Source organism: Pantoea rwandensis, from assembly GCF_002095475.1.
Lineage (GTDB): Bacteria > Pseudomonadota > Gammaproteobacteria > Enterobacterales > Enterobacteriaceae > Pantoea > Pantoea rwandensis.
Map to the genome: position 1 here is coordinate 57,672 of NZ_MLFR01000001.1, position 57,478 is coordinate 115,149.

A 57,478-nucleotide genomic window follows, 5' to 3' on the forward strand; every position below is an offset into this window, starting at 1 on the left:
ATATCATTCGATGCTACATCTCCGGGAATTGCCCAGCAGGTACAGGAAACTGCGGACAAAAAGAACATCGCAATGGTCATCATTGCCAGCGCTGCCACCAATGAATCGCAGAAAGGAACCGCGACCGTGGTAACACCGCTGATTAATGCCGCTACCATAATGACGATTTTCTTGGCCTTGAGCGGTTCAGCGACGCGTCTGCCATCAATCAGCCATTTGACTGCGAATCCTCCAAGCGCTGCGCCTACAATTCCAGCCAGATAGGGGATACTGGCGTAAACGCCCATACTGCTTAGCGTCATGTTCTGTGTTTTCATCAGGTAAAGCGGCAGGAAGGTGACAAAAATATTGAATAGCCAGATGTAGCAAAACCAGCCCAACATCATGCCCCACATCGATTTGTAGCGGAAAAGCTCAGCCCATTTCACCCGAGATCCGGCAGGTTGTTGCGGCAGACTGCCTCCGCCATCAGCGAGGATATAGTCACGTTCGGCCTGTGTCATGCTGGGATGATTTTCTGGGTGACGATAGATGAAAAAGAACACCACACCAAAAATTACCCCCAGGCTGCCTGCAAGATAAAACAGGGCTCCCCAACCAAAGTGGATGCTCATGAACACCAGCAACGGCGGCGCGAAAGCTAAACCCCAGCGTGATGAAGCATCCCAGATCGAACTGGCCAGTGCGCGTTCTTTACGGGGGAACCAGATAGAGGTGATCTTGGCCGAGGTTGGCCAGCCAGGAGCTTCGGTCATGCCCAGCAAGCCACGGGCGGCTAGCAGCGCGGGCAGCGTGCTGCACAGGCCTGTCAGCATGGTGGATAACCCCCATAGCGTCGCCGCAGAAGCGTACACCTTACGAGGGCCAAAACGGTCGGCCAGCCAACCGGCAGGCAGTTGGCTAAAGGCAAAGCAGAGTGAAAACACCGAGCCCATTAAACCAATATCGGTATTGGTGAGATGAAGATCGCTCATCATCGAGGGGGCGGCTACCCCGAGACTTGCCCGATCAAGATAGTTGATAAATCCACCGACGAGCAAAATGAAAGCCACGCCCCATCGTTTATTACCACGCTGTGACGGAGGGGAAGGAATGAGAGGTTTCATTAAAGGATCCTGTTTTAATATGCCATCTGACATGTCAGAATAAGTAACATTTGGCAGTATTAATCCAAAAGCGATTTCTTCAATTGATTGGATTTCGATCACATATATCGATTTTATCAGCAAAAATGACTTGTTTAGTCGTCCAGTTGAGATAAGGAATTGCAGAGTTATCATTCAAAATGACATGTCAGATTTAACAAGGGGAAGTGCAAATGCGTGAAGCTCAGATAACGGCATTAGAGGTGATGCAAACAGGTCCAGTCATTCCGGTACTGGTGATCGAAAAAGTCTCGCAGGCGGTACCTTTGGCCAAGGCGCTCATTGCTGGTGGGATCAAAGTATTGGAAGTCACCTTAAGAACGGAATGTGCGCTGGATGCGATTGCGAAAATCGCTGAACAAGTGCCGGAAGCCATTATTGGCGCAGGTACGGTGATCTCGCCCAGACAGTTTCGAGATGTTGAGGCGGCAGGTGCCAAATTTGTCATCAGCCCAGGCGTAACGGACTCTTTATTACGCCATGCTGAAATGAGTGGAACGCCCTTTATTCCCGGTATCAGCACAGTGTCGGAGCTGATGTTGGGGATGGAAAGGGGACTGACAGCGTTTAAGTTCTTCCCAGCAGAAGCCAATGGCGGTGTCCAGGCAATCAAGGCGGTTGCTGGCCCTTTCTCCACTGTGCGCTTCTGTCCTACCGGTGGTATCACCCCCAACAATGCCAGCCAATATCTGGCGCTGCCGAACGTCGTTTGTGTCGGGGGTTCCTGGCTGGCGACCCCGCAAATGCTGCGTGAGGAAAATTTTGAGGCCATCACCCAATCAGCGCTTCAGACTAGCCGACTCAGAACCTAATTTTTTAATCAGTGCGGTACGGACAGTGCCGCATTTCCCCACAAACATCCTGCTTAATTAGTGATCTGTTCCGCACTTCTTCTCAAGAATTATTGCCAGCTTGTTAAATTTTGACGTTAATTAAATTCATATTATGGACTTGATGTCCACATTGTGGATTAATTGCGAGGTGATAATGAGCGAGTCTAAAACAAATCTGGATGCTGAAACGCTGCGTCGTATGCCCTATCAGTACGACCAACCGGGAGATATGGTGCCGGATTTAGTGGTGCCGAATGCTGTTCCCATTGATGAACGTATTTGGGTTCCGCAAGCAGAGAACGTCTGGTTTCGTCCTCTGTGTCTGAATCGATCTTCCGGATATTGGATGAATCTTTTACGGGTGAGGAAATCGGGTGTACTGAGCCGCCACCGCCATCCGGCACCGGTTCATGCTTACGTCATTAAAGGGCGCTGGCGTTATCTTGAACATGACTGGGAAGCCGTGGAAGGAGGGTACGTCTTTGAACCCCCTGGTGAGACACACACACTGGTGGTGGATGACGATGTTGAAGAGATGATCACAATGTTCCAGGTTCATGGCTGCATGTATTACGTTGATCCCTGGGGCAATCATATCGGGTTTGAAGACGTCTTCACCAAAATCGATATGTGTCGTAAACACTACGAATCCGTTGGCCTCGGGGCGGATTTCGTCGATCAGTTTATCCGCTGACCCCTGCAATGTTAGTCCTTAACCTAACAGTCTTAATCACCTGCATCGTCGAGACGAATATGGGTGGTTAATGTGGTACTGGCTGGGTCGTTGAGCATATAGCTCGGTATGACAATAGACTGATGGCTAGCGAGATTATCGCGGTAATTACAGCATGAGTTTACTTCCTACTGATAAACAACCGCTCCTCAAAAACGCCGATGTTTCCCTTCAAACTGATAAAGAGAACACGCGCTATGACGTTTAAAGCTGATTTATTTGCCGGAAAAACAGCCCTGGTAACGGGTGGGACGACGGGCATCGGTGCTGGCATTGCCAGCACCCTCGCAGAGTTGGGGGCTAACGTGATTGCAGCAGGCGTGCAGAGTAAGACACATCAACTGCCTGCGGCGCATCACATTACTGTTCAGGAGTTAGATGTACGTGACAATAACGCGATCCTGAACGTTATCAATGCGCTGCCACAGTTGGATCTGCTGATAAACTGTGCAGGTATTATTAGCCGGGAAAAAGAGCATCAGGTTGACGTGTTTGAAAACGTCATTGATATTAACCTCACCGGCACGCTACGTTGCTGCTCAGCTGCACGCAAAAAACTGGCGCAAAGTAAGGGATGCATCGTCAATACGGCTTCAATGTTAAGCTTTTTTGGCGGAGGCCTGGTGCCGGGATACAGCGCCAGTAAAGGTGGCATTATGCAGCTCACAAAATCCCTCGCGATTGCCTATGCCGCTGAGGGTATCCGTGTGAATGCGGTAGCCCCTGGCTGGATTGCGACTACTTTGACGCAGGCGCTGCAAGACGATCCATTGCGTGCGGAACCTATTTTGTCCCGCACACCGCTCAAACGCTGGGGAACGCCAGCAGATGTAGCGAAGGCCGTGGTCTTTCTGTGCAGCCCTGCAGCCTCGTTCATTACCGGCACAATTTTGCCGGTGGACGGAGGTTACTTAACGGCATAACGACTTAATGGAAAAAAACGCTGCAGTTCCGGGGACCGCCGCTTTTCAGAAATTTATGCGAGCCCTACAGGTCGTTTCCGACCAACCTCATCAATTGACCATTGGCACGCTGGCAAAAACGCTGGCGCTGCCACGTCCGACGACGCACCGCATTGTCGAGGCGCTATTGGCAGAGGGTATGCTGGTGAGTGATCATTTGGATCGCCTCGGACTGGGGCCGCGCTTTGTGGCACTGGCGTGGCGGTCGCTGGAAACCAGTGATATCCGTGCGGTGGCACAACCCTGGTTAACGCAATTGCGTGACGCTCTTGATGAGACGGTGCATCTGGCGGTACGCAATGGACTGGAAATGGTCTACATCGACAAACTGGAAGCGCATCGCACGGTTCGTATGGCTTCACGTGTGGGCACGCGTGTGAGCTTGTATTCCAGTTCAGTAGGAAAAGCGTGGCTTGCCGCGCAGCCTGCAGACGCACTGGATGGCTGGCTTGAACAACTGGACTTGCAATCTTTTACTGAGTACACACGCACCACCCGAGACGCTATTCATACGGAAATAGCCGTCACTCGCCAGCGCGGTTACGCAATAGACGATCAGGAGAACGAGTTAGATATCTGCTGTTATGGTAGCGCAATCCTCGATCCACGTGGTGCCGTTGCAGGCTGCATCAGCGTCAGCATGCCGACCTATCGTTTTGTGGAGAAAGACCAGGTCGCCACGCTGGTTCTGATTCAGGATTGCGTCAACCAGATACAGCAGCGTCTGATTTAAACGGCGGTTGAAAAGAGCAGATCACGTAACCAGCGGTGCCCTGCATCCCGGTGTGTGCGTTCATGCCAGACCACAATTTTGCTAAAGCCCTGAATGTCTAGGGGAGGCGGCAAAACAATGAGGCCGGGCAGGTCATAGGTTAATCGTTTTGGCACCACACTGATCAAATCACTGACGCGCAAAATCTCTGGCAGCACCAGGAAGCTGCAAACAGAGAGCGTGACGCGTCGTGTCCGACCACATAAAGCCAGCGCCTCATCGGTGACGCCGCTAAAGTTGCCTCCAACATAGGATACCAGCGCGTGATCATGTTCACAGAAGGTATCCAGTGTTAAACCTTCCGGCTGCGTGAGTGGATGGTCTGCCCGCAGTAAGCACACATACTCTTCGTCATACAGCGCTCTGGCATGCAGGTCAGGTGGGGCTGTCTCCGGCGTTATTAGCGCAAAATCAACGTCGCCGCGCTCAAACTGCGCGCTGAGCTGTTCGTTATTCACCGGCAATACCGCCACGCGAATACCGGGTGCCTGTAATCGCAAAGCGGCCATAAACGGCACAATGACGGCGCGCAAGGCATAATCCGTGGCGGCAATCTTCACCGTCATCTCAGCGATAGCGGGTTCAAATGCCTTAGGCTGCAATAATTCACTGACTTCAGCCAGAATTGATTTCACCGGCTGCGCCAGTTCTAACGCCCGCAATGTTGGAATGATGCCGCGCTGAGTGCGTGTAAACAAAGGATCGTCAAAGCACTCGCGCAGGCGCGTTAGCATTCCGCTGACGGCGGGTTGCGTGAGTGATAGTCGCTCGGCCGCGCGCGTCACACTGCGCTCATCCAACAGTGCGTCAAGTGCCTTCAGCAAATTGAGATCCAGATTGCGTATATCGGTTTTCATAAGCCCCGGCAGTGAAAGGCAAAAGTGAATTTATGCTGATAAGAGCGTTGCGTGTTATCCCGCCAGCAGCTGCTGGCAAAGCGCTTTGCCAATCTCGGAGGCTGACTGCGGATTCTGGCCTGTAATCAGTACGCCATCGGTCACAACGTTGCATTGCCAGTTTTCAGCCGCTTGATGTCGTGCTCCGCGTGCTTTCAGCGTGCTCTCCAACATAAAGGGTACTGCACCCGCCAGCCCCACTTCCATTTCTTCTGTGTCGGTAAATGCCGCGACGCGTTTACCTTTCACCAGATATTCCCCATTACTCAGCTTCACGTTGACCAGTGCGGCGGGACCATGACAAACGGCAGCGATGGGTTTATTGCACTCAAACATGTCGCGGATGAGTTTTTTAACGGCAGCATCATCCGGGAAGTCCCACATAGTGCCATGCCCACCTACAAACAGCACGGCACTGTAATCATCACTTTTGGCTGCAGCCAGTGGCAACGTGTGATTGAGTTGCTGCTGGAAATTGCCATCCTGCCAGTATCGTTGGTTAATTTCATCATCGCCGATTCCATAGACCGGAGGTTTTCCGCCTTTAATGGAAGCAAAGGCGACCGGCACGCCTGCCTGATTCAGCACATGAAGGGGATGCGTTAATTCTGGCAAATAAAATCCTGAAATTTCATGTCCGTTAACGATGCCGCGATAGCTGGTGAGTACCATCAGCACCGGCTTAATCAATTGGGTCTGGCCGATTGCCATATAATATCCTTAAGAATTTTAAAATAATAAAAGTTATGCGCCATTGCTCAATTTTTGACTGGATCCGCGCCCCGTCAGATTAGCGGATGTAGCTATTATGAAAACCCGCGTTAACTTATGAAGGTTATAAATTATTGTTATAGCCAGCGCGCTAACCGCCATTAGATATCACTAATTTTGATATCAAAGATAATGAAAGGCGATTGGTGTTATTTCTCCAGCAGACAGATACTTCACCTGTCCCTTATCACTTTTGAGAAACTATCAATGAAAATGAACGCGATTAACTGGCCGGAAGGCTTTGTACCGGGATTTGCCGATAACTATTGTTCAAACGAGGTCATTGTTGCAGGCTTGAGCACGCAAGATATCTGGCCGCTGCTGAATACACCTTCACTGTGGCCGACCTACTATCAGAATTCGGCTAACGCCCGTTTCTACGATAATAAAGGCCCAGAACTGGAGCAGGGCGTGCGTTTCTACTTCGAAACGTTTGGCTTCCCCGTTGAAGCCCAAGTTACAGAGTATGTCGCGCCTGTTGCAGGTGAAGCAGCCCGTGTTTCCTGGCACGGATGGGCTGGAGAAGTCGGCAGCGATGAACGTTTGGACGTATTACACGCTTGGCTTATTGAAGACCTTCCAGATAACCGCGTGCGCATCCTGACTCAAGAGACGCAAAACGGTAAACCTGCCGTGGAGCTGGCGAATGCCAAACCCAATCCAATGATCAACGGCCATCAGGATTGGCTGGATGGGCTAGTGGCCGAGGCTAAGTCCCGTCAGTAAAGGTTACATCTTGGCTTCCAGCCAGCCGAGTGCCTGCTGTGCCCGCGCAGAAAGAGGCCACTCAGCGCGGTGGATCAACCAGATGGTATCCACTAATGCGTTGCCTGCCTCGATTACCTGAATGCATTCCTGGCGGTGAAATGCCAGGCGTGCAAAGCGCGGCAACACGGTGAAGCCTAGCCCACGTGCTACCGGCTCGAGAATTAAGCTGATCTGATTACTAAAGCCGCGCTGTGGCAGATTACGCACACCTGGATTACCGGGAAAGCGTCGGCTCAGCAGACGCGTCGCCATTGCCTGACCATCTGGATGATCAATAAAACCCAGGGCTTCAAGATCTTCCCATCTTGTGGCTGCTGCGCCTGCTGGCACAACCAGCTCTAAAGGTTCTTCAGTAAATTTTTGTGCCACCAGACGTTTGTCATCGGGCTTTAGCGTCATCAGGCCCATCTCAAACCGGTTATGCAGCACGGCATCCATCACTTCGCTGTCCGGTGCAAAACGGTGACGGATGGTTAAATCAGGATGCTGTTGCTGCAAAGCGAGGAGCAGGGGATAAAGCCGCAACCCGATACTGCCGGGGGAGATAAGGCTGACTTCCCCGCAAGTTACGTCGCCTTCACTGAGTCGCAATGCCAGGTGACGCTGGGCACGATCTACCTGCTGGCAATAATCCAACAGTGCCCGACCGGCGGGTGTCAGTTCCAATGGACGCTTACTCCGCAGAATCAGCGGGCCGAGCTGTTGCTCAAGATGGCGAATATGTTGGCTGACGGCCGCTTGCGTAATACCCAGCCTCTCAGCGGTGGCCGTGAAGCTACTCACTTCGGCCAGTGTGGCAAAAGATTTAAGCCATTGTGGATTTAGCATAATGAAATTTTATAATTACCATAATTGAATCACTGTTTTCATTATACCTGTAGCGCCGTAGCCTGTGGATCTTTTCATCAGAGGAGATGAGCAATGAGTACTCCCTATCCACGTACGTTTTCCCACATCGGTCTGTCAGTGACCGATCTTGATGCCGCTGTAAAATTTTATACTGAAGTGATGGGTTGGTACCTGATTATGCCACCAACTGAAATTCAGGAAGATGAATCCGCCATCGGTGTGATGTGCAGTGATGTATTTGGCGGTGGCTGGCAAAAATTCCGTATTGCCCATCTTTCGACTGGCGATCGCGTAGGCGTCGAGATTTTTGAATTCAAAGCCGCAGAGAAGCCAGAAAATAACTTTGAATACTGGAAAACGGGTGTCTTCCACTTCTGCGTGCAGGATCCCGATGTTGAAGGGTTAGCCGAAAAAATCGTGGCGGCAGGCGGCAAGCAGCGCATGCCTGTGCGTGAATACTTCCCTGGCGAGAAACCGTATCGCATGGTGTATATGGAAGATCCGTTCGGAAACATCATTGAAATTTACAGCCACAGTTATGAGTTGACGTATTCGGCAGGTGCCTATGTCTGATCCGGCGTTCTCCATTCCCCCTGACTGGCGTGGTTGGGTCTGGCTCGGAGGTCATTCCCCGCTGGATCTACAGGAACGTTATCTCAGCGCCACGCTACCGCAGGCGGGAGAAATTCTGGTGCAGAATGCGGCGATTGGGCTTAATCCGGTCGACTGGAAAGTGCTCAGCACACAGCTCGAACAAGTGCCGGGTGTTGATGGTGCGGGGACGGTGGTGGCGATAGGGCCAGAGGTGGAGAAAAGCCTCCTGGGTAAACGTGTGGCGTATCACCAGAACTTACAGCGTAACGGCAGTTTTGCAGAATACACCGTGCTGGCTGCACAGGTTGTCATGCGGATCCCAGATGATATTGATTTTGCGACGGCGGCCGCCTTCCCTTGTCCAGCATTGACTGCCTGGCAGGCCATTGAAAAAATTCCTGCTCAGCCCGGCGCGCCGCTGTTGATTGCTGGTGCGGGCGGTTCTGTTGGTCATTATCTGGTGCAACTGGCACAGGCGCGGGGTTTTGATATCACAACCTTGAGCAGTGAGCGCCACTGGTCTCGCTTACACGCACTGGGCGCAAAGCGATGCCTGAACGACAGCCAACTCACGACAGAAACGGCCCATCGTCGTTATTTCGCCGTGATTGATGCGGTGGGGCCAGAACAGGCTGCACAGCTGGCAGATACTCTGCTGGCAAATGGTCACTTAGTCTGCATTCAGGGTCGTGTCGCGGAGTGGCCATGTGCCGCATTTGGCCGCGCGCTTTCTCTACACGAAGTGGCGCTGGGTGCACTGCATCAAACGGGCAATGCGCAGCAGTGGCATGCGCTCACGCAACAAGGTGAGCGCATGCTGGCGCAGATTGCTTCAGGGAGTTTGCAAAGCGAGTTGCTGCTGCATTTCCCTTACGATCAACTACCTGCGCAGTTACGAGCGTTGCAGCATCGTAATTTTAGTGGCAAGCAGGTCATTTTGCTTTAATTACATTGAGGGGTTGTTATGGGACTGTTTTCACCTTTTAGCCTGAAAGGCATCACGCTGCGCAATCGTATCGCGGTACCGCCGATGTGCCAGTACAGTGCCGTGGACGGTGTCAGTAACGAATGGCATCGAGTGCATTACAACAGTTTGGCTCGCGGCGGAGCGGGGCTGGTGATCGTCGAAGCGACTGCAGTGTCACCAGAAGGGCGCATTACACCGGCTTGTCTCGGCATCTGGAATGATGCTCAGGCAGAAAAACTGGGACAGATTGCGCGAGAAATTAAAGCCAGTGGTGCTGTGCCGGGTATTCAAATTGGACACGCGGGGCGCAAAGCCAGCGCAAATAAACCCTGGGAAGGTGATGACCATATTCCTGCGGGAGAGACGGCAGCATGGGAAACCCTGTCTCCTTCTGCCGTGGCTTTTGGTGCCAATTTGCCGCGTTTACCGAAGGCCATGACGCTCGATGATATCAAACGTGTACGCGAAGATTTTGTGCGTGCTGCGCAGCGCGCCCGCGATGCCGGATTCGAGTGGCTGGAATTGCACTTTGCTCACGGTTATCTGGCGCAGAGTTTTTTCTCCGTCCACGCTAACCAGCGTACCGATGAATACGGCGGTAATGCCGTAGGACGCAGCCGTTTCCTGCGCGAAACCTTTGATGCGGTGCGCGAAGTATGGCCAGAAAATCTGCCGTTGACCGCGCGATTTGGCGTGCTTGAGTTTGATGGGCGAGATGAAGAGACGTTGCAGGAAGCGATTACGCTAACCAAGCAGTGGCGTGAAAATGGTCTCGACTTGCTTAGCGTGAGCATGGGCTTCTCAACCCCGGATGCCAACATCCCGTGGGGCACGGCATTCCTCGCTCCAATTGCCGAACGTGTTCGCCGCGAAGCGAACATTCCGGTGACCTCAGCATGGGGTATTGATGCTCCTGCCATCGCGAATGAGACCATTGAGAAAGGCCAGTTGGATCTGGTTATGGTAGGGCGCGCGCACCTGAAAAACCCGCACTGGAGTTATCAGGCTGCGCTGGCACTGCATAAGACCGAGCCTTCCTGGGTGTTGCCTGCGCCTTACGCACATTGGCTGGAACGCTATCGCGTCAGTGGGGATTGAGTGATCAGACCTGCCGGTTACGGCAGGTCTATTCTCAGTTTTTGGGGAATATCCACAAATCATCTTTCGGCAGTGATAGACGAAAACGCTGATTACCGCGGAACTCTCGGCCATAAGCCCGCAGCGCGAAGCCATCTTCCTCGGTGCGGAACAGGTATTCCCAGCGATCGCCCAAATACATACTGGTGAGGAGTGGCAGTTCGATGAAGTTATCCTCGGTGGTTTCCGCAAAGTGAAGCCGCTCAACACGAATCACCGCCGTGCCTTCCTGGCCCACACGGATATCGCCCGTCGATTTGCCCCACAACGCCCATTTAGCCCCAGCGATGCGCGCACGGCCGCCTTCAACGTGGGTGATTTTGCCGTGCAGACGGTTATTGCTACCCATGAATTCTGCGGCAAATAGCGTATTCGGCTGACTGTACATCTCCTGCGGTGTGCCTTGTTGTTCAATTACGCCGTTGTTGAGCAGCAGGATGCGGTCAGAAATCGCCATCGCTTCATTTTGATCATGCGTCACCATCAGTGCGGACAAACCGAGACGGATAATCAATTCACGCAAGAATACGCGCGCCTCTTCCCGCAATTTGGCATCGAGGTTTGATAAGGGTTCATCCAGCAGAATCACCGGTGGGTTGTAGACCAGAGCACGGCCAATCGCCACGCGTTGCTGTTGCCCACCGGACAGCTGATGCGGATGACGCTTACCCAAATGGCCCAGGCCCAGTTGATCCAGCACTGCCTGCACGCGCTGGTTAATCTCGTCCTTGGCAACCTTGCGCAGCTTGAGCGGATAGGCAACATTCTCAAACACGGTTTTGTGCGGCCATAGTGCGTAGGACTGAAACACCAGACCCAGATTGCGCTCTTCAGCGGGAATTTCACTTTTAGGCGTACCGTCGAACACCACATTTTTGCCGATGGTAATCCTGCCTTTGGTGGGCTTCTCTAAACCCGCGACCGCCCGCAACAAAGTGGTTTTTCCACTGCCAGAAGGCCCCAGCAGTGACACCACTTCACCCTTTTTCAACTGCATCGATACGCCTTTCAGTACTGGATTATCGCCGTACATCAGATGCAAGTTATCTACCGATAATTCAATCATGTAATTTCACTCCAAAGCGTAATGCGATGCCGAGGCCGACCACCACCAGCACGATATTGATCAGGGAGAGCGCGGCAACAATATCAATCGCGCCCGCTGACCACAGGGAGACCAGCATTGAACCGATGGTTTCGGTGCCCGGAGACAGCAAATAAACACCAGTTGAGTATTCACGCTCAAATATCAGGAACATCAGCAGCCATGAACCGATCAAGCCGTGGCGAGAAAGGGGCACAGTCACGTGGCGTGTGGTCTGACCCGGTGTCGCGCCGGCACTGCGTGCCGCTTCTTCTAATTCCGGTCCCACTTGAAGCAGGGTGGAGGAGATCAGACGCAAACCGTAAGCCATCCACACCACGGTGTAGGCCAGCCAGACGCTGAAGATGGTTTGGCGCAGTGAACGCAGCCAAACAATGAAGTTTTCCCGCAGCCAATCCGCCATGGATAAATTCGAAAGCCAGCCATTTTTCAGCGATTGATCGAGCCACATCGGGATGAACAGGAACACCCAGAGAAAGGCCAAACCGGCTAACAGACCCGGAACGGCGCGCGGCACCAGCACGCTGTAATCGAGGAAACGCGTGACGTTATCTTGCTTGCGGTGCATCGCAATCCCGACGAAGAGATAACAGACGACGGCTACAGCCCCCCCGATGACCCCAATCAGCATGGAGTTAACGATGGCGCGCAGCAGATTGGGCTGATCCCAAATGCTGCGGAAAGTCGCAAACGAGACTTCATCCCACAACGAAACGCCCACGCCCCAATGTGAGATAAACGCGCGCATCACCACGCCGAGTAACGGCACCCCGATAGTCACCGTGAGCCAGAACAACACCACGGCACCGGCAATCCAGCGCCATTTGCCGAGCGGTAAAGCGCGTGCCTGTGAGGCTTTGCCTTTCATCGTGACGAAGCGGTTAGCGGTGCGCATCAGCCAGCGTTGTAGCATCACCAGTGGCACGGTGAAGCAGATCAGCACGACGGCAACCGCCGCCATCAAGTGGTAGGACGGTGTGCCCAATTTGTTGGTCAACTTATAGAGATAGGTGGCGAGCACCATGTTGCCTTCCGGGTCGCCGAGCACCAGCATCAGACCAAATACTTCCAATCCAAGGAAAAACAGCAGGACACAGGCATACAGGATCGATGGACGCACCATCGGCAAGCTAACCGACGTCATCACCTGCAACGGTGAAGCGCCGACGGTGCGCGCAGCCTCTTCCACGTCAGAGCTAACGCTGCGCAGCGCTGATGAAATATAGAGGTAAGCGTGCGGAACGTGAGTGAGACCGGCGATCACCACAATGCTGGTCATCGAGTAGATATTCCACGGCACGACACCAAACAGTTGATTAGCCCACTGTGACAAAAAGCCCACCGGGCCTGCAGCTACCACATAACCAAAGGCTAATACCATGGGGGAGACAAAAATGGGGACCAGGATAAGTGGCTCAATGAAACGGCGACCCGGTAAATTGGTTCTCACCATCAAAAAAGCCAGAATCCCGCCCAACGGTATGGCAATAATCACCAAACCAAACGCCAGGATAAAACCCGATTCCAGCGCTTTATAGAAATCGGGATCGGAGAAAATAAAGCCGAAGGAACCGAGCGTCAGCTCTTTCTTTTTGGCAAAGAAGGGCGCAGAGAGAAAACTTTGCACCACGATAAACATCAGCGGCACGTATATCACCAATGCCGTGATTAAGACAATCAATGCACGTGGCAGACTCTGCCACTTTCTCAGTAACCTATTCATATGCCAACCCTGTCAAAATACGCAGGCGAGAGAAGGGGTTATGCGCCACCGTTTAACGAATGGCGCATAATGCAGGAACGGTTATTTACCGGCAGCCGCTCGCCACTGCTTAATAAATTCCAGACGCTTCGCCGGCTCCAGATACTCCAGCAGTGATTCATCAACGGGAATAGGTTTCAGTGCATTGCCCAGCATTTTGGTCATGCCATCGATATCATTTTTACCTTCGATATCATTGCGCAATGATGGAATGTCGGCCTGGTTCGCCAGGATATTTTGTCCTTTTTCTGATAACACGTAATCAAGCCACAACTTGGCGGCATTCTCGTGCTCGGCGTCTTCCGTAATAAACGAGACGCGTGATAACACCAAGATGTAATCTTTCGGATAAGCAATGCCTAATGCCGGATCGTTTTTGGCACGGGCTTCAGCGTAGGACCCCAGAATATTGAAGCCAATCAGGTTTTCACCCGAGGACACGCGCTCCATCATGGTGCCGGTGGATGACTGCACGGTCAGGCCGCCTTTGGCCATGCCCGCAAGGTTTTGCTTGTATTGCGGATCAACTTTGCTGTCCTCAACGGTAAGCATAAATCCAAGACCCGATTTTTCGATATCGTAGGTAGTGACTTTATTTTTGAATTTATCCGGGTTAGCGGAAATCATTTTCGCCAGCGCCGTGTGGGAGTCGGGCGCTTCACCTTTCGGGATTAATTTATTGTTATAAATGAACACCACCGGCTCATAGGTGGTGCCATAGGCTTTGTTTTGCCATACCGCCCATTTCGGAATCTTGCTCTGCTCAGGCGAGGTGTATTCCGCCGCATACTCGGTGGCCAGTTTCAGCGCGGTATCCATTGACGAGCTCCATACCACATCACCGCTACCGCTGCCTGAAGCCTGTTCACTGATATAGCGGTTATAGAGTTCGGTGCTGTTCATGTCGTTATATTCGACTTTAATGCCAGGATAGAGCGACTCAAAGCCTTTGATAAGCGGACCTGCTGCTTTGGTATCGGTGGTCGAATACACCACCACTTTGCCCTCTTTGGTCGCCGCATCAATGACTTTCTGATAGTCGGCGGGATAACCAGCAGGCGCAGCCGCGAGTGCAGAGAAGGAGAGTCCTGCCAGTACAGAGGTTGTTAAAAAACGCAGAGAGGTTTTCATACAGATCCTTTTGGTTACATTTGTTACAAGAATTTAACAGTAACCCATTGCGACTCCGATGCAATCCGCTGCTGAAGGTTTTTCCAGCTTTTGTGAACTCAGTTTGGTTATTCATTTCGGCGAAAAACTATTTCAGATTAAATGCGGTATATATTTGCCTGATTTAAAGGAAACGGTTCACACTTTTCTTAATTAAACATTAAGAACGAAAGGGACTAGATTTATTTTAGGTCAGTAAAAAAGAAAACTATTTTTCCTTTTTAAGGGAGATTTAAGTTTACCCCGCCATCATAGGCGCAATATGTTGACGGGGATACCGAACATGACTGATACCTTTACAGAATTGAAAACCAAAGTACCTCAGGCTGGATTGTTGTTTTGGGTACTCAAAATGATGTCCACCACGGTCGGTGAAACGGGGGCAGATTGGGTTAACTTCGGCTTAGGTCTTGGGCTTACGGGCACTTCGCTTGTTTCTGCCATGCTGTATCTGGTTGTACTGCTATTTCAGCTGCGCGCACCGCGCTATATCCCATGGTTATATTGGCTTACTGTCTTAATGGTGAGCATTACCGGGACGCTCTTAACAGATTATTTGACCGATCAGCTGCAGGTGCCGTTGCTGTATTCGGTGGTGATGTTTGGATCAGGCTTAGTCATGGTGCTGATGTTTTGGCATCGGACGGAAGGCACGCTGGAATTTTCCTCAATTAATACGCTAGGTCGCGAACTCTACTACTGGCTCGCGATTATGCTGACCTTCGCCTTTGGTACTGCATTAGGTGATGCGCTGGCAGAAAAAATGTCGCTTGGCTACTTAACGACAACGCTTCTGTTCGCTGTATTCATTGCCTCGAGTGCTGTGCTGTGGCGAATCGGCAAACTCAGCAGCGTGGCCAGCTTCTGGACGGTATACGTGCTGACGCGTCCATTAGGGGCATCCCTGGCCGATCTATTTTCGCAGCCGATTAAAGAGGGAGGATTAGGCTATGGCACTACGCCTGTGAATATTATTTTCCTGCTCGCCATGGCGATATTAATCGGTGCGTCAACGCTCTATAGCCACTCGTCACGTCAGTTATCCAAACGCTAATCCGATCAGGAATAATAATATGCTTCAGCATCTGATGGACTTTTTCTCTGGCAGTCATTTAATTGCGCTGGTGAATGCCGATCCTTTATGGGTGGTGGCGATCGTGGCAGTGATTATTTTGTGTGAAACCGGACTGGTGATTGTACCGTTTTTACCGGGAGATTCGTTGTTGTTTACCTTGGGGGCCTTTCTCCCTGCAACGTCATTGTCACCTGTCATGGTCATTGCACTGTTAACCGCTGCCGCTTTTGTCGGTGACACGCTGAATTACCATATTGGCAAAGGATCGGTAGGGCGCTTTATTTTACGGCGCCAATGGTTAAAGTCGCAGCATCGCGCAAAGACGGAGACGTTTTTTCAAAAATATGGTTCTGCCACGGTATTTATCGGTCGATTTGTACCCATTGTACGCACCTTAGCCCCGTTTATTGCTGGCCTGTCTGCCATGCCTCGATCTGCGTTTTTACTGTGGAATTTCGCTGGCGCTTTAGCTTGGTGCAGCAGTTTTATCGCGTTGGGCTACTTCTTGGGAGATTTAGCTTGGGTCCGCGATCACCGTGAGTGGCTGGCGCTCAGTATCATTGGCGTCTCACTGCTGCCTGTGCTGACTGCTATCTTGCGTCCGGCACAGCAGGAAGAGCCATGAGAGTCCTGCTGGTGGAAGACGACCGTATGATCGGTGATGCAGTTTACGCGGCGTTGAAAGATGCCGCCTATGCCGCGGATTGGGTGCGCGATGGAGAACAGGCGCTGCTCAGCCTGAACACTCACCCCTACGATCTGGTGTTACTTGATCTCGGATTACCGCGACGTGATGGGCTGGCGGTGCTGAAACAACTGCGTCAACAGGGAAATCAGGTGCCGTTGCTGATCGTTACCGCACGTGATGCACTGGAAGATCGTTTGAATGGCTTGGATGCGGGTGCCGACGATTATGTGCTCAAGCCATTTGCCATGAGTGAATTACTGGCACGCGCGCGTGCGGTGATGCGACGGAAAGCGGGGAATGCTGCTCCGCTGATGAGCAATGGTCTTTTGACGCTCAATCCGGCGACCCGTCAGGTATGTCATCTTCAGCGCGACCAAACCCACACTCTGTCTGCTCGTGAGTATGCGTTGTTGCAGGCGTTGATCGCCCAGCCCGGTCAGATTTTTTCGCGCAGCGAGTTAGAAAGCAAAATCTACGGCTGGGGCGAAGAGGTTGAGAGCAACGCCATTGAATACTTCATTCATTCACTGCGAAAAAAGCTCGGTAGCGATGCGATTCAGAATGTGCGGGGCGTGGGATGGAAAGTCTCAAAAAACGCTTGAGTGAATCAGTACAGTTACGTCTGTCGCTGGTTTTGTGTGTCGCCGTCGGTAGCATCGCTTTACTCAGCGGGGTGTTGGGTTTTCTCTCTGCATGGGATGAAGCGCATGAGTTGCAGGATTCCTCGCTGCAACAAATCGCCAGTCTGGCGAAGGATGGCATGCTGACGCCCGGTAATAGCAGTTTCATCAGCCCGCCGCTGCAGGATGAGGAGGGCTCGCGCATTGTGGTGCACTTCATCATGCCTGCTGCTGCGCCCGTCGCTGATTTTGCACTGCCCGCGCAGTTGGAAGTGGGTTTTCACACGCTGAAAGTCAATCAACAACGCTATCGCGTGCTAATAGAAAACATGGCTGGTGGTGTGCGCATCGCGGTGGCGCAACGTGCTTCGGTGCAGGAAAGCGTCGCGCTCTCTTCTGCACTGCGCACCTTAGTGCCGTTTGGCATTCTTTTTCCGGTACTGCTGTATCTGATTGCTGACCTGGTGAAGAAGATTTTCCGCCCAATCCGCCAACTGGCGGCGGAGGTCGATCAGCAATGCGACAGTGCCTCAATGTCTCTGAATGGCGAGACAATTCCGCGTGAAATTCAACCCTTTATCACCGCGATCAATCGCCTGCTACAACGATCTTCCGATGCCATCACGCAGCAACGGCGTTTTGTTGCGGATGCTGCCCACGAACTTCGCTCACCACTGACGGCGCTGATGCTGCAATCCGAGCGGCTGGCAAGTAGCGAACTGCCGCCGGAGAGCCAGCATCGGCTAAGTAATTTGCGTGCGGGTATGGAACGCGCCAGTTGGCTGGTGGAACAGTTGCTGACGCTGAGCCGCGCTCAAAGTGGGGAAGCGGGAGTGCTGCCACCCGTGGAGCGTACACCAGTGTTTGCGGTGGTGAAGCAGGTGATCGCCGATCTGCATCCGTTAGCTGAGCACAAAGCCCAGGATCTGGGGGTGCTCAGCATCAGAGATGCGGTGGTGATGGTTCGCCCCTCTGATCTCTATACCGCGCTGCGCAACCTGTTGCACAACGCCATCCAATACACGCCGGAGGGCGGATGCATCGATATCGCTATCGAACAGCATCCCCGTCAGGTGTTGATCACCATCGAAGATTCCGGTCCCGGTGTTCCAGCCGATAAGCACCATCGGGTTTTTGACGCTTTTTATCGCATGGAAGGCAATGACGCCAACGGCTCAGGCTTAGGTCTGTCGATTGTCCACGCCATGCTGGTTCGTATGCAGGGTGAGGTGGCGCTATCGGCCACCACGCGCTTCCCCTCGGGTTTAAAGGTAAGCGTTTCCCTGCCACTGGCTTAATTGATTACAAGGAGATAGCGATGTTTCTGACATCTGAAAACGCGGAAAATATTAACGACACGGTATTCCTGCTGCTGAACGCGCCGGCACATGCATCGACGGCAATGCTGAGTTTTGGCAATGTCTGCGCAACGTGGCTGATATTGATATATCCGTTGGCATTGCTGGTTTATTGGTTCAGTTTTAACCGGGATAAGCAACAGGTGGCATTATCCGCTTTACTGACGTCGCTGATCGCGTTAACCCTCAACGTGATCATTGGGGATTTCTTCCCTCATCCACGACCGTTTATGGTGCCGATTGGCCACACCTTTATTTCCCATGTCGCCGACGCTTCTTTCCCCAGCGATCATATGACGCTGGCCTGTGCGATTACGATGAGCTTGTTATTTAGCCAACGGCTGATATCAGGTGCCGTGCTGCTGGTGATGAGCGGATTTATTGCCTGGGGGCGAATCTATATGGGGGTGCATTTCCCCGGCGATATGTTGGGTTCGGTGCTGGTGGCACTGGGGTGTGCATTCGCTGTTAATAAAACGGAACCGCTATTCACACCGCTGTTTAATAAACTCTGTAATTTGAATGATTATTTATTCGGTTATTTAAAATTCACGCGCGCAAAACATTAATTGATGGATGACTAAACCAATGCGATTTTTACGCAGCCCTTATATTGCGCTGATCATCTGTTGTGCATTGTTGTTTGCTATTCCGTTATTTGCCTGGGGAATTCACTGGAGCTGGAATGCCAACGATCAATCCGCGCTGTTATGGTGGTTTTATTTGCTGACGCAGACCGTGAGTAAACCTTTTGGCTTTATCACGTCTGCGTTAATGTTGTTTGTTTTGATTTATACGTTGAATATTCGCCGGGGAGATTGGGTTAAATTTTCTTTGGTGATGTTGTTGCCGGTGATAGTAGGGCAAGTGGCGGTGAGCGAAATCAAAAAGACCAACCATGAGCCACGCCCCTATGTGGTGTGGCTGAGTCAAACTGACAGTGAGATTGATCGCCACTTTTACCAAGATGATCCTGCCCAGCGGCAGCAGCTGGTTACCCAGCGGTTGGCAAATAACACCCAGATTCCGAATTGGCAGAAGCAGCACTGGCTACAGCAGGTCGATCCTGCCTTTCCTTCCGGGCACACGATTTTTGCTGCCACTTGGGCATTAATGGCGGTGGCGCTGCTGATGGCGCGGGGTAAGTGGCTGTTGGCTGGGCTGGTGATGTTGTGGGCTTATGGCGTGATCATCAGTCGTCTGGCGCTGGGTATGCACTGGCCGGGGGATCTGTTTACGTCGATTATGATAGCGCTGTATCTAAGTCTGCCGGCTGTGTGGTGGTGGTTGCGGTCAGCGGTTGTCTAAACGGTGCTAAATAAACATGTGGTGATAACGCAGTCTGGTGCCGCTCTGGGGCTGGCTGTCCTCGCGCCGCTGACGCGGTACCTTCACTTCACTCGTCAGCCTGACGGACCGGCGCAGACGGGACTTTCCCTGTCCCGGCTGCACCTTTCGCCAGCATCCATGCTGGCTCTCCTGGCCTCCTCATTCCGTTCAGCGCTGCGAAATGCCAGCCCCAGAGCGGCCCCAGCCTGCTTGCTAACTTCTGTTTACGCTGTTGGAGAGGGCGCGATGGTGAGGGCTTTAGGGCTTTTACTGCCACAAAGCGCACTGTGTCGGAGGCCACATCGCCCTTGCTTCTGCAAAGGGCACGTAGTTTAAGGCCACAGCGCCTCTGATGCTGCAAGGGCTATTCGCAGCGCTGAGGCGGAGACGTTGTGCCATGAGCCAGTCGCAGGGATGCGACAGGCAGTTCGGGTAGGCCTGGATGGCTGTACCCGAACGGTCCGGCCGGCACGGCGTTGCAGCCGAAGGCACCGCGAAGCGGCGCGAGGACGGCCCGGCAGCAGCAGAGGTGCTGTGGCCCGCACCAACATGTTCATATATATAAAAAGGCCGCCATTTTAGAAAATAGCGGCCTCATTCAAAAAGGACCTAAGCTGGCATGCATTCGCCAGCGAATTGACTATCTTATTGCTGCTGATAAACCGGTGAGTGGACAGATTTATCGGTCAGGGGATGTAGGTTACTGTCGTTATTTACGTGGTGATATTGATCCTCATCCCCCATATTAATATTCTGTTCGCCTAGATCGAAAGGATAATTCTCGTACAATTTATTCGGTGTGCCGGGATGCCAACTGGCGGGGGTTAATAGCCAGGTGTTGGCGGTGCGTTCCACGCCGATATTGGCTTCAACCTGAGTGACGGCTAACAGGGAAAATGCAGCTACAAGTATCATCAATAATTTCTGTTTCATGGTGGTCACCTCGTGGTTAATAACAACTGTTGTGTTGATAGTGTTATTTTCTCACGGTGGTGGTGACCACACTCAAACCTGAAGATGACAATTCTGACAGGCGGGTTTATTGCGGTATCGAGAAGGTAAAGGTGCTGCCCTTGCCTGGCGTGCTGATGACCGCCACTTTACCGCCGTGCAACTCCGCGATGGTCTTCACAATCGCCAATCCTAATCCGGTATTTTCTGCGCTGGTGCGTGAAGGATCGGCACGATAAAAACGTTCAAACAGATGGGGAATGTGTTCGGGCTCGATACCCTCGCCATTATCCTGCACGCTAAAGTGCAGCCAGTGAGGTTCGCGTACAGCGCGCAGAATGATCTCACCGCCTGCGGGCGTGTAATGCAGTGCATTCGACAGCAGGTTAGAGATGGCACGCTGAAAATGCAGCGGATCGGCAGAGAATGACTCATCGCCGGCTTGTATCAGCGTGATGTTTTTCTCCTCAGCCAGAATGTCGTAAAAACCAATTAAACGACGGAATTCATTGGCGCTATGCAGCAGATCTTTTTTCAACGGCTCGCGGCTATTATCGGCGCGGGCCAAAAATAGCATGGAAGAGACGGTGCGCGACAAGCGTTCACCTTCTTCCACTATCGCCTCTAACGTATCCTGATACTCTGCTGCGCTGCGTGGTTGATTCAGGGTCACGCTGGCCGCTGAAATCAAATTATTGATCGGTGCGCGCAGCTCATGAGCGAGGTCAGAAGAGAAGCGCGTGAGTTGGGCAAAAGACGCTTCCAGTCGCGTGAGCATGCTGTCGAATGACGAGGCCAACACCACCAATTCCGACGGCCAGCGCTCGGTGGCCAAACGCGTGTGCAACTCTTCCACGTTGATGGTTTCAATCTGGCGGCTGATCACCCGCAGCGGACGCAGGCCGCGACGTGCCAGACCATAGCCGCAGGCGGCAAATAGCAGGATCGCCAAGGCAGCAGCAATCTGCATGCGTGCCCAGTAATTTTCGATGATTTCATTATTGCGTGAGACGTTGAGTGCGGCTTGCACCAACCACAGTTCTTTATCCTTGAGAGGGAAAGTGGTGGCGGTAATCAGATATTTCTCGTGCTGTTCACCGTCATGATGCTTCCAGCTCTGGTAGTTAAAATCTTTGGTCGGGGAAGGGTAGGCAGATTGCGGCACGCGCATATTTTTTGACTGAGACCAGACTTTCCCGTCCGGGCTGATGATCCGCAGCGACAGCCGATCTTGCTCAGCAATAAACTCAAACAACTCCTTTTGCCACTGCTCTTGCGGTCCCTGACGTTCACTGATGGTGCTGGCTATCTCTTTTTGAAACTGCAGCGTACTGCGCAACTCATTGACATCTTTACTGTTGAGTTGGTCGCGCAGGGTCTGATAAAGCAAGCCAGAAACGCTATACAACACGATGGCCATTGCCAGTGAAAAAAACAGCGTCAGGCGAACGGTAATCGGGACATTACGGGGTATCAGCATGCTCTTTCTCTTCCAAAACATAACCTGCACCTCGAATGGTGTGCAGCAGTTTGACGCTGTAATTATCATCAATTTTGCCGCGCAGACGGCGGATAGCGACATCAATCACGTTGGTTTCAGGATCGAAATTCATGTCCCACACCTGCTCGGCGATCACCGTGCGCGACAATACTTCGCCATTGCGGCGCATCAACAGGCTCAATAGCAGAAACTCTTTCTGCGTCAGCTCGATGCGGTTGCCTTCACGTGAGACTTTGCGCTTCACAAAGTCCAGCACCAGTCCGCCAATCTGCAACTGGGATTCATCACTGCTTAACACCGCACTGGGCGTCTGACGGCGCAGAATCACCCGCGCGCGTGCCAGCAGTTCGCTGAAAGAGAATGGCTTGATCAGGTAATCTTCCGCGCCCAACTCCAGCCCTTTAACGCGATCTTCAATATCATCGCGAGCAGTGAGAAACATCACGGGGGTGGCGCGATCGGCTTGCCGCGCCATCTCCAGCAGCTTCCAGCCGTTGATACCCGGCAACATTACATCGAGGATTGCCAGGTCGTAAACATGTGTCAGCAGCAGGTGCAGCCCGTCAATGCCGTTGGCGGCCACATCCACCACAAAGTCATTTTCGCGCAGCCCTTTGGCGATGTAGTCCGCCGCCATCTGCTGGTCTTCCACTAATAACAATCTCATGCTTCCTCCGTCGCGTGGGTCAGCGCATCCAAACGTGCACCAGTGCGATCAAACAGCAAATAGAGCACCGGGGTGATAAACAGGGTAATGAATTGTGAAAACACCAGACCACCGACCACGGCGACACCCATCGGCTGGCGTAACTCGGCACCGGCACCCCAGCCGCAGGCAATCGGCAGCGCCCCCATAATGGCGCACAGGGTGGTCATCATGATCGGGCGGAAACGCTGCAGGCAGGCTTGAATAATGGCGTCATGAGCACTTAACCCCTGTTCACGCTGCGCGGATAGCGCAAAATCGATCATCATGATGGCGTTCTTCTTCACAATGCCGATCAGCAACAAAATACCAATCATGGCGATAAAGGTGAGATCCAAACCCATGAGCCGCAACGACAGCAGCGCGCCCACGGCAGCGGATGGCAGGCCCAGCAGAATAGTGATTGGATGGATCCAGCTCTCATACAGCATACCGAGAATCACATAGATCACCGCCAGTGCCAGCACAATCAACCACACCTGGCTGCTCTGCGACTGCTGGTACAGCGCAGCTTGTCCGGCGTAATTACCAAATACCGTGGCGGGAAGGTTGATAGCACTCTCTGCCTGGCTAATGGCTTGTGTCGCATCGGACAGCGACTTTCCGGGTGCCAGGTCAAATGAAATAGTGATGGCCGGTAACTGTCCCTGATGGTTCACGGCGGTCACACCCTGTACGCGGCTGATATGCGTGAAGGTCGACAGCGGCAACAGATCGCCCGAAGCAGAGCGAACATAGATTTGTGACAGATCGCTCTCGTTCTGACGGAAAGGCTGCTGCACTTCCATGATCACCTCATAGCTGTCTTCCGGTGCGTAGATGGTGGAAGCCTGCAATGTGCCGAAGGCGGCGTACAAATTGCTGCGGATCTGGTCGAGATCGACACCCAGCAACGAGGCTTTATTGCGGTCAATGGTGAGTTGCGCTTGTAGGCCATTCAACTGGGCATCGCTGTTCACCCCGACAAACACGCCGCTCTTGTTCATCTCGGCCATCAGTTGATTAGTGTAGTCGTTGAGACTCAAGCCATTGCTGCTGCTCACCGATTGCAACGTGTACTGATAGGTACTTTTGGCCGCACGGCCACCCACTTTAAAGTTTTGCACCGGGCTGAAGAACACCTGAATACCAGGTAAGTAGTGGGTTTCGGCGCGCATCTGTTGCAACACTTGCGCCATCGCCTGGCGCTGGGTGGCGTCCTTTAACGTAATGTTGAGCTGAGTCGTGTCGTGATCCACTTTCGTCACCAACGTCTCTACCGCACTGTCATTTAACAACGTGTTGCCCAGCTGGAAGGCCACTTGTTTACGCGCGTCGTAGGACATATCCTGCGGCGTATCGATGTTCGCCGTGACCTGGCCGATATCCTCTTGTGGGAAGAACCCTTTCGGTGCACTGATATACAACCAGGCCGTCAACGCGACGGTCAACACGGCGACCGAAAGCGTCACGGCACGATGATCTACCGCCCAATTTAATCCGCGCGCATAGTGCTGACGCAGCGTCTCAAACCCGCGTTCAAACAGACGGCTCCACGCCGGTTCTGGTTTTGCGTGATCGGCATCATGGCGCATTAACATGGGTACCAGCAGCGGGATGATGGTGAGTGAGGCGGCAGCGGAAACCAGAATCGCCAGTGACACCACCCAGGCAAACTCATGGAAGAGCAGCCCCATGGTGCCAGGCATAAAGAAGATGGGGATAAACACCGCTACCAGCGACAGTGAGATGGAGATCACCGTGAAGCCGACTTCTCTGACGCCTTTTAACGCCGCGTGTTTGGGATCTTCACCCTGTTCGATGTAGCGCATGATATTTTCCAGCACCACAATGGCATCATCCACCACCAGCCCGACGGCGATGGTCAAACCCATCAAGGAAATGTTATCGAGACTCAAGCCAAAGGCGTACATCAGGCCAAAGGATCCCAGCAGCGAAATCGGTACGCTTAACGCGGGGATCACCGTGGCGCGCACGTGACGCAGGAACAGCAGGATCACCATAATCACCAGCGCAATGGTCAGCAGCAGGGTGAGATTGACGTCGTGAATGGCGTTGCGCACCGAGATCGAACGGTCATTGAGCAGCTGCATGTGAACCGAAGCAGGCATCTGCTGCTGCAATTTCGGTAACAGCTGCTTGATGGTGTCGAGAGTCGCCACCAGATTGGCACCCGGCTGGCGCGTCACGCTCAGCACGATGGCGGTGTGATTGTTCACCGCACTATGGCTCAGTGTGTTTTCAATGCTGTCCTGCACGCTGGCAATGTCTGAAAGCCTGACCGGTTGGCCATTGCGCGTTGCCACTACCACTTGGCTGAAGTCACTGGCATTACGCAGGTCACCGCTGGTTTGCAACATCATCATCTGCCTTTTGCCATCCAACTCACCCACCGGGGAATTGTCGTTGGCCGCCTTCAGCGCAGTGTGCAACTCTTCCAGCGTCATGTTGGTGGCGGCGAGTTTGGCAGGATCAACTTCCACGCGCACTGCATAGCGCTTCTGACCAATGACCGTGACTTCCGCTACGCCCTTGATCATCGACAGTGATGGCGAGATCAGATCGTCCGAGTAACGGTTAAGATCCGAGAGCGTCATGGAGGGTGAATCCAGACTGATCTGCGCAATTGGCGCATCCGCTGGATTGACCTTGCGGAAAGTTGGCGGGGTTGTCATCTGCGAGGGCAGTTTTTTCAGTGACTGATACAGCGCAGCCTGCACATCTACCGAGGCTGAATCGATGTTCACCGAGGGATCAAACTCCAGCACGATGGTGGTGGCGCCTTCGAGGTTGGTCGATGTCATGGTCGCCACACCCGGAATGGTCGCCAGATTCTTTTCCAGCGGTGTGGCCACTGAGGAAGCCATGGTTTCCGGGCTGGCACCTGACAGTGAGGCGTTCACTTTAATGGTTGGCGTATCAAAAGTGGGCAGGGCAGCGACGGGCAAATGCTGCCAGCACACCGCACCCGCCACCATGATGGCAATCCAAAACAGCAGTACGGCAATCGGCCGCTGCAAACAACGTTCAGAGAAACTCATGGCTGCATGACCGCCTTATCAATGTTGCTAGCAATCTGCACCCTGATGCCGGGACGCAAGTTATTCGCCCCTTCATTGACCACTTTAGTGCCTTGGGTGAGTCCATTTATCACCGCCAGAGACTGCTGCACGCGCAGCAGCGTGACTGTTTGTGCTTGCGCCTGGTTGTGCGCATCAATCACATAGACGAAATGACCCTCTGGCCCGTTTTGTACTGCCTGCGGTGGCAGGACGACGGCATCTGGCGTGACGCCCGCATCAACTTTGACGTTTTGGTACAGGCCGGGCCACAGCAGATGCTGATGGTTATCGAAGTGGGCTTTAAGCGTAATGGTGCCGCTGGTGGTACTGACGCTGTTATCAATAAAGTCGAGAGTACCTTGCGTCGGCTTGCCGCTGGCATCCTCAACCCAGACGGTCACCGGTCCTTGGGATTGGGCAGCCAGTACCGGTTTCAAATCGTTCTCAGGCAGGGTAAATGCGACACCAATCGGATCGAACTGGATGAGTGAAACCAGAGGCAACGTGCTGCCGGGTTGAACCAGGCTGCCGGGATGGACATTCAGCGCCCCGGTTTTGCCGCCGACAGGCGCAGTAATGCGCGTATAGCCGAGGTTGACATGTGCGGTTTGCACATCTTGCTGTGCGGCCTTGAACTGAGCCTGATACTGCTGAAGGTTACTTTGCAGCGTGTCCCAGTCAGACAGAGAGAGATAGTTTTTCGCTTTTAGCAGACGGCCGCGTTGCAGATCATTCTGCGCTTTCACCAGCAGCGCTTTGGATTCCCCTGCAGCGGCGACCGCCCGGTCATAGGCGGCCTGCTGGCTGGCATCATCAAGCGTAAATAACCGCTGCCCGGCTTTAACGAAATCCCCTTCATGGAAATCGACGCTTTTCACCGTGCCGGTGAGTTGCGCTTGAATGTCCACCTGATTGAGCGGCACCACATGGCCTTGCGTTGCCAGTGTAATCGGCAGCGGTTTCACTGTGGCACTGACCGTGCTCACCAGCACCGGAGTGTGTGCGGGTTTCACGGCCGCATCGGCCTGTTGCTTCGGCCAGAAATACCAGCCGCTCCCGCCGACGATCAAACCGACCATCAGCAGAAGGGAGTGTTTAGATTGAAAAGCCATGGTGCCTCGACGAGCGTTGTCATTTTCCACAAGTTTATCGAAGGCCACCGAACAGAATGGAAAGAGGCAGATGACAAATTTGTCATCTTCAGATGCACAGTTTCTTCAGTGGGTTACAAAAAGAAAAACGCCACAGCGTGGCGTTTTAGCGGGTGAACCAAATTGTCAGAAAACTCACGACAGCGAACAGGGTCACTACAATCGCCAGATACTCACTGGCGGGACGAACAAACATCGATTTCATAAAAATATCCTCGTGGTCATGAGGCTATTTTCGCGAACCAAGATTAACGCAACCTTAGGGCTAAACCCTGTGCGTCAGTTGCCGCGAAAAATCAATTGTGCGTCCAGTAAGTGCCTGTTTCCGGGATGGGCAGGAATTGCTGGTTCATCTCCCGCAGCGTGTCATCGGGTGACAGATCGTGGAACAGTTGTGGATGGAAGGTTTTGGCAAAAAATTCGGCGGCCAGCAGGTGCCATGGGCTCATGTAGAAATTTTGCCAGAAGGCGGCGGCGCGCTGCTGCTGCACGGCAGGCAGGGCTGAGACTGTGCTGTCTTGCGCCAGTGCCCGCAGAAAGGTGGTTTTGGCTTGTTCCGCATTGACCAATGGGCCGAGTTGCAGTGCGGTGGTTTCTTCCGGGCCTGAAGAGCCGGTGGCGATATAGAGATCGGGATTAGCGGCAATCACCGCTTCCGGATTGAGCTGACCAAACACGGCGGGGAAACGTCCGGCGGCAATGTTGTCGCCTCCGGCGAAGGCGATCAAATCCGCCAGATTGCCATGCGCCACTGTGTACAGCATTCGGCTTTCTTACCCAGATGTAATTGCAACATCACTTTCGGACGCGAGCCGTGCCAGTTGGCTAAGCGATCGCGAATACGCTGCATATGCTGCTGGTAAAAGGCAATGAAGCGTTCGCTTTTCGCTTCATCATTGAGTGCCGCGCCCAGAGTACGCAGACTGGCAACGGTATTCGCCAGCGGGTCGACGCGAAAATCGAGAAACAGCACCGGGATATTCGCGGCCTGTAGCTGCTGCATAAACAGCGAGTTGTTGGGCGGAGTACGCGCATACACCGGCAGGATCACCAAATCCGGCTGCAGCGCGATAATTTTCTCTACATTAAGCTGTGAGAAGTTGGAGTTGCCAATCTGGGTAATGTTGCCGATTGCCGGGAAAGCTTTGACGTAGCGGTCCCAGGTTTGCTTATCGAGATTGCGTAGATCTGCTGGCCAGCCGACCACCCGTTTAGCCGGGTTACCATCTTCCACCAGCGCGAGGGTATAGATCATCCGGCTTTCGCCAATCACAATCCGCTGTGGATTGTCCGGGACATTCACCTGACGTTGCAGGCTATCAGTCAGGGTTTTGCTCTGCGAAGCCAGCGGCAATAGCAGGAGCAGTGTCATTAGCACTCTTTTCATCGCGTTGCTCACAGTAGGCTCCGCCGGGAAAGGCGGAGCGCAGCAGATTAGAAGTCGACGGCAGCCTGCAAATACATCACGCGTGGTTCACCTTCAATCACGCGCAGGTTACCGGCGCTGGATTCGTAATATTCACGGTTAAACAGGTTTTTCACGTTGAGCTTTAACTGGGTATGTTTGCCGATCAACTGGCTGTCCCACGCAATAAACGCATCGGCCACGGTATAAGCAGGCATCACGAAGCTGTTTTCTGGATCGCCAGCACGGGTGCCGACATAACGTCCACCGCCGCCGAGGCGCAGTTCACCTGGCAACCACGAGAAGCGCAGAGTGTGGCTGAGATACAGGCTGCCCATATTGGTCGGTGCGTTCACCAGACGGTTGCCGACGTTATCAGGATTAATGTTGTCGGAAACAATCTCGGTTTTGTCGTAGCTGTAGTTAGCGATTAGGTTCCAGTCAGGCGCTAACTCGCCGTTGATCTCCAGCTCCGCACCGGTCGAGCGTGCTTTGGGAATGTTGCGCGTCACGCCGTTAATGAAAATCGACATGTCCTCTTCATCAATGCGGTACAACGCCAGCGTGGCAGCTAGATTGGGCGCGACTTGCCACTTGGAACCTACTTCCCAGGTGGTGCCTTTTTCGGTGGACGCCACATTGCCGTCATCATCGGTTTGCGTGGATGGCGTAAACGATTTGCTGAAACTGCCGTACAGCGAGACGTCCGGCAACACTTTGTACACTACGCCAAGCTGCGGCAGGAAAGCGTTGCCGCGATCGTTGAGCGTGGTTTCAGGATCGATAAAGCCGTTGCTGGAGGTTTGGGTATAGCGCTGGAAACGGCCACCCAACACCGCGATCCATTTATCCGTCAGGTGAATGCTGTCTTTGGCAAACACTGAGCGGCTATAAAGATTGGTGCGCAGGTTGCTCAGCGCATCGTTATAGGTGCTGTCGCTGACGATCGGCTCTTCACCGTACACCGGGTCGTACATATTAAAGGTGCGTGAAACAGTGCCGCGATAGGATCGCGCTTTGTAGGTTTCGTTCTGCTCGTAATCGACACCCACCAACATGTCGTGCTGCATGCCCGCGATAGTGGGTGAACCGCTGATATCCCAGGATACATACTCGGTTTGGTGATTGAAGCCACGGTTGGCGTCTGCGCGGCGAGAGACGATACCGGTGGTGGTATCGATCGCCGTGGCGCGTACTTCGTTACTGTCATAACGGCGTTGCATCCAACCGTAATTGAGATGCGTATCCCAGACATCATTGAGGTTGTAACCGTAAGAGACGTTCAGGCGCTTGTTTTTGCCCCAGGCATGGTTAGCACTGTCGTCGAGACGACGGTTGTAAGGAATATCGACGGGTTTCCCGCCAATAAACGCCGTACCACGGTCGTAGGGCACATCGTATTTATACTCGACGTAGCTAATGTTGAATGACGCGCGATCGCCGTACCAGCTCAGTGAAGGTGCGAGTAACGTGTGCTCGTTAACGCCAAAATTACGCCAGTAATCCTCGCGCTGGCGCTCTGCTACCATGCGGAAGGCAAAGCCGTTGCCCAGCGGCCCGGTGATATCCACCATGCCAGTGCCACCGCCGTAACTGCTGGATTCACCACTGATATGGGTATTCCACTCGTACTGTGGTTTTTTACTCACCAGATTGATGATGCCGCCGGGATTCAGAATGCCGTACAGCAGCGATGAGGAGCCTTTCAGCACCTCGACATGATCGATGCTGGCGTCCATGGTCAATCCCTGGTTACTGCGCACGCCATCGATAAAAATTGAGCCATCGGTGTTGGAACCAAAGCCACGTTTTACAAAGCCATCTTCAGTACCGCCCAAGGTATTGCCTTGCGTCACGCCACTGACGAACTTCACCGCATCGTTAAGGCTGGTGACCTGATAATCCTTCATCACTTGGGGTGTCACCACGCTGATCGACTGGGGTGTTTCATTCCGTGGTGTAGGGGTGCGCAAGGTGGCGGCTGCGTCTTCCTGGTTATAGCTGGTGGCTGACGAAGCAGGCGCTGTCGTCACCGTCAACGTGGATTCAGCCGCCTGAGTGGAATAGCCGTAAAGCAATGTAGAAGCCAGTAATACCTGAGAGCCAGAGAGCGTATATTTTACCGCTGGTGAAAATAAGCAAAGATACTTCATTTTAAAAATCCGCATCAAAATTGGAAATATTAAGAAGGCTGGATGGTAATGAGATTGATTTCCATTTACAACACTGTTTTGGGGATTTTTTTAACGAATGGCCGCTTTTTTTGCATATTATCCTCAAGCGCTTAAACGCACGAAATGGCTATTTGGTGCAAGGTGTGATGATGATGTAGTTTTTAAATGCGTTGTTTTTGTTGTGTTTATTTTTGATATGTAGCAGTCGATGTAGTTTCATGGAATGTTTTCTATTCTTACTACATTTTGCGGATTAAGGTTTGTCATTATCAAGTAAAGTGAATGGATATCTTGCTGTCAGTTATTTTAGTTAAATTAAGGTGTTCTTAATTTTCAGAAGAATAAGGTGGTCACCACCAGCTGATAGCCGTGATGAAATTGCTTAGCCGCATATTGCCGCGTAAAGTAACCTAACGTATTTATTTCGAAGGTATTGGCTTCTGTGAACGATTCTGCGCCAAAAACCAGCAAACGGCCGTATGACTTGTATGGCGAGCGCTTTCACGCCTGCAAACATCAGCTCACGCCGCGTTTGTTTAAGGTGGCGCACTATATCCATCAACACCGCAGCGTGGTGTTAGATAAAACCGCTCTCGGTATTGCCATTGATACTCAGACTTCTGATGCCACGGTAATCCGAGCGATTCAAGCCCTGGGTTTCTCCGGCTTTCGCGATCTGAAGATCGTGATGGCTGAGTATCTGGGGGTAACACAACGTTCTCCCGCACGTGTCGCTTCCACGGTCAATGCGCTATCGCAAGATGCCAAAGGCAGCGTCGATTTTGTGCTGGATAGCTATCGCATCAGTTGCGATATGCTCGCGTCCAGCGCCAATCGGCAGGCGATTCAGCAGGCGATAGATTTGCTGCAGCAGGCGAATCGCGTGGCGGTTTTTGGCATCGGTGCTTCCGCCATACTGGCCGATTACACCGCAAGGTTACTGAAACGTAATGGCACATCAGCCTATGTGCTGAACCGCACCGGTATTGCGCTCAGTGAGCAGATCGCCGAGATGCGCCATGCTGACGTGTTGATCATGTTAGTGCAGAGCAGTGCGCATCCGGAAGGATTGGTCACGCTGGCGGAAGCGCAACAGTTGGAGATGAAAATCATTGTGCTGACGGGCTCACCCGATAGCCTTTTTGCCCAACGGTCTGATGTCACGATTGAGATACCGCGTAGCCGCGATGCGGATAAAATGCCGGTGCATGCCACGCCAATGATCTGTCTGGAAATTCTGGTACTGGGCTTGGCAGCCACTGCGCCGGTTGCCACCATGAACAGCATGAGCAAGCTGTATGAAATCAGTAACGCCTTGACGCGACCGGGTGCACGTAAAACACCCAAGTCTTAACTTATTTTGGAACCGCTATGACCACCGATTTTCCCCTGCTTGATGCGCAGGGGATACGTTATGCCGTGCAAGGACGAACCTTACTGGCCCCCGTTTCACTGCAATTACAGGCGGGTGATTTTCTGTTACTTACGGGCCCTTCGGGCAGCGGTAAGAGCACGCTGTTGAAAATTTTGGCTTCGCTGCTGTCGCCTACCGCAGGTGATATTCGTTTTGAGCATCGTGAGCTCATTTCCCTTAAGCCAGAGTGGTATCGCCAGCAGGTGTCGTACTGTTTCCAGACGCCGCAACTGTTTGGCGAGACGGTGTACGACAATCTGGCGCTGCCATGGCAGATTCGACAGCAAAAACCGTCACGCGATGTGCTGGTTTCATCATTAGAGCGCGTACATCTGGCTGCTGACATGCTGGATAAAAAGATTGAGCAGCTGTCCGGCGGGGAGAAACAGCGGGTGGGCTTACTGCGCAACCTGCAGTTCTTGCCCAAAGTGCTGCTATTGGATGAGGTGACCAGCGCATTGGATGAAGAGAACAAAGAGGTGATCCAGCAGTTGATTCGGCAACACGTTCAACAGCAGCAATTGGCGGTGATATGGATCAGCCACGATGCGAACGAGATCCGCGATGCAGAAAAGGTGCTGCGACTCGTGGCGCCCGCGCAAGGAGACAGCCATGAGTCAGCATAATATTACCGACAGCTCACTATTACTTTCGCTGATGCTGGTCGTGATTGCGCTGCTCATCAGCCAGAAAGAGAAACTTGGCATGAGCAAAGATATTATCTGGAGCGTGTGCCGAGCCATTGTGCAGTTGGTCATCGTCGGCTACGTGCTGAAGTCGATTTTTAACCTCAACAACCGCTGGCTGACGATTTTGATGGTGCTTTTCATCTGCGTCAATGCGGCGCTGAATGCGCGTAAACGCAGCCGCAACATCGACAATGCGTTAGTGATTTCATTTGTTGCCATCACAACCGGTACCGCACTAACTTTAACGATTCTGCTGCTGAGCGGCGCGATTGAGTTTCTCCCGATGCAGGTCATCCCCATCTCCGGCATGATTGCGGGCAACGCGATGGTGGCGGTGGGATTGTGTTACAGCAATCTGAACCAGCGTTTTAGCGATAACCAGCAAAAAATTCTGGAGATGTTGAGCCTGGGTGCGTCGGTAAAACTGGCCTCAGCGCGGTTAATCCGCGATAGCATTCGTGCCTCGATGATCCCCACGGTTGATGCGGCGAAAACCGTAGGATTAGTGAGTTTGCCAGGCATGATGTCCGGTTTGATCTTTGCCGGTATCGATCCGGTCAAAGCGATCAAATATCAGATCATGGTGACGTTCATGCTGATTGGCACTGCCAGCCTCTCGACCATCATCGCCGCATACCTGGCTTACCGCCGTTTTTACACCGTCCGCGCGCAGTTGAAAATTGAATAGGGCGTATTGCAGGAGCGCATCGGGTGCGTTCCTGCAAGTTTGACGTTTGTTTACTGCTCAAACCTCAGAGCCACACCGAAGGCCTGTTCGGCATGAACAACGATGGCAGTCTCCTCCTCATGGAAGGGCACATTACCCAGCAACAAGCTCGCTTTCACCTTACGCAAGTCGCGCGTACGCAGACTTAAACCCACCATTCGTGCGCTGCCATCGTAGTCTTGCGGTAAACCGGCGAAACGCTGGGTGACGTATTCTGCAGCAGCGAAGCGCACCGTGGCTATGCCCGCTTTCAACACAAAGGCACCTTCCTGGCAGGCAGTGAGTTTATCCGCGCCAAATAAGCGACTGTAGGGTTGTGCGGCGGCAGCGGGATCTTGGGCTACCACGACAAATTCAATGATGTCGGTGACACCATTTGGATGTTGCTGCCAGGCTTCTTGCCACACCGCATACGGCGTTTCATGTTGGCAGAAGAAGCTGCGACCGTTAGCCACCAGCCCAGGACGCAGGCGTACCGTGCGAAAACGTGCCTGATTTTCACTGCCATCCGGCAATTGCACCGGACGGAAGAAACTAGCAGGAGGCTCGCCATCGATATCCTGACTCTCCAGATAGCGCCAAACCGCATCGGCATCATCGGTTTTCCACACCAGACCACTGAGACCAATGGGTGATTGCCACAGATCCTGGCGCAGAGTGTTACGTCCCTCCTCAAATCCCAACAGTTCCAGATAGTTGTCACCGAACACCGCTAAATGATTGCTGGAACCGAGAGAATGGTGCCCGCGTGCAGTGAGTTGAAAGCCCAGTCGTCGAAACAGCGCACTGGCTTCATCGAGTTCGCCTGCAACGTTAATGACGACATGATCAAGACGTGGAACCGGTATGGATAGGGCCATTGCTTTCCTCCTTGCTCTCATCGTGACGGCACCCATTACGCCGTACTCGTGCCGTTCGGCTGCCAGTTAATGGCGGTTTCAGCGCCAAAACCCGCGGCGATTCCTGCGATCAAGGCGTTGATTTGTGCCGGGTCCTGTTGGGTTTGACTGTTGACGATGCCTTCAATTTCCGCCGTTTGCGGTAACACATTCCAGCTGTTACCGGCGCTCAACCGCGTGATACCGAGCGCAAGAGTGTTACTGCGTCCCGGCAGCGCATACAAGGCGGAAATGATATGACTGCCAATGACAATCACATCAATGCCCTCATGCGGCCTGGCGGCATGAGCACCTTTGCCGGTGAGGGTGATGTGAAAGCGCTGTGCTGAAAGATGTTGCTCCGTCATGGTCATCCTTGTTGTGCAGGTAAAAAGGGTTCGCCCAGTGTCAACATCAGGCGGTTGGCCCAAGCGAAAAACGCCGCAGACTGGATCACATCCAGCAAGGCGAGCGTACTGAGTCCCTGGTCGCGTAATGTCTGGAGTTGTTTCAGGCTGGTGGCCGCAGGAGTGATGGAAAGCGTGGCCACCACGTCGATAATCGCCGCCCAACGGGCTGATTGGCCGTGTGACAGTTCAGCGCCGGGCGCGACATTCAGTAACTTCTGCACCGCCGGTTCATCTTTGGACAGTTGGCTGGCTTTGCGGGCATGTACCGAGGCGCAGAAAATACAACCATTGACCTTGCTGACCACGGTAGCGGCTAACTCACGCTCGGCACGGGATAGTCCACCGGACGTGTAAAAAATCCCTTTATCCGTTCGCGTACGCTGCTCCAGCAACGGTAAATTGCGCGCCAGCAGGCGGAAATAGTCGGAGTCACTGTGGCCATTTTTCTCTAATGTGGCCTGTTCCGCTGCGTTGAATTCGCTTAATGGCTTAGCCGCCAGCCAAGGTTCCCAACCTAATTCCTGCTGCGTAAAGGCAGTCAGGGCGGTTTGACCACTTAGTGTCAACGGCGCGTCGTGCCATTTCCCCGCCACCGCATGCGGTTGAGTCTCTGTTTGTTCGCCATTGAACAGACGTAACCCAGACAGTAAACGGCTTTGGAAACTGACAAAGGCTATTAATTGGGCGAGGGTGACGATGCCACGCGCTGTCCAACCCACACTTTGCAGGTTTTGAATGTGTTGAGGGTTCGCATCAACCGGATGTAGGCTCAATAGCTCGGCAAAAGCATGGCCTGCTACGAAGCGGGCGTCATGGGGGGCGTCATTGACCTGCTGCTGATAGTGCGCCTGCAAGCGGGTGGCACCGTGCCACGCGGCGACCTGTGCAGCCAAGGCAAAACGCCATTGCTGCGGGAGATCGGTATCATCTTCACTGAACAGGACCTCATAACTGCCTTGAGTATGCTGAGTGGCCGCGTGGCGTTCAGCACGTGCCTGACCCAGCTCAGAGGCGGGATCGATATCAGCCAGTGCGGCGAGTAAATCTACGGGTTGAGTCATGGTGTTCTCCGGTTAGGCATCGCCAAGTGCGCGTAGCGCGGGGGCAATGTGGTCAGCGATCAATTCGATGGAGCGCAGAATATCGGCATGGGGTGGGTCGATAGAGTGCACCTGGAAGCTGATGTCAGTGACGCGTTGCAGTGTGGAGTCAGCCAGCAATGAGGCGAGTACCCTGGGCGCATCACCAAAGTGCGCATCCAGCTGTCGCGCGTGGCTCTCCAGCGTGTTGCCGGTAATCACATGTCCGGCAGACTGAAACTGCTCCGCCTGGCGTTTTAATCCCGGTTCGGCTAGACGGTGCGCGTAGTCATTAGAATCAGCGACAAAAGCGGTGCGCGATGCAAGAATACGTGGCGCTATACTCTCTGGAAGAGCCGCCAGGTAGGCGTCGATCATGGGATTTTGGATCGCATCCAGCGGTAAATCTGGCTGACCTGCTGGGCGCGGCTGTGTACGGGACAGCATCAAACCATGCCCACCGGCACCCGCTCGTGCTGCTCCCTCGACGGAGAAGGTAGCAATCCATACGCGCTGGGCCAGCGTGGGTGCGGCGGGGTAGAGATGGTTGTCCGGATGCGCGAGGGTGTCGCCACGCCAGGCACTCAGCAAGGTGTGCAGATGGTCGGCAAACACACTGGCGCGCTGATCGATGGATAAACCAAACGGCAGGAATGAAGTGGCGGTGCCGCCGGAACCAAGCCCGACTTCTAACCGTTCATGGCTGAGTAAATCCAGCACCGAAGCGTCTTCTGCCACGCGCAGGGCGTTTTCCATCGCCAGAGTGATGATGCCGGTCCCCAGGCGTATGGTGCGGGTATGGGCGGCAACGTGTGCGAGGAACACTAAGGGTGACGGCAATCCGCCTTCCTTCTCATGGAAATGGTGCTGGGCTATCCAGGCGCTGTCGAATCCTAAACGTTCGGCATGCTGAATCTGCTCGGTTGCCAGGCGATAACGCTGCTGCGCCGAGGTGTCATCCAACAAACGGGTGAAAAAACCAATGCGTTTACGCGTCATGCGGACTCCTTAATCAGCGGACGAAAAGTGGGAATAGCATCAATCAGCGAACGGGTATAAGCATGCTGTGGTGTGGTGAATATCGTGACAGTGTCACCCTGCTCAACCACCTCTCCGGCGCGCAGTACGGTGACGCTATGCGCAATGCGGCGTACGGTGGCGAGATCGTGGGTGATAAACAGGTAAGTCAATCCCAGTTCCTGTTGCAACTGTTGCAACAGCTGCAGGATTTGAGCCTGTACGGTGACGTCTAACGCGGAAGTCGCTTCATCTAACACCAGGATGGCGGGTTGCAGGATCAATGCCCGGGCAATCGCCACTCGCTGGCGCTGGCCGCCTGAAAGCTCCCGTGGTTTACGCGTCAGCAACTCAACAGGAAGTGCCACTCGCTGTGCCACGGCCTCCACTCGTTGACGGCGTTCCTCGGTAGACAATTTTTCAAAGTTGCGCAGTGGCTCTTCGATGATGGCGAACAGCGTTTGGCGTGGATCGAGCGAGGCGAACGGATTCTGATACACGAACTGAATCTTGCGGCGAAGTTGGCGTTGTGCCTCCCCGCGCAACGCGCTGGCATCGATGCCGTCAATCACGATGCGTCCGCTGTCAGCTTGATCAAAGCCCAGTAAGATGCGTGCCAGCGTGGTTTTACCCGATCCAGATTCGCCCACTAATGCATGCGTGGTACCGCGTGCGACGGTAACGCTCACCTGATTAGCCACAGTTAACTGCTGTTTACCCAGTGAAAACTGTTTATTGATGGCAGAAAGCTGGATCGCCGGGGTGGAGAACTTAGCCTGTGAAGGCATCGCCAGTGCCACTTCGCCGGGTGAGGCATCTTGCAACAGTTGTCGCGTATAGGGATGTTTTGGTGCGCTGATCACCTGGGCTGCTATCCCTTGTTCCTGAATCTCTCCCTGACGAAACACCACCAGTCGATCGGCACGCTCTGCCGCTAAGGCCAGATCGTGCGTGACAAACAATACCGCGGTACCCGATTCACGACGCAACACATCGAGCAGATCGAGAATGCGCTTTTGTACCGTGACATCGAGCGCGCTGGTGGGCTCATCGGCAATAATGATTTGTGGTTTTAAGGCAAGGGCGATGGCAATCAACACGCGCTGTTTCATGCCACCGGAGAGCTGGTGAGGATACTGCTTGATGCGCTGTTCGGGGTGACTCAGTCCGACTTTTTCCAGCAATTCCAGAACGCGTTCTTGTCTCTGCTGTTTGCTGATCTTTTGATGCAGCTGCAGCATCTCGCCGACCTGATCGCCAATGGTTTTCACCGGGTTGAGCGAATTGCCTGGGTCCTGCGGCACTAAGCTAATGCTGACGCCGCGCAGGCTGTCCAGACGTTTCGCTGACCAGTCGGCGATGTTTTCACCGTTGAGGATAATTTTGCCGCTGTCACGACGGCCGTTCTCCGCCAGCAGGCCAATAATGGCTTGTGCCGTGGTGGTTTTTCCGGAGCCGGATTCTCCCACCAGCGCCAGCATTTCGCCCGCTTGTAATTCGAAACTGACGTTGTGGACCACTTCGCGCCATGCGCCGCGCTGATGATAACTCAACGTGAGGTTCTCTATGCTGAGTAGTACGCTCATGCGTCACCTCCGGCAATCTGCTGGCTGATGCGATTAGCGGCCAGCACGATGGCGACCACCACGATGCCGGGGAAGGTGGTGAGCCACCATGCGGTCGCCAGATAATTACGCCCTTCAGCGATCAACAGTCCCCACTCCGGCGTCGGTGGCGGAGTACCGTAGCCAAGGAAGCTCAACGTTGAGAGCGCCAGAATCGCCTGACCAAACTGTAAAGCAGCAAAGGCAATCACCGCCGTCAGCGAATTAGGTAAGATGTGACGCCACAACACCTGCCAGAAGCTGCCGCCGCTACCATAGGCGGCCTCAACATATTCGCTGCGCCGTACGCGAACCACTTCACCTCGTGCAAGACGCGCAAAGCTGGCAATGGAGGCAATGCCCACCGCCAGTGCGGCGTGAACCGTGCCAAAGCCGAGCAGGATCAGCACGCTCAGTGACAGCAGCAGCGAGGGAATGGAAAGCAGCACATCCACCAGGCGCATCAGCGTGTTTTCGGTGCGGCCACCCACTGCGCCAGCCAGCACGCCGAGTGTGGTGCCACCAATCAATCCCATCGCCACTGCGGCAAACGCGGCTGCCAGTGACTGTGAAGCGCCATAGACGATGCGCGCAAACAGATCGCGACCTAACTGATCGGTGCCCAACCAGTAAGCCGCTTGCGGCGGCAGACGTTGCGCACCAGGTATACCTTGAGTGGGGTTGTAATGGGTAAACAGTCCGGGGGCGAACGCGGCCAGCAACGCCAGCAACATCACAGCCCAGGCTAGCCATAAACCCGGCTGGATGCGCCAGTGGCGTGTTTTAAGCGTTGCAGTCGCGCGATGTCGTGCACTGGCATAATCAACAAGGCTCATCGGCTTCCTCCAGCGATAGCTTGCAGGCGCGGGTCGAACAACGGCATCAGCGCATCGACCAGCAGATTGATTAACACAAAGGCCAACGCCGAGATCATCACTACAGCCTGCAGCACGGCCACATCCTGATTGTTGACGGCTTGTTGTGTCAGCTGACCAATACCGCTCAGGCCAAACACTGTTTCAGTGATCAGCGCACCAGCGATCAGTTCACCCAGCAGCAGGCCGGCTACGTTCAGCACCGGCAGCAGCGCATTGCGCATTACGTGGTGCCACAACACGCGGCTTTCGCTGGCCCCTTTGGCGCGCGCTACCGCCACAAAGGGTTGGGTAGCGACTTGATCGATACTGCGCAGTAATATTTGTGCCAGCGGAGCAGAAATCGGAATGGCTACTGTGATCACGGGCAAAATCAATCCCTGCAAGGGCGAGGGGTTGATGACCGGTATCCAGCGCAGTTGGAATGAGAACAGCTGAATCAGTGCGATCCCCAGCCAGAAAGTGGGCAGTGAAATAAACAGCGCAGGGACTGATTGCAGCAACGAACGCAGTACGCGCAGTGCGGGTAATCGCGACAGGGCCGCCAGAGCAAAGGCGATCAGCGTGGCGAGCGCAAAGCCCAGCAGCGCCAGTTGCAGCGTAGCAGGGAGATTGCTGATCAGCAGATCGCTGACCGCCACACCCGCTTGCACCGAGTAGCCAAAGTCACCACGCAGCATCGCCAGTAGCGTATGCAGATATTGCTGCCACAGTGGGTTATCCGCGCCATAAGCCAGCCGCATTTCCGCAATCTGATCCGGGCTTAAGCCCAGATCCGGGTTCTGAAACTTAATCAGCACCGCATCGCCGGGGAGCACCTGCAGCAGTAAGAACGACAGGGTAAAGGCGGCCCACAAAACCAGCACGCTTTGACCCACTCTTCGCAGCAGAGAACGTTGCATCATCAGCCTACCTTAGTGTTTTTCCAGCCACGCGCCGTAGAACGACGGACGACCAACGGCTTCAAAGCTCACGCCCTTCAACCAAGGCGAACCAGCGAACACCTGTGGCTCTTCGAAGATGGGAATAACGTAGGCCTGGTCGAGTAAATAGCGCTGCGCATCGCCGGTCAGGGCCAGGCGCTTGGCGGGATCGACTTCAGCAGAGATATCCACTAACAGCGCATTCAGCTTGTCGTCGCGGAAGTTCTGTACCTTGTCGCTGGATCCCCCTTTTTGCAGCAGCACATTACGGTTCGTTGGGTAGAAACTGCTTTTGATCACATCCGGATCGGCACGGCCGACTTCAGTGACATTGAGCGGGGTTTTCAGCGGGTCGAGGTTATCCAACGTAGCGCTACCGGCATCACCGGCTTTCACTGCCAGGGCAACACCAACCTGATGCCACTGCTGTGCGACCAGTTGCAGCACTTCTTTGTTTTGCGGCTGCGGCAGAGATTCGTAAATGGTCAATGCCAGCTTTTTGCCGTCTTTCTCGCGGATACCATCGCTACCAACTTTCCAGCCCGCCTCATCCAACAGCTGTTTAGATAACGCAGGATCGTATTTCAGTTTGTCGGCGAGGTTGACGTACCCTGCGGCAGAGTTGGCAATCACCGAAGTGGCCTGCGGATAGTTCGGTGAGAACAGCGTCTGCACCACTTGTTGCGCGTTGGTGGCATGCAGCAGTGCCTGGCGTACTTTAAGGTCGCTGACCAGCGGGTTGTCCGGGCGGAAGCTGATGCTGTCGTTCACACCGCGTGTTGGTGCGGCGTAAATGGGGAAGTTTTGTTGCTGTGCTTGCTTCTCGTCATAAGCTTGCACCTGGCGAATAAAATCAGCCTGGCCTGCCAAAAGTGCACCAATGCGCACGCTGTCCTCAGCGGTGACGATAAACTTAATGCCGTCGAGATTAGCGGGGCCTTGTTGCGCGATATTTTTCGGTCCCCATTGATAATCCTTACGTGCCGTTAAGTCGACTTCACGGCCTAATTTTTCATCACTGACGACAAAAGGTCCGGAGCCAATAATATGGCGAGCGTCACCCAGTTGATCGAAAGTTCGTTGCAGGGTACTCAATGAAACCAATCCAGATCCAATGGTTGCCGTGCCCTGTAAGAAACCGGGTGAGGGCTTCTTGAAATAAAACTTCACCGTTAAGGGATCAATAACTTCACTGTGATCGTAATTATTAATCACTTCTGAAATGGGTAGGCGCTGGGCTTTATTTCCCAGGCCGTAAGTATCAAAGTTTTTGGCGACGGCGTTGGCATCCAAGGGCGTGCCATCAGAAAACGTCACGCCCGGCCGAATTTTAAAGGTGTATTCGGTCTTATCGGCGTTGCTGCTCCAGCTTTCGGCAATCCACGGCTCTACTTGCAGCGTTTTCGGATTCTGCCAGGTCAGTTTATCGGTGATTTGATTGAGAATGCCGCCGTTAGGGTAAAAACCACCGGCAGGCGGATAGAGGTTGGTGTGCGGTTGCTGCTCAAGATAGATCAGCGTGCCGCCTTTAACTGGCGTATCTGCCGCGTGTGCGCTAAATATCCCTGTCAGCAGGGCCAAGCTTAGCGCCTGCAAGCGAAAATGTTTGCTCATGGTGAATTCCTTATGATTCAAAAGCCCGGCGGGCAGATTTCATCATCAAATGCCGCACCCGTGAGTTGAACCAATGAATTGCACTAAGCTTTTGCGAAAAAAATTAATAGCGAAAATTGATAGGGGAAATGCAGCGGGAGCTATCCTGTGCAGAAGCCAAATTAAACGTGTCAGGGATTGATTTCATGGACAAACATCATCTGGACCTCCGCGATGTACTGGCTCTGCGTTACACAGACGCGCCGGGTACTCCTCTACGCATATTTACCGATTGGGCTGAAATGCGTCTTGATAAGAGCGAAGCCAATGATAATTTGCTGATCCTCGCTTCATTAGGTTTCGACAAACACTTGGTCAAAAGTGAGGTGTATCAGTATCTTGATTCTTACCTTCTGGCGAGCAACATCCCTCAGCCATCAGAAGGGGAATTAAGGGTCTTTTCAATAAGACACTCGCTGAAGGAGATGGCATTTTCTCATTCTGAACCAGAATTGTGGGGAGGGCTGAGCGGCATTGAAGTAGATTATGACCTGAATGCCTGCTTGTTTAAGAGGGTTATCGATTATTGGTCAACCGTCCAGCGCGACTTTATTCATTATGAAGATGATGAGTATGGCTACCTGTATCACAAGAATCCGACAAATCAACACGTCCCCAAAGCATTACAGGCTGATTACGTTCGTAAGATGGCAGCCAGATTTATTCGTCTGTTAGAGTGTGATTACTTTTGGGATAGATGCATAAAGCACGAGAACAAGATGATGGACTAAGAGGAAAAGGGAGCTAACGTCGTTGAAAAGCGTTGACGTTAGTCCCTGGTTTACTGAAATCCTAAAGCGCTTTATTCAGACTTTGTTGGAGGACGGCGACTTATTTTGCCTCCTTTCCGACCCGCTTCTACGGCGCGTTCAGGATCGTTTCTGAAGTTGCCTCCGCTGGCTTTACCTCCCGCTTTTCCTGCTTCTTTCGCACGGGCCGGATCGTTGGCAAAATTCCCTGCTCCGCCTCTGTAGCTCTGTTGTTTCATAGAGAGACCTCGTATCAATGTTCCAAGAGATTTGAGGACTAGCTAGTCACGCCATAATTCTAGTTTGCCGTTGCGTCTCCGCCACCCGCTACGGCATCATTTTATAGGCTTAGATCAGAAAATTTTGTTGGATCCCCTGACTCAGAATCACCTTATCTAGATGGACAGCGGCTGATGAAGTGGAAAAACAGAGAAGGCAGGGCGTTTGATGCGGTCGAAGATAAGCCGCTGACCATTTAGACGCTAAATAGCAGGGTTTTTAATTATCCATTGAGTAAATGCGGATAACAGAAATAACGTTATTTAAGTACTGCATGCAATGAGGTATTGAATGAGAGAAGAGAGGTGTGTCGACTATAGCTCTATTTGTTCAATACTTTCCTAAATAGCGTTGCAAGAATTTATAACAATTGAAAATGAAATTAGGATAATCAAACTAACTGCATGTTATCAATGAACTAATTCTTTACCTCACTTCATTCTCTTCGCCTTTTTGACCAATATGCATAAATTAAAAATGCATACGACAATATCATGTTTTACCAATTACCCGCCGCCACCACACACTAACGCCATATTCACTGATAAAGGATTTGGCGTATGTCGTATCGACTGAGTTTGCTGGATAAATCGCCGATTGCTGATGGAGAGAGCGCCGCACATGCCCTGCATCGGACATTACAGTTGGCGCAACAGGCGGAAGCTTGGGGCTATCACCGTTTCTGGCTGGCGGAACATCATAATACTGACCGTCTCGCCAGTCCTTCGCCTGAGCTGCTGATCGCGTGGATCATCGGCCAGACACAGCATATCCGTGTGGGCTCGGGCGGGGTGATGCTCCAGCACTACAGTCCTTATAAAGTCGCTGAGAACTTCAACTTACTGGCTTCGCTGGCGCCGGGTCGCATCGACCTTGGCGTGGGTAAAGCGCCGGGTGGATTGCCCCTTTCAACGCGGGCGCTGCAACTCGGCGTGCATCAGGATGAAAAGGGTAACTTCGCTGAACAACTGGCTCTGCTGGATAGCTGGCTGGATGTGCCGCCGGTAGGCGATGAAGAGATTCTGCGCGCGACGCCACAGCCGCCACGCCCGGCGAATCGTTTCCTGTTGGGCGCGAGTGAACAGAGCGCCAAACTGGCTGCAGAGCTGGGCTGGCAACTGGTATTCGCGGCCCACCACAATGGCGATCCTCTGCTAATGGAGCAGGTACTGAACAGCTATCGCCAATACAGTAACGGTAAGCAGGCGCTGGTGGCGGTACAAGCAGTGGTGGCCGACTCGCCTGCGGAAGCGGACTTACTGGTTGATAATCTGCGCGTTTATCACGTCAACGTGAAAGATGGGCCGAGTGTCAATGTAGGCAGTGTCGAACAAGCCGAACGCTATGTGCGACAGGGAGGGTATACCGATTACGTGATTGAACCACGCACGCCCTCGCTGCTTAAAGGCACAGCGGCGCAGGTACACGCCAAACTCGATGCCTTAAATCAGCATTTTGGTATCGATGAGTTCGTTATCGACACGCCGATTGCCGAGGAGCAGGCGCGAGTGAAATCTCTCGAACTGCTGGCAACTCATCGACTGGTTGCAGCCTGATGCGGAGGTCTCAATGAGTCACGTTAGCGAACAGCAACTGATTGACTGGCGGCGCGAGCTGCACAGCTGGCCAGAGCTTTCTGGGCATGAAGTGGAAACCACCGCGCGGTTGCTTCGCTGGTTACAGGAAGCCGGCTTGCATCCGCTTGATTACCCGCTGGAAACCGGCGTGGTGGTTGAAGTGGGACGTGGGGAAACCCTGATCGCGTTGCGTGCCGATATCGATGCGCTGCCCATCCATGAGGCCACCGGGCTTGCCTATCGTTCACGTCATAGCGGCGTAATGCATGCCTGCGGACATGATGTGCACAGTGCCGTGATGCTGGGTGCAGCGCTGCAACTTAAAGCGATTGAAGATCAACTGCGGGGTCGCGTGCGTATCCTGTTCCAACCTGCTGAAGAGAATGCTACGGGCGCACGTAAACTGATTCAGGCCGGTGTGTTGACGGATGTGAAGGCGATTTTTGGCATGCATAACGAGCCGGGCTTGCCGACCGGGACTTTTGCGACTCGTGGCGGTGCTTTCTATGCCAATGCCGACAAATTTGTGGTGCGCGTGGTCGGTAAAGCTGCGCCTGTGGTACAGCCTAAACAGGGTATCGATAGCATTCTGGTGGCCAGCCAGATCATTCAGGCGCTGCAATCATTGACCAGCCGCAGTTTTAATCGACTCGACAGCCTGGTGCTTAGCGTCACGCGCATTGAAGCGGGTAAAGGCGGTGATGCGTTGCCGGGTGAGGCGGAGTTCGGTGGCACGGTGCGGACGCATGATAAGCAGGTGCGCGCTGAACTGGAGCAGCGAGCACGGCAGATTGTGGAAAGTATCGCGGCGGCGAACGGGGCCAGCGCTACGTTTAGCTGGCATCCAGGTCCACCAGTTTTAGAAAACGATGCGCGGTGGGCCACGTTTGCCAGCCAGGTCGCGGAGCAAGTGGGCTATCGCGTGCAAACCGCTGAGCTGCATCTGGGAGGCGAAGATTTTGCCTATTACCTCCAGCTGATTCCCGGTGCTTTTGTCAGCATTGGCAGCGCCAGCGAATTCGGACTGCATCACGGCGGTTTTAATCCTGACGAGGCGTTGATCGCCCCCGCAGCACACTACTTTAGCCAACTGGCGCAGCAGGCCTTGCAGCATCTCAATGCGCGATGTCGTGACGCCATCCTGAGTTAACGTCCTTACTTCCCAATCTTCTGCTCTGCACGGCAACTGCGCGTTGCCGTCAGGCTGTGCCATGGAAAAGAGAGAATATTATGACTGCAAGACAACTGCGACTCGGTACCATTTTACATGGTGCATCAGGCAATATGTCGGCCTGGCGCCATCCTGCGGCGCAAGCCAACGCCAGCATTAACTTTGACTATGCCAAACACATCGCCCGTAAGGCAGAAGCCGGCAAGCTGGATTTCCTGTTTGTCGCCGATGGCCTGTTCATCAACGAAAAATCGATCCCGCATTTCCTTAACCGTTTTGAACCCTTGACGCTGCTGTCAGCGCTGGCAGGTGTCACACAGCATTTGGGACTGGTGGGGACGGTTTCCACCTCCTACAGCGAGCCGTTCACGGTGGCGCGTCAATTCGCCAGCCTCGATCACCTGAGCGGCGGTCGTGCGGGCTGGAATGTGGTGACCTCTCCGCTGGAAGGGTCCGCCAAGAACTTCTCGCGTCAGCAGCATCCAGAACATGCGCTGCGCTATCGTATCGCCGATGAGTATTTGCAGGTGGTGAAAGGACTGTGGGACTCATGGGAAAGCGATGCATTTGTGCGTAATAAAGAGAGCGGCCAGTTCTTTGATTCTGCCAAGCTTCACACGCTGAATCACCATGGAGATTTCTTCCAGGTGCAAGGTCCACTGAACATCGAGCGCACGCCACAGGGCCGCCCAATTGTGTTCCAGGCAGGCGCGTCGGAAGATGGGAAGAAATTGGCTGCCCGTCATGCGGATGCCATTTTACGCACCAGCCGACGCGTGAAGAGGCGCAAGCCTTCTACAAAGATGTGAAAAAGCAGCTGGTGGCGAACGGACGCGAGCCTCAGGAGCTGCATATCTTCCAGGGGGTGGGTGTGATTGTCGGTGACGATGCGGAAGACGTTGAGCGTCAGTATCAGACCACCGCCGCGCTGGTTTCTATTAAGGATGCGCTGAACTATCTCGGCCGCTTCTTTGACCATCACGACTTCTCACAATATTCCCTTGATGAACCTTTCCCGGATATTGGCGATATCGGCCAAAACAGCTTCCGTAGCACCACTGACGAAATCAAACGCAAGGCGCATGAGCAGGGCCATACCTTACGCCAGGCAGCCCTTGAAGCGGCAACGCCGCGACCGCTGTTCTTTGGCACTCCTGAAGAGGTGGCGGACGGCTTGCAGCTGTGGTTCGAATGCGAGGCTACCGACGGCTTCATTATTCAGGGCGGCACGCCAGATACCTTTGAACGTTTTGTCGATCGCGTTATCCCGATTCTGCAAGCGCGCGGGTTAACCCGCAGCGAATATCCTGGCACCACGTTACGTGCCAGCTTCGGTCTGAAAGATCCGGTTAATCAGTTCACACAACAATAAAATAGAGAGAAAACACGCTATGCAGAAAAAATCCCTGATTGCGCTGATGTTGCTCAGTTTGAGCAGCAGCGTATTCGCCGACGATGTGGCGGTGAACGGTCAACAAATCAGTATCGAAGCCAATAAAACGCCGGTGAATACCGCGAAGAATGCTGCTGCGGTAGCACAGATCCCCGCCGGGCATAAGTTTGCTGTGCCGGGTTCATTTACGGTGGCGGTTGCTGCCCAAAACTCACCGCCTTTAACGGTGTTCAGCGATGACAATAAAACCTTGCTGGGCAGCGAAGTGGATATCGCGCGCCTGGTGGCAGACAGCCTTGGCCTGAAACTCAATGTGGTGCCGACTTCTTGGGAAGATTGGCCACTGGGTGTGGCATCAGGAAAATATGATGCTGCCATCAGCAACGTCACGGTCACGAAAGAGCGCAAAGAGCGTTTTGATTTCGCCACCTACCGCAAAGACTCACTCGGTTTCTATGTCAAATCCAGCAGCCCGATTAAATCGTTAAGCAAAGCAGAAGATATCGCCGGATTGCGCATTATTGTCGGTTCTGGCACGAACCAGGAAGCCATTCTATTGGCGTGGGACAAAGAGAATCAGGCCAAAGGCTTGAAGCCTTTTACGCCGGTTTACACCAAAGATGATGCTGCACAAACGCTGTCGTTGCAGTCAGGTCGCGCCGATGCCTATTTCGGCCCTAACGTAATTGGTGCATGGAAAGCGGCGTTAACCCATCAAACGCGGCTGGTAGGCAGCGTAGATGGCGGTTGGCCAAAAGCGGCGCATATCGCGGTTACGGTCAAGAAGGGCAGCGGCCTGGCGGAACCGATCAATACCGCGCTGAATGGCGTCATTAAAAACGGGGATTACGACAAGGTGCTAAATCGCTGGGGCGAGGGCGTCGAACGTTTAGATCATTCTGAAATCAACCCGGCCGGACTGGGCGATTAAGGGGGCGTGATGAGCCAGCAATTTTTCCGTGAAGTGCATCCTGAAGCTGATGAGTTACAGCCCATTCTGACCGGTTTATTCGGGGAGTATGCCGCACGATACGGCGACTTTTTTAGGAATAATCAAGAAGTTGAACTTACAGAGTGGTATTTACCGCCGCGCGGGCTGTTCATTGTGCTGGAGCGCGATGGCGAGATCATCGCCATGGGCGCCTACAAACCCTATGACGACGTGACGGCAGAGCTAAAACGCATCTGGACACGTAGCGACCTGCGCCGTCAGGGTTTGGCACTGTTGATTTTGCAAGAACTGGAACGGCGTGCATTGCGCGCCGGTTATCAGCGCGTGTTCCTGACCACCGGCTTTCGCCAGCCAGAAGCGGTGCAGCTTTATATCGGCCACGGCTATCAGCCGCAGTTTACGCTGCTGGAAGACATGGAGGTTTACGGCACGCCGCCGCATGACGGGCGTCTGCGTTTTCTCAAGGTGATAGATGTACACAGCGTGGCACAGGCCAGTTGAGGGGTTGAGATGAGTGACCAACAACGATTAACCGTAGTGCCTGCGCGCTATCCTGGACGCGTGATTGGGGCGATTGTCGCCCTGTTCATTCTGGCCAGCGTGATTGATTCGGTGGCCTTTAATCCGCGCTGGGAATGGGCTGTATTTGCCCGCTGGTTTTTCGATCCAGTGATTCTTTATGGGCTGGGGCAAACGCTGCTACTGACGTTGTTCGGTACGGTGTTAAGTCTGATTTTCGGCGGCTTGCTGGCACTGGCGCGTCTGTCGTCATCCTGGTTACTGAGCACGTTAGCGTTTGGCTATATTTGGCTGTTTCGTTCGCTGCCGCTGATCGTCGTACTGATCATCCTGTACAACTTCTCCTACCTGTATGACACGCTGTCTCTTGGCGTACCGTTTACCGCGCTCTCCTGGGGCCATTTCCAGACCATCAACGTGCTGGGCCAATTCCCAGCGGCGGTGATTGGCTTGACGCTGGTGCAGAGTGCGTACAGTGCCGAGATTATCCGTGGCGGCTTTTTGGGCGTCGATCATGGACAGTTTGAGGCGGCTTCGGCGCTGGGGCTCTCTTCATCGAGAAGAACGTTCCGTATTATCCTGCCCCAGGCGTTACGCGCCATCATTCCCACCACCTTCAATGAAATCATCAGCCTCGCGAAGGGCACCTCAATGGTGTATGTGCTGGCGATGCCGGAGCTGTTTTACACCATCCAGATGATCTACAACCGCACTCAGCAGGTGATTCCTTTGCTGATGGTGGGTGCGGCTTGGTATCTGATCATCACCACCGTGTTGTCACTGTTGCAGCACAGCGTTGAACGTTCGCTGGCACGTAGTGTGACGCGCGAGCCGCGAGCGTCACGCTGGCGTCAATGGCGCACCCGTTCTGTTACTGATACCGCCAATGAGGAACTCTCCCATGTCCGAGGCCATTGATTATCGCAATCTACACGCTACCGGTGCCATCAGCATCACGGGTGTGACGAAGTCGTTTGGTAAACACAAAGCACTGGATGCGGTTTCGCTGGAGCTGGAACCCGGCTCAGTGACGGTGATTCTTGGGCCATCAGGCTCGGGGAAATCTACTTTGCTGCGCACCATTAACCATCTGGAACGCGTTGACGAAGGTTTCATCCAGATTGATGGGGATTACATCGGTTATCAGCGTCGTGGTGACAAATTGTATGAGCTGAAAGAGAAGGCGATTTTACGTCAGCGTATCAACGTGGGTTATGTCTTCCAGAACTTCAACTTATTCCCGCATCTCACGGTGTTGGAGAACCTGATTGAAGCACCGATTGCGCATCGGCAGCTATCACGCCGTGAAGCGATTGAGCGGGCGGGCGAGTTATTGGATATCGTCGGACTACGCCATAAAGCTGATGCCTGGCCGCGTCATCTCTCGGGCGGACAACAACAGCGTATCGCCATTGCCCGCGCTTTAATGCTGAATCCCCGCGTGATGCTGTTTGATGAGCCAACGTCAGCGCTCGATCCTGAGTTAGTGGGTGAGGTATTGGATGTTATCAAAAAGCTGGCGCGTTCGGGCACCACCTTGGTGATTGTGACGCATGAGATTGGCTTTGCGCGTGAAGTAGCCGATCAGGTGGTGTTTATGGTTGATGGACGTATTGTCGAACAGGGCAGTACCCATCAGGTGTTAAACCAACCGCGCCATGAACGCACCAAACGTTTTCTGGCGCGGGTGCTGTAATGTTTGTTCCTTCGCCAAAATTCCATTTTACACTGACTTTTATGGCGGCTAATAAGTCGCCTTTTTAGAGGTTCTATGCGTTTTTCGATTTACGGATCCATTGCGCTGCGTCTGCTGCAGGTAAGGGGCGAGCAAAATGGTAGCCCTGGAATAGATGACACCCTTTATGACGTAGATAATCGAAATACTCTTCGCTTTCGATACCCTCGGCTAACACGTTAAGACCCATTTCGCGCGAGAGTTCAATCGTCTTGTGCACCACAATGGCGGCAGATTCATTATCAAAAATATGCATGATCAGTGACTTATCAATTTTGATATCATCGATGGCGAAGTCACTGAGCGATTTGAGGGAGGAATAGCCTACACCAAAATCATCAATCGCCCATTTAATACCCAATTCACTGAATTGCGCTATGACGTCGCCAATTCTCTTCTGATCATAGATAAAAGTGGTTTCCGTAATCTCAAATTTTAGCCTTTCCGGGCTGATTTTATAATTCGCAAGGATTTTCAGCGTATCTTGTGTGAAATCCCGATGCATAAGTTGCAGTGGACTAATATTGACCGAAAACTTTAAGTGGCTGAGGTTGTACATACGGTCCCATTCAGACATCTGCAGTAGGGTGCGTTCCATGACCCATTTCCCGATATCAATAATCAGACCGCTTTTCTCAGCGACGGGAATGAAAACTTCTGGCGAGATGAAACCCTTAACAGGATGTTTCCAGCGTAATAATGCTTCGAAGCCAATCAGTTTTTTTTCCGCATCAACTTGTGGCTGATAGTAGACCTCTAATTCATTTTTTTCGATGGCATTTGATAGCTCGCGTTTTATCAGATCGGTTTCTGAATAATCACCGCGTGAGGTATATACGGTTAACAACAATGCAACGATTGGAACACTGCAATTGACAATGTAGAAGCCAGCGTCCTGAGGAATATTGAGATGAAAAGCGCCTTGTTGCCAGGTCAGGCCTGTGACGACAAACCCCAGATAACAAAAAAAACAGATGAGAGGGAACACTTTACTGAGGTAATTGGACTGTTGGCGTAACACCAACGCTGAGCCCACAGTCAATGCCAGTAAGTAATTGTACTCTGAACGTTTGGCAGCTATATGATAGTTATCGACCAAAAGTAGCATGATAATGCTGGCTAACAGCGTGTGAACAATGATGTACAGATTGCGTTTTAAGCCGCCACAAAAGGCCGAGCAACTGATATAACCCCCGAGCAGAGTGCTGGCGCAATATAAACAGGCAATAGCGTTGTGACCACTGCTGAAGTTGAACCATGCCATGAAAACCCCGGCAAAGATGCTGGATGTACCTGCAATCAATAAGGTTAACCGTAGCTTCTTCTCTAGACTGTCACCCTTTAAATTAAAAGGGAGATTGTGAACCATAGAAATGCCTGAACGAAAATAAGAGATCATTCGCTGTCTCAATCTTTGTCATAATTATTTAATATCTTAGAATCGCTATTTTAAGGAAAAGCGAGACGGCTGTCATAAATGTTTTCACGAATTTTACATTAGCCAGTGAGGACGTTTTATTTGACATATGCTAAGACAATTTAGCATTTTTGGCAGGTAATTTGGCGTAATCAAACGACTTAAGTCGATTATGACACAATCAACGATAATGTTGCGGTGTAATGGAAAACCCCATATCAATGGGGCTGCTGCCTGTGCAGATGAAAAAAAACGTGCGCTTTGGTCAGGTGATGTCATCAGGCGTACGCTGAACAATAATCTCAAGCGCGTTACGATAGATGTCTTGCTTGATCACATCGCTTTCACATTCGAGCCGAAGGATAAGCGCAAGAATGATATCTTTATTGGAAATGCGAATTTTGCGCGCCGACAGCTCCAGGCGTATTTCAGAGATGATCGCTCTCTCGCTTAGAAATTGGTCACCCGTAGTTTGGAAGAAATCAAGCAGCTGAGACTCTGTGGTTACTGTTGGTTGCATATAAGCCTCATGAAATTAAGGATTAAAAACTATATCTGCCAATAATAATGAACAGTGAAAGTTATTGTTAGCATCATTATGTCTGGCGAAAAAAAACACCTCTGAAAGAGGAAATCCATAACACTTTCAGAGGTGATGCAAAGCATCATTCGTTACATGCGGCCCCAGCCGCGCATCAAAACTATACAATTCACACAAACTTGTACAATGACAAATTTAGCTAATCGTGTGGTATTAGGTGTTTATTTAATGCAACTTTTAAATCAGTCAAATTTTTCAAATATTCAAAGCCTTTATAAATAATAGATAACCATATTTGTAGGGGAATTTTGTCGATTTGAATCAAGTTTTATGAATTAAATAATCAACCGAAAGTTTCCAAAAAAAACGATAAAACTTGTACAGAGGCGCCCGTTTACAGTCTTTTATGCCTGATTCCTGCAGCGGAATCATTCATTTTTAATGCAAGTTTAGTTTTTTTTACCGTTTCGCTTTCATATTTCCAGATAAGCTACTAATGATAGATGTCGATAAAATCATAAGTAGAGGTGCGTTTGAACGCATACCAGTTAGATATTGAAATTTTTGCCCTTCAATTAAGAAAGCATGCAGCAGCTCACCAAACAGGGATGTGTCTTCAGGAAGCTAAGTTCCATGTAGACTTAACACTGCAACAGATGAAGGAAGTACTGGGAAAAGACAAAGTTTTTCAGGTACTGAAATGGAATGAGCTGCTTGCCATGCTCGACAAGTTTAACAGCAACACTCAAGATCCTATGTGGAGGACGGTCATCAACCATGCCAGATTTCGGGTGAAAAGTAGGCGCAGCACGATCATTCATGCTCGCCGGCGATTCAAAGATTAGGTTTGCCAAAAATACGACCTATCATGAGTTTTGCCACCGCGTTAGAATGCTGATGAGTTTGGTAGATGAGATCATGATTGATAGGGCAGCAAAATTAAAATCGGGAGATAACCCGGAGATAGTGCCGATAATCGAAATTTAACCTATTAAAAACAGCTGATTGCAATGAAAATACGCTTCCTTTCCGCGAATGAGCTAAAGCTAGCTGAAGTCCGTACCATCCTTGAGCCAGTCGGCGTTGAAGTGATACCCATCGCCCGTCGTATTGAAGAGATCCAGACTGAAAATGAGGTGGAATTGGTGCGTGACAAACTCACCAAAGCTTTTTCCATCATCGGCCGCCCATTATTTGTTGAGCACACGGGGCTCTATCTTGATGGGCTCAACGGTTTGCCGGCCGGATTGACGCGCATTTTTTGGAGCCGTTTGCACGCTGAACGTTTCACTAAGTTGGTCAACGGGTTAGAGACGCCCAATGTGACAGCCAAAACCGTACTGGGCTATTGCGATGGGCGCAAAATGTATCAATTCGAAGGCCAGCTGCGTGGCACTATCGCGCCAGCACCTGCTGGACCCCGTGAGTTTCAATGGGATTGTGTTTTTATCCCTGAAGGACACTCACAAACCTTTGCCGAAATGGGCGAATTAAAAAATGAGATCTCAATGCGACGTCTGGCGCTGGATCGCTTTGCCACCTTTTTAAAAACATCGCGAGGACTGGCATGAAACCGGAACTCAAACGCGCCTACGATGCAGGAAAATTAATCCTGTTTGCGGGCGCAGGGATCTCACGCAATCTTGGCTTGCCGGAGTGGCACGAGTTGATTGCGCACCTCGCTAATGAACTGGGTTACGATCCGAAAATCTTCAACACGTACGGTACGCATCTCTCACTTGCAGAATACTATAAGCAGCGCAAGGGCTCGCTCGGACCTTTGCGGAGCTGGATGGACCGTGAATGGCATCGGCCTGACATCGACGTGCGCAGCTCTGAAATCCACACCATGATCACCCAAGGAAACTTCTCGCGCATCTACACCACCAACTATGATCGCTGGTTGGAGATGGCGCATGAAGCCCATAATGTGCCGTACAGTAAAGTGGCCAATGCCGCAGATTTGGTGTCATTAACCGAAGACAAGCGCCATATTATTAAACTTCATGGTGATTTTGACGATGATACGTCCATTGTGCTGGATGAAAGTAGCTACTTCGAACGCCTTTATTTTGATTCGCCGCTTGATATCAAACTGACTCACGATGTGATGGGTAACTCCGTTTTGTTTGTGGGTTACAGCATCAGTGATTTTAATATTCGTTTGTTATTCTATCGACTGACGAAAATGTGGGGTCGAACAGGGCTTGCTACCGCCAGGCCAAAATCCTACCTGTTTACCAATCGTAATAATCCGGTAGCGAAAGAGGTACTGGGACAGTGGGGGATTGAGATGATCGTTTCTGAAGAGGACGATCCCCGCAAAGCACTGGCGACTTTCCTGGAAGAATTATTGGCTTAGTGGGCAAAAGTGGTTGCTCAAAAAAGTTTGCTTAGAATATACTGTATATAAATACAGTTAACCGAGGTGCATCATGGCAGTCGAAACCAAATATGTTGTTGTCAGAAAGGGTGAAGAAAAGATGACGTTTGCCAATAAAAAAGACGCGGATGCCTGGGACAAGATGCTCGATATGGCTGATGCTTTCACTGATTGGTTGCAACAGCATCAGCCTGATCTTGACGAAGCACAGGCTGAAGCATTGGGCATGTTACTGGCAGAACAGAAAGACGCTGTGCAACACATTCTGCGCACCAGCAAATTACCGGATGCAGTAAAAGAAGACGCTGTCGAAAGTGAGGATGTGGCAATCGCTGAACCTGCTGAAGAAAGTGCCAGTGCACCTGAAAAGAAAGTGCGTGCAGTGAAAGCGGCTTAATTTCAAGATTCATTTTGCAGAGTATCCCACCGATGCGTTGGGGTGCTATGTGAACAAACAGCGAAGAACTCAGTCCGGTTCTTCGCTGTTATTGTTTTATCTGGTAGTGCGTACTGCGCCCACCCCCCGGTAACTTCTCCAGACATCCTTTTTCTACTAGCTCAACCAGATGGCGGGTCGCCGTAGCTTTACTGACCTTGGCCACTTTTTGATATTGACTGGCGCTAATGCCCTCAACATCATGTTCTTATTCGGCTCATATCATGAGCCGAATAATGACTTTATTTGGCTCAATCATCCAGATGATAAGGGTGGCAGCCTCCTTGCTGCCAGGCGCAACGCAATTAGAACATCTCTATGCGGACATCAACACCTGCCGTGCGGCCATTGTTGACCTGAGCAAATGCGGTCGTGCCACTCAGGAAGCCATAGGTGCGGTAGCGCTTGTCAAACACGTTATCAACATAAGCCGAGACGGTGACACGCTCGCTGGCTTGCCAGCCAAGGCGCAAATCCGTGGTGCTATAACTTCCTTGACGAAGTTGGTTATCGCCATCAAAGAATTGTGGGCCGACCACATTGATGGCCGCGCGTGGTAACAGTGATCCCCATGGCGTATCGATAGTCCCGCTGAGGCTGGTGCCAGTCGCGTAGCGCGGTACAAAAGGAACACGCTGGTCGGCATAACTTTCGCTGCTGCCGGTGAATTCCGAGCGAACCACGTTACCGTTCACTGCCCATGACCATCCTGGCGTAAATTGCCAGCTAGCGCTCAGCTCCGCTCCGCTGGCATCGGCACTCCCAGCATTGCTAATTGTTTGGTAACCGACTGGGCCGGAAAAGAGTTGTAGATTACGCGTGTGCGTATAGAACAGCGCGCCATCAACTTGCCACGCGCCTTGCTGGTAGCGGCTCCCAATCTCGTAGTTCATCGAGCGTTCGGCATCATAAGCATCGGCAGAAGTACCTGCTACCGGCGTCACCGAGAAACCGGCTGGTTTATAACCTTGCGCAGCGCGTGCGTAAACACGCCATCCATCGGTGAGCTGATAGCCAGTGGAGAGTTGGCCTAAAATCTGGTCATCACGGTGGGTATTACTGTCACCCCAAGGATGACCTTGCGTGGAGCCGCTATAACGCGTTTCCGCCTTGTCGTGTGAGTAACGTAAACCAGCACCTAGATCCCAGCGAGAGGTGACATGCCAGGTGAGGTCGGTATAGGCGGCCAACGTTTCGGCTTGGTTATGCGAGCGAGTCGACGTAATAGGTGTGCCTGCGTAATCGTAATGGGAATCGAGCGATTCTCTCGTATCCTGACGATACAGACCGAACACGGCATCCAGCGTATCGTTGCCGCGCGTTGCTGCACGGATTTCCTGCACGTTCTGGTTCCAGTTTTCGGGCAGATTGGCCGTGTAACCACTGTACGGGAATTTACGATCGTACTCCTGTTGCTGCCAGGCACTGACCACGCTGATGATCCAGTCTTCGGTGGTGTAGCGGCCGCTCAATGATTGGCTGTGGCTGCAACTGCGTAGATAAGGATCGCCACCACCAGGACTGATATCCAAAGTGCGGCTTTTTACGTCAGCAAAAGGCACATAGGTGTCTTGTGTCGCATGGGTACAAGTTTCGGTCACCGCCGCACTGACTTCCCATGGTTGATTATCCGGCGCTAAGCGCAAGCGTACGTTGCCTGCATTGGTGCGCGAACCACCCAAGTGATCGCTGCCCGTGTCTGGGTTGGTCATTGAACCCTGATCAACCTGGCGCAGTAAGGTGGCGCTGCCATATAGCAACCCATCCTGAATCGGTCCACTGACATTAATTTTGCTGTGATAACCATCTCGACTGGCATAACCCCCTTCAACGAAGCCGCGCGGGGTACTGTCCGGTTGATGCGTAACAATGTTGATAATGCCGCCTTGGGCACTTTTGCCATAGAGCGTGCCTTGTGGCCCGCGCAACATTTCAACGCTATCCACATCCAGTAATGGCTGCATGGCCAATGTTGAAAGCTGCGGCACGCCATCCACGTAAAAACTCACCGCTGGATTATAGAAATCTTGCGCCGAAGAAATCCCGCGCAGTGAGGCGGATTGGAACAATAAGCTGCCGCTATTGCCCATTTGCAGGCCAGGCAGTACACGCGGTAGCAGATCGGTACGACTGACATTGGCATCCGTCAGTGTGCTGGAATCCACTTTGACCACGGAAACGTTACGCGACGATGCTGCGGTTGCGGCTTGCTTGCTGGCGGTAACCACTAATGTATCTGCCTCTTCGGCATAAGCGCTGTGGTTGAGAAACAGAAGTGTACTGATACAGAGGGCAATAGGTTTTAACTGCATGGCAATACGTCCCTGAGGTAGTAAAGCCCAAGAGATTACGGAAGCGGGGGAGAAAAACATTGCACGGAACAGACCAAAACTGCACGATAAAGCTAAATAGAAATCATTATCATTACGGAGTGAAGGGTGAATCAGTCGCATCAGGAGGCATTGCTTCAATCAGGCATCAATCACTTTCAAGCGGGCAAGCTACGACTCACGCGAGTTTACACCACCTTACAGCAAGATTTACGTCTTCGTGGAAGCAGCGAGGCGCATCTT

53 protein-coding genes and 3 pseudogenes (2 of these 56 only partly in view) are annotated in these 57,478 nt (G+C 52.6%); 29 read left to right on the plus strand and 27 right to left on the minus strand.

What is annotated here, in order from left to right:
• Positions 1–1,106 carry the 5' portion of an MFS transporter gene (locus HA51_RS00285; RefSeq protein WP_084931128.1) on the minus strand. 235 nt of this gene lie to the left of the window's left edge, so only the first 1,106 of its 1,341 coding nucleotides appear in the window; its start codon is at positions 1,104–1,106; its stop codon lies beyond the left edge, outside the window.
• A 212-nt stretch (positions 1,107–1,318) separates the two neighbouring features.
• On the opposite strand from HA51_RS00285, the gene HA51_RS00290 reads away from it, so the two are divergent.
• The 4 genes from HA51_RS00290 to HA51_RS00305 all read left to right on the plus strand — a co-directional run bounded on the left by HA51_RS00290 (position 1,319) and on the right by HA51_RS00305 (position 4,406).
• Positions 1,319–1,957 carry a bifunctional 4-hydroxy-2-oxoglutarate aldolase/2-dehydro-3-deoxy-phosphogluconate aldolase gene (locus HA51_RS00290; RefSeq protein WP_084931129.1) on the plus strand — a complete coding sequence of 213 codons (639 nt, stop codon included), beginning with the start codon at positions 1,319–1,321 and terminating at the stop codon, positions 1,955–1,957.
• Between the two features lie 175 nt (positions 1,958–2,132).
• Positions 2,133–2,672: a 2,4'-dihydroxyacetophenone dioxygenase family protein gene (locus tag HA51_RS00295; protein WP_084931130.1), complete on the plus strand. Its 540-nt coding sequence runs from the start codon at positions 2,133–2,135 to the stop codon at positions 2,670–2,672.
• Positions 2,673–2,908: 236 nt separating this feature from the next.
• Entirely contained in the window at positions 2,909–3,634 is a 726-nt protein-coding gene (locus HA51_RS00300; protein WP_084931131.1) for an SDR family NAD(P)-dependent oxidoreductase, read from the plus strand.
• A 55-nt stretch (positions 3,635–3,689) separates the two neighbouring features.
• Positions 3,690–4,406, plus strand: coding sequence for an IclR family transcriptional regulator (locus tag HA51_RS00305; RefSeq protein ID WP_158087342.1), 717 nt, complete (start codon positions 3,690–3,692; stop codon positions 4,404–4,406).
• Here the strand turns inward: HA51_RS00305 and HA51_RS00310 are convergent.
• On the minus strand, positions 4,403–5,302 hold the full coding sequence (locus HA51_RS00310; protein ID WP_084931133.1) for a LysR family transcriptional regulator: 900 nt from the start codon (positions 5,300–5,302) through the stop codon (positions 4,403–4,405). The two genes, HA51_RS00305 and HA51_RS00310, sit on opposite strands and share 4 nt — an antisense overlap.
• Before the next feature lie 54 nt (positions 5,303–5,356).
• Positions 5,357–6,052 carry a type 1 glutamine amidotransferase domain-containing protein gene (locus HA51_RS00315; protein ID WP_084931134.1) on the minus strand — a complete coding sequence of 232 codons (696 nt, stop codon included), beginning with the start codon at positions 6,050–6,052 and terminating at the stop codon, positions 5,357–5,359.
• Between the two features lie 273 nt (positions 6,053–6,325).
• On the opposite strand from HA51_RS00315, the gene HA51_RS00320 reads away from it, so the two are divergent.
• A complete protein-coding gene (locus HA51_RS00320) occupies positions 6,326–6,838 on the plus strand; it encodes an SRPBCC family protein (RefSeq protein ID WP_084932000.1) in 513 nt (170 codons plus the stop codon).
• A 3-nt stretch (positions 6,839–6,841) separates the two neighbouring features.
• Here HA51_RS00320 and HA51_RS00325 read toward each other — a convergent pair whose 3' ends face one another.
• The gene (locus tag HA51_RS00325; protein WP_084931135.1) at positions 6,842–7,708 is read right to left on the minus strand and encodes a LysR family transcriptional regulator; all 867 of its coding nucleotides are present in this window, start codon (positions 7,706–7,708) and stop codon (positions 6,842–6,844) included.
• Positions 7,709–7,801: 93 nt separating this feature from the next.
• Here HA51_RS00325 and HA51_RS00330 point away from each other — a divergent pair, with 93 nt between their 5' ends.
• Genes HA51_RS00330 through HA51_RS00340 form a run of 3 tightly spaced genes read left to right on the plus strand, consistent with a single transcriptional unit; the run spans position 7,802 to position 10,388 of the window.
• Positions 7,802–8,302 (plus strand): lactoylglutathione lyase family protein, encoded by a 501-nt coding sequence (locus HA51_RS00330; protein ID WP_084931136.1) that lies wholly within the window; start codon positions 7,802–7,804, stop codon positions 8,300–8,302.
• Entirely contained in the window at positions 8,295–9,269 is a 975-nt protein-coding gene (locus HA51_RS00335; protein ID WP_084931137.1) for an alcohol dehydrogenase catalytic domain-containing protein, read from the plus strand. The genes HA51_RS00330 and HA51_RS00335 overlap by 8 nt, the downstream gene beginning before the upstream one ends.
• An 18-nt stretch (positions 9,270–9,287) precedes the next feature.
• Positions 9,288–10,388, plus strand: a complete 1,101-nt coding sequence (locus HA51_RS00340) for an NADH:flavin oxidoreductase/NADH oxidase (protein ID WP_084931138.1) — start codon at positions 9,288–9,290, stop codon at positions 10,386–10,388.
• 34 nt (positions 10,389–10,422) lie between these two features.
• On the opposite strand, the gene HA51_RS00345 is transcribed toward HA51_RS00340, so the two are convergent.
• From HA51_RS00345 to HA51_RS00355, 3 genes are all read right to left on the minus strand, one after another.
• Positions 10,423–11,493: an ABC transporter ATP-binding protein gene (locus HA51_RS00345; protein WP_084931139.1), complete on the minus strand. Its 1,071-nt coding sequence runs from the start codon at positions 11,491–11,493 to the stop codon at positions 10,423–10,425.
• The gene (locus tag HA51_RS00350; RefSeq protein WP_084931140.1) at positions 11,486–13,255 is read right to left on the minus strand and encodes an ABC transporter permease; all 1,770 of its coding nucleotides are present in this window, start codon (positions 13,253–13,255) and stop codon (positions 11,486–11,488) included. The genes HA51_RS00345 and HA51_RS00350 overlap by 8 nt, the downstream gene beginning before the upstream one ends.
• Positions 13,256–13,336: 81 nt before the next feature.
• Entirely contained in the window at positions 13,337–14,425 is a 1,089-nt protein-coding gene (locus HA51_RS00355) for an ABC transporter substrate-binding protein (RefSeq protein ID WP_084931141.1), read from the minus strand.
• Between the two features lie 322 nt (positions 14,426–14,747).
• Here HA51_RS00355 and HA51_RS00360 point away from each other — a divergent pair, with 322 nt between their 5' ends.
• From HA51_RS00360 to HA51_RS00385, 6 genes are read left to right on the plus strand one after another with little or no spacing between them, the layout of a single operon-like run.
• Positions 14,748–15,518, plus strand: coding sequence for a COG4705 family protein (locus HA51_RS00360; protein WP_084931142.1), 771 nt, complete (start codon positions 14,748–14,750; stop codon positions 15,516–15,518).
• Between the two features lie 19 nt (positions 15,519–15,537).
• On the plus strand, positions 15,538–16,164 hold the full coding sequence (locus HA51_RS00365; protein ID WP_084931143.1) for a VTT domain-containing protein: 627 nt from the start codon (positions 15,538–15,540) through the stop codon (positions 16,162–16,164).
• Positions 16,161–16,829, plus strand: coding sequence for a response regulator (locus tag HA51_RS00370; protein ID WP_084931144.1), 669 nt, complete (start codon positions 16,161–16,163; stop codon positions 16,827–16,829). Before HA51_RS00365 ends, HA51_RS00370 begins: the two co-directional genes overlap by 4 nt.
• Positions 16,805–18,145: an ATP-binding protein gene (locus tag HA51_RS00375; protein WP_084931145.1), complete on the plus strand. Its 1,341-nt coding sequence runs from the start codon at positions 16,805–16,807 to the stop codon at positions 18,143–18,145. Before HA51_RS00370 ends, HA51_RS00375 begins: the two co-directional genes overlap by 25 nt.
• Positions 18,146–18,165: 20 nt before the next feature.
• On the plus strand, positions 18,166–18,774 hold the full coding sequence (locus HA51_RS00380; RefSeq protein ID WP_084931146.1) for an undecaprenyl-diphosphatase: 609 nt from the start codon (positions 18,166–18,168) through the stop codon (positions 18,772–18,774).
• 19 nt (positions 18,775–18,793) lie between these two features.
• Positions 18,794–19,513: a phosphatase PAP2 family protein gene (locus HA51_RS00385; protein WP_158087343.1), complete on the plus strand. Its 720-nt coding sequence runs from the start codon at positions 18,794–18,796 to the stop codon at positions 19,511–19,513.
• 666 nt (positions 19,514–20,179) lie between these two features.
• Here the strand turns inward: HA51_RS00385 and HA51_RS00395 are convergent.
• The 7 genes and pseudogenes from HA51_RS00395 to HA51_RS00425 form a co-directional block, all read right to left on the minus strand.
• Entirely contained in the window at positions 20,180–20,467 is a 288-nt protein-coding gene (locus tag HA51_RS00395) for a hypothetical protein (RefSeq protein ID WP_084931148.1), read from the minus strand.
• Positions 20,468–20,573: 106 nt separating this feature from the next.
• Complete coding sequence (locus HA51_RS00400; protein ID WP_084931149.1) at positions 20,574–21,965, minus strand: heavy metal sensor histidine kinase; 1,392 nt, start codon at positions 21,963–21,965, stop codon at positions 20,574–20,576.
• The gene (locus HA51_RS00405) at positions 21,949–22,653 is read right to left on the minus strand and encodes a heavy metal response regulator transcription factor (RefSeq protein ID WP_084931150.1); all 705 of its coding nucleotides are present in this window, start codon (positions 22,651–22,653) and stop codon (positions 21,949–21,951) included. The genes HA51_RS00400 and HA51_RS00405 overlap by 17 nt, the downstream gene beginning before the upstream one ends.
• Positions 22,650–25,733 carry an efflux RND transporter permease subunit gene (locus HA51_RS00410; RefSeq protein ID WP_084931151.1) on the minus strand — a complete coding sequence of 1,028 codons (3,084 nt, stop codon included), beginning with the start codon at positions 25,731–25,733 and terminating at the stop codon, positions 22,650–22,652. The genes HA51_RS00405 and HA51_RS00410 overlap by 4 nt, the downstream gene beginning before the upstream one ends.
• A complete protein-coding gene (locus HA51_RS00415; protein ID WP_084931152.1) occupies positions 25,730–26,866 on the minus strand; it encodes an efflux RND transporter periplasmic adaptor subunit in 1,137 nt (378 codons plus the stop codon). Before HA51_RS00415 ends, HA51_RS00410 begins: the two co-directional genes overlap by 4 nt.
• 335 nt (positions 26,867–27,201) lie before the next feature.
• Positions 27,202–28,292: pseudogene (locus HA51_RS00420) on the minus strand (ABC transporter substrate-binding protein).
• A gap of 47 nt (positions 28,293–28,339) precedes the next feature.
• On the minus strand, positions 28,340–30,463 hold the full coding sequence (locus HA51_RS00425; protein WP_084931153.1) for a TonB-dependent siderophore receptor: 2,124 nt from the start codon (positions 30,461–30,463) through the stop codon (positions 28,340–28,342).
• A gap of 463 nt (positions 30,464–30,926) precedes the next feature.
• Here HA51_RS00425 and HA51_RS00430 point away from each other — a divergent pair, with 463 nt between their 5' ends.
• Genes HA51_RS00430 through fetB form a run of 3 tightly spaced genes read left to right on the plus strand, consistent with a single transcriptional unit; the run spans position 30,927 to position 33,275 of the window.
• On the plus strand, positions 30,927–31,838 hold the full coding sequence (locus tag HA51_RS00430) for a MurR/RpiR family transcriptional regulator (protein ID WP_084931154.1): 912 nt from the start codon (positions 30,927–30,929) through the stop codon (positions 31,836–31,838).
• 17 nt (positions 31,839–31,855) lie between these two features.
• A complete protein-coding gene (gene fetA / locus HA51_RS00435; RefSeq protein ID WP_084931155.1) occupies positions 31,856–32,524 on the plus strand; it encodes an iron efflux ABC transporter ATP-binding subunit FetA in 669 nt (222 codons plus the stop codon).
• Positions 32,511–33,275 carry an iron efflux ABC transporter permease subunit FetB gene (gene fetB, locus HA51_RS00440; protein WP_084931156.1) on the plus strand — a complete coding sequence of 255 codons (765 nt, stop codon included), beginning with the start codon at positions 32,511–32,513 and terminating at the stop codon, positions 33,273–33,275. Before fetA ends, fetB begins: the two co-directional genes overlap by 14 nt.
• Before the next feature lie 50 nt (positions 33,276–33,325).
• On the opposite strand, the gene HA51_RS00445 is transcribed toward fetB, so the two are convergent.
• Genes HA51_RS00445 through HA51_RS00480 form a run of 8 tightly spaced genes read right to left on the minus strand, consistent with a single transcriptional unit; the run spans position 33,326 to position 41,714 of the window.
• Positions 33,326–34,174, minus strand: a complete 849-nt coding sequence (locus tag HA51_RS00445; protein WP_084931157.1) for a VOC family protein — start codon at positions 34,172–34,174, stop codon at positions 33,326–33,328.
• Positions 34,175–34,209: 35 nt separating this feature from the next.
• Entirely contained in the window at positions 34,210–34,560 is a 351-nt protein-coding gene (locus tag HA51_RS00450) for a peptidase dimerization domain-containing protein (RefSeq protein WP_245840111.1), read from the minus strand.
• Positions 34,561–34,562: 2 nt separating this feature from the next.
• Positions 34,563–35,663, minus strand: a complete 1,101-nt coding sequence (locus HA51_RS00455) for an alkylhydroperoxidase domain protein (RefSeq protein WP_084931159.1) — start codon at positions 35,661–35,663, stop codon at positions 34,563–34,565.
• A 12-nt stretch (positions 35,664–35,675) separates the two neighbouring features.
• Positions 35,676–36,680 (minus strand): putative FMN-dependent luciferase-like monooxygenase, encoded by a 1,005-nt coding sequence (locus HA51_RS00460; protein ID WP_084931160.1) that lies wholly within the window; start codon positions 36,678–36,680, stop codon positions 35,676–35,678.
• A complete protein-coding gene (locus HA51_RS00465) occupies positions 36,677–38,284 on the minus strand; it encodes a dipeptide ABC transporter ATP-binding protein (protein ID WP_084931161.1) in 1,608 nt (535 codons plus the stop codon). The genes HA51_RS00460 and HA51_RS00465 overlap by 4 nt, the downstream gene beginning before the upstream one ends.
• A complete protein-coding gene (locus HA51_RS00470; RefSeq protein ID WP_084931162.1) occupies positions 38,281–39,138 on the minus strand; it encodes an ABC transporter permease in 858 nt (285 codons plus the stop codon). Before HA51_RS00470 ends, HA51_RS00465 begins: the two co-directional genes overlap by 4 nt.
• Positions 39,135–40,079, minus strand: a complete 945-nt coding sequence (locus HA51_RS00475; RefSeq protein ID WP_211282895.1) for an ABC transporter permease — start codon at positions 40,077–40,079, stop codon at positions 39,135–39,137. The genes HA51_RS00470 and HA51_RS00475 overlap by 4 nt, the downstream gene beginning before the upstream one ends.
• Before the next feature lie 12 nt (positions 40,080–40,091).
• Entirely contained in the window at positions 40,092–41,714 is a 1,623-nt protein-coding gene (locus HA51_RS00480; RefSeq protein ID WP_084931164.1) for a TIGR04028 family ABC transporter substrate-binding protein, read from the minus strand.
• A 185-nt stretch (positions 41,715–41,899) separates the two neighbouring features.
• Here HA51_RS00480 and HA51_RS00485 point away from each other — a divergent pair, with 185 nt between their 5' ends.
• The gene (locus HA51_RS00485; RefSeq protein WP_139810600.1) at positions 41,900–42,484 is read left to right on the plus strand and encodes a hypothetical protein; all 585 of its coding nucleotides are present in this window, start codon (positions 41,900–41,902) and stop codon (positions 42,482–42,484) included.
• Positions 42,485–42,555: 71 nt separating this feature from the next.
• Here HA51_RS00485 and HA51_RS00490 read toward each other — a convergent pair whose 3' ends face one another.
• Positions 42,556–42,741: a con-10 family general stress protein gene (locus HA51_RS00490; protein ID WP_084931166.1), complete on the minus strand. Its 186-nt coding sequence runs from the start codon at positions 42,739–42,741 to the stop codon at positions 42,556–42,558.
• Between the two features lie 600 nt (positions 42,742–43,341).
• Here HA51_RS00490 and HA51_RS00495 point away from each other — a divergent pair.
• The 6 genes and pseudogenes from HA51_RS00495 (at position 43,342) to HA51_RS00525 (ending at position 50,089) form a co-directional block, all read left to right on the plus strand.
• Positions 43,342–44,337 carry an MsnO8 family LLM class oxidoreductase gene (locus HA51_RS00495; RefSeq protein WP_084931167.1) on the plus strand — a complete coding sequence of 332 codons (996 nt, stop codon included), beginning with the start codon at positions 43,342–43,344 and terminating at the stop codon, positions 44,335–44,337.
• 13 nt (positions 44,338–44,350) lie between these two features.
• A complete protein-coding gene (locus tag HA51_RS00500) occupies positions 44,351–45,508 on the plus strand; it encodes an amidohydrolase (protein WP_084931168.1) in 1,158 nt (385 codons plus the stop codon).
• 77 nt (positions 45,509–45,585) lie between these two features.
• Positions 45,586–47,853: pseudogene (locus HA51_RS27375) on the plus strand (NtaA/DmoA family FMN-dependent monooxygenase).
• 9 nt (positions 47,854–47,862) lie between these two features.
• Positions 47,863–48,375, plus strand: coding sequence for a GNAT family N-acetyltransferase (locus tag HA51_RS00515; protein WP_084931170.1), 513 nt, complete (start codon positions 47,863–47,865; stop codon positions 48,373–48,375).
• Positions 48,376–48,384: 9 nt separating this feature from the next.
• Positions 48,385–49,311 (plus strand): amino acid ABC transporter permease, encoded by a 927-nt coding sequence (locus HA51_RS00520; RefSeq protein ID WP_084931171.1) that lies wholly within the window; start codon positions 48,385–48,387, stop codon positions 49,309–49,311.
• Positions 49,295–50,089 (plus strand): amino acid ABC transporter ATP-binding protein, encoded by a 795-nt coding sequence (locus HA51_RS00525; protein ID WP_084931172.1) that lies wholly within the window; start codon positions 49,295–49,297, stop codon positions 50,087–50,089. Before HA51_RS00520 ends, HA51_RS00525 begins: the two co-directional genes overlap by 17 nt.
• 73 nt (positions 50,090–50,162) lie before the next feature.
• Here the strand turns inward: HA51_RS00525 and HA51_RS00530 are convergent, their stop codons facing one another.
• Both HA51_RS00530 and HA51_RS00535 read right to left on the minus strand, forming a co-directional pair.
• Positions 50,163–51,497 (minus strand): putative bifunctional diguanylate cyclase/phosphodiesterase, encoded by a 1,335-nt coding sequence (locus HA51_RS00530; RefSeq protein ID WP_245840112.1) that lies wholly within the window; start codon positions 51,495–51,497, stop codon positions 50,163–50,165.
• Between the two features lie 313 nt (positions 51,498–51,810).
• Positions 51,811–52,065 carry a biofilm development regulator YmgB/AriR family protein gene (locus HA51_RS00535; protein ID WP_084931174.1) on the minus strand — a complete coding sequence of 85 codons (255 nt, stop codon included), beginning with the start codon at positions 52,063–52,065 and terminating at the stop codon, positions 51,811–51,813.
• A gap of 554 nt (positions 52,066–52,619) precedes the next feature.
• On the opposite strand from HA51_RS00535, the gene HA51_RS00540 reads away from it, so the two are divergent.
• From HA51_RS00540 to HA51_RS00555, 4 genes are all read left to right on the plus strand, one after another.
• Positions 52,620–52,931 (plus strand): hypothetical protein, encoded by a 312-nt coding sequence (locus tag HA51_RS00540; protein WP_084931175.1) that lies wholly within the window; start codon positions 52,620–52,622, stop codon positions 52,929–52,931.
• A 165-nt stretch (positions 52,932–53,096) separates the two neighbouring features.
• A complete protein-coding gene (locus tag HA51_RS00545; RefSeq protein ID WP_084931176.1) occupies positions 53,097–53,657 on the plus strand; it encodes a non-canonical purine NTP pyrophosphatase in 561 nt (186 codons plus the stop codon).
• A complete protein-coding gene (locus HA51_RS00550) occupies positions 53,654–54,448 on the plus strand; it encodes an SIR2 family protein (protein WP_010618046.1) in 795 nt (264 codons plus the stop codon). The genes HA51_RS00545 and HA51_RS00550 overlap by 4 nt, the downstream gene beginning before the upstream one ends.
• Before the next feature lie 73 nt (positions 54,449–54,521).
• Complete coding sequence (locus tag HA51_RS00555; protein WP_084931177.1) at positions 54,522–54,866, plus strand: YebG family protein; 345 nt, start codon at positions 54,522–54,524, stop codon at positions 54,864–54,866.
• An 88-nt stretch (positions 54,867–54,954) separates the two neighbouring features.
• Here HA51_RS00555 and HA51_RS27380 read toward each other — a convergent pair.
• Positions 54,955–55,098, minus strand: a pseudogene (locus HA51_RS27380) (DUF4172 domain-containing protein); the annotation flags it as partial.
• Positions 55,099–55,210: 112 nt separating this feature from the next.
• Entirely contained in the window at positions 55,211–57,217 is a 2,007-nt protein-coding gene (locus tag HA51_RS00565) for a TonB-dependent siderophore receptor (protein ID WP_084931178.1), read from the minus strand.
• Positions 57,218–57,343: 126 nt separating this feature from the next.
• On the opposite strand from HA51_RS00565, the gene HA51_RS00570 reads away from it, so the two are divergent.
• Positions 57,344–57,478, plus strand: partial view of a hypothetical protein gene (locus tag HA51_RS00570; protein ID WP_084931179.1) — the start only. It continues 408 nt past the right edge of the window; only the first 135 of its 543 coding nucleotides appear in the window; it begins with the start codon at positions 57,344–57,346; the stop codon falls past the right edge of the window.

Bases quoted from the DNA above. Each gene is read 5' to 3' on its own strand.
- HA51_RS00425 (WP_084931153.1), bottom strand. From the start codon at position 30,463: ATGAAGTATCTTTGCTTATTTTCACCAGCGGTAAAATATACGCTCTCT.
- HA51_RS00525 (WP_084931172.1), top strand. From the start codon at position 49,295: ATGTCCGAGGCCATTGATTATCGCAATCTACACGCTACCGGTGCCATC.
- HA51_RS00345 (WP_084931139.1), bottom strand. From the start codon at position 11,493: ATGATTGAATTATCGGTAGATAACTTGCATCTGATGTACGGCGATAAT.
- HA51_RS00520 (WP_084931171.1), top strand. From the start codon at position 48,385: ATGAGTGACCAACAACGATTAACCGTAGTGCCTGCGCGCTATCCTGGA.
- HA51_RS00460 (WP_084931160.1), bottom strand. From the start codon at position 36,680: ATGACGCGTAAACGCATTGGTTTTTTCACCCGTTTGTTGGATGACACC.
- HA51_RS00340 (WP_084931138.1), top strand. From the start codon at position 9,288: ATGGGACTGTTTTCACCTTTTAGCCTGAAAGGCATCACGCTGCGCAAT.
- HA51_RS00565 (WP_084931178.1), bottom strand. From the start codon at position 57,217: ATGCAGTTAAAACCTATTGCCCTCTGTATCAGTACACTTCTGTTTCTC.
- HA51_RS00380 (WP_084931146.1), top strand. From the start codon at position 18,166: ATGTTTCTGACATCTGAAAACGCGGAAAATATTAACGACACGGTATTC.
- HA51_RS00310 (WP_084931133.1), bottom strand. From the start codon at position 5,302: ATGAAAACCGATATACGCAATCTGGATCTCAATTTGCTGAAGGCACTT.
- HA51_RS00365 (WP_084931143.1), top strand. From the start codon at position 15,538: ATGCTTCAGCATCTGATGGACTTTTTCTCTGGCAGTCATTTAATTGCG.
- HA51_RS00415 (WP_084931152.1), bottom strand. From the start codon at position 26,866: ATGGCTTTTCAATCTAAACACTCCCTTCTGCTGATGGTCGGTTTGATC.
- HA51_RS00410 (WP_084931151.1), bottom strand. From the start codon at position 25,733: ATGAGTTTCTCTGAACGTTGTTTGCAGCGGCCGATTGCCGTACTGCTG.
- HA51_RS00350 (WP_084931140.1), bottom strand. From the start codon at position 13,255: ATGAATAGGTTACTGAGAAAGTGGCAGAGTCTGCCACGTGCATTGATT.
- HA51_RS00360 (WP_084931142.1), top strand. From the start codon at position 14,748: ATGACTGATACCTTTACAGAATTGAAAACCAAAGTACCTCAGGCTGGA.
- HA51_RS00290 (WP_084931129.1), top strand. From the start codon at position 1,319: ATGCGTGAAGCTCAGATAACGGCATTAGAGGTGATGCAAACAGGTCCA.
- HA51_RS00330 (WP_084931136.1), top strand. From the start codon at position 7,802: ATGAGTACTCCCTATCCACGTACGTTTTCCCACATCGGTCTGTCAGTG.
- HA51_RS00400 (WP_084931149.1), bottom strand. From the start codon at position 21,965: ATGCTGATACCCCGTAATGTCCCGATTACCGTTCGCCTGACGCTGTTT.
- HA51_RS00465 (WP_084931161.1), bottom strand. From the start codon at position 38,284: ATGAGCGTACTACTCAGCATAGAGAACCTCACGTTGAGTTATCATCAG.
- HA51_RS00545 (WP_084931176.1), top strand. From the start codon at position 53,097: ATGAAAATACGCTTCCTTTCCGCGAATGAGCTAAAGCTAGCTGAAGTC.
- HA51_RS00455 (WP_084931159.1), bottom strand. From the start codon at position 35,663: ATGACTCAACCCGTAGATTTACTCGCCGCACTGGCTGATATCGATCCC.
- HA51_RS00370 (WP_084931144.1), top strand. From the start codon at position 16,161: ATGAGAGTCCTGCTGGTGGAAGACGACCGTATGATCGGTGATGCAGTT.
- HA51_RS00515 (WP_084931170.1), top strand. From the start codon at position 47,863: ATGAGCCAGCAATTTTTCCGTGAAGTGCATCCTGAAGCTGATGAGTTA.
- HA51_RS00450 (WP_245840111.1), bottom strand. From the start codon at position 34,560: ATGACGGAGCAACATCTTTCAGCACAGCGCTTTCACATCACCCTCACC.
- HA51_RS00405 (WP_084931150.1), bottom strand. From the start codon at position 22,653: ATGAGATTGTTATTAGTGGAAGACCAGCAGATGGCGGCGGACTACATC.
- HA51_RS00500 (WP_084931168.1), top strand. From the start codon at position 44,351: ATGAGTCACGTTAGCGAACAGCAACTGATTGACTGGCGGCGCGAGCTG.
- HA51_RS00320 (WP_084932000.1), top strand. From the start codon at position 6,326: ATGAACGCGATTAACTGGCCGGAAGGCTTTGTACCGGGATTTGCCGAT.
- HA51_RS00315 (WP_084931134.1), bottom strand. From the start codon at position 6,052: ATGGCAATCGGCCAGACCCAATTGATTAAGCCGGTGCTGATGGTACTC.
- HA51_RS00385 (WP_158087343.1), top strand. From the start codon at position 18,794: ATGCGATTTTTACGCAGCCCTTATATTGCGCTGATCATCTGTTGTGCA.
- HA51_RS00490 (WP_084931166.1), bottom strand. From the start codon at position 42,741: ATGAAACAACAGAGCTACAGAGGCGGAGCAGGGAATTTTGCCAACGAT.
- HA51_RS00375 (WP_084931145.1), top strand. From the start codon at position 16,805: ATGGAAAGTCTCAAAAAACGCTTGAGTGAATCAGTACAGTTACGTCTG.
- HA51_RS00300 (WP_084931131.1), top strand. From the start codon at position 2,909: ATGACGTTTAAAGCTGATTTATTTGCCGGAAAAACAGCCCTGGTAACG.
- HA51_RS00355 (WP_084931141.1), bottom strand. From the start codon at position 14,425: ATGAAAACCTCTCTGCGTTTTTTAACAACCTCTGTACTGGCAGGACTC.
- HA51_RS00555 (WP_084931177.1), top strand. From the start codon at position 54,522: ATGGCAGTCGAAACCAAATATGTTGTTGTCAGAAAGGGTGAAGAAAAG.
- HA51_RS00485 (WP_139810600.1), top strand. From the start codon at position 41,900: ATGGACAAACATCATCTGGACCTCCGCGATGTACTGGCTCTGCGTTAC.
- HA51_RS00305 (WP_158087342.1), top strand. From the start codon at position 3,690: ATGCGAGCCCTACAGGTCGTTTCCGACCAACCTCATCAATTGACCATT.
- HA51_RS00550 (WP_010618046.1), top strand. From the start codon at position 53,654: ATGAAACCGGAACTCAAACGCGCCTACGATGCAGGAAAATTAATCCTG.
- HA51_RS00445 (WP_084931157.1), bottom strand. From the start codon at position 34,174: ATGGCCCTATCCATACCGGTTCCACGTCTTGATCATGTCGTCATTAAC.
- HA51_RS00335 (WP_084931137.1), top strand. From the start codon at position 8,295: ATGTCTGATCCGGCGTTCTCCATTCCCCCTGACTGGCGTGGTTGGGTC.
- HA51_RS00530 (WP_245840112.1), bottom strand. From the start codon at position 51,497: ATGGTTCACAATCTCCCTTTTAATTTAAAGGGTGACAGTCTAGAGAAG.
- fetB (WP_084931156.1), top strand. From the start codon at position 32,511: ATGAGTCAGCATAATATTACCGACAGCTCACTATTACTTTCGCTGATG.
- HA51_RS00470 (WP_084931162.1), bottom strand. From the start codon at position 39,138: ATGAGCCTTGTTGATTATGCCAGTGCACGACATCGCGCGACTGCAACG.
- fetA (WP_084931155.1), top strand. From the start codon at position 31,856: ATGACCACCGATTTTCCCCTGCTTGATGCGCAGGGGATACGTTATGCC.
- HA51_RS00475 (WP_211282895.1), bottom strand. From the start codon at position 40,079: ATGCAACGTTCTCTGCTGCGAAGAGTGGGTCAAAGCGTGCTGGTTTTG.
- HA51_RS00535 (WP_084931174.1), bottom strand. From the start codon at position 52,065: ATGCAACCAACAGTAACCACAGAGTCTCAGCTGCTTGATTTCTTCCAA.
- HA51_RS00295 (WP_084931130.1), top strand. From the start codon at position 2,133: ATGAGCGAGTCTAAAACAAATCTGGATGCTGAAACGCTGCGTCGTATG.
- HA51_RS00480 (WP_084931164.1), bottom strand. From the start codon at position 41,714: ATGAGCAAACATTTTCGCTTGCAGGCGCTAAGCTTGGCCCTGCTGACA.
- HA51_RS00325 (WP_084931135.1), bottom strand. From the start codon at position 7,708: ATGCTAAATCCACAATGGCTTAAATCTTTTGCCACACTGGCCGAAGTG.
- HA51_RS00495 (WP_084931167.1), top strand. From the start codon at position 43,342: ATGTCGTATCGACTGAGTTTGCTGGATAAATCGCCGATTGCTGATGGA.
- HA51_RS00395 (WP_084931148.1), bottom strand. From the start codon at position 20,467: ATGAAACAGAAATTATTGATGATACTTGTAGCTGCATTTTCCCTGTTA.